Source organism: Clostridium lundense DSM 17049, from assembly GCF_000619945.1.
Lineage (GTDB): Bacteria > Bacillota > Clostridia > Clostridiales > Clostridiaceae > Clostridium_AO > Clostridium_AO lundense.
Map to the genome: position 1 here is coordinate 57,672 of NZ_JHVC01000015.1, position 40,667 is coordinate 98,338.

Sequence of the window (40,667 nt, forward strand, 5' to 3'; positions counted from 1 at the left end):
TGATGAGGATAGAACTATAATAAATTTTATTTCAATATTAAATAGCAGAGGTTTTATTGTCCAGGAAGGAAGATTAAGCTATATAGATATACTAAAGCTGTGCAGTGAAGGCAAAGTTGACAATTGTTTAGGAAACAACGTAGGTGCTCCATATGCAGTTTGCTTGCTTCCACCAGCTCCCAACCAAGATCCCTCAGAAGGGCAGGCGCCTCCCATAGGATATAATCCTGATAACCCCAGTAACTATCCAGCCAATATAGACTATCTAACACCAGGATTTGCCTCTAAGCTGCGACCTGACGAGGCTATTGTATTAATTGGAATGACACCTCCTCCTGCATTATATTATAGTTTCCGAAGCTATCTAGGATTTGTTCCAAATAAACCAGAAAAAGACTACAGCGAGTATATTACAGCTGGTAATGATTATACTGGCTTTTATCATCTAATCTTTGCCAGTCTAGGTGATCAATTAAATAATTATAACCTGTGGACTGATAATACTCCCAAAGGAGCACCTGGAAATGCTTTTAACAGCTCTACAATTATCATTAGTACTGCTGACAGGAACATAAACAAACAAATCCGTAATTCTCTAAGTATAGCTGGATATAGCCAAGATATTATGAATGATGACAATATCCCTATTGAACTAGTTAACATGGGACTAGAAGCTAGAAAGGATACCTTCACATTTATGATGAGGATTGCATTATGGGCACAGCAAAATATAGGCAACCAATATCTTAATAATATCCATAAATTTATTAAGGTATTACGCATTACACCTAAAATTCCCCTTCCTAATCTAACTCCATGGCAGGTACCAACCCTTAAAATCAGGGAAACAGGTATTAGTGAATACCAGGTTGTTCCTAACTGCAGAAATGACTTTGACCACCTTCGAAATGAGATTATTAAAAAATATGGAGGTACAGAATACGATCATGTAGATCTGGATTTAACTATGGGGATTCCTGATAATTATAATGCTATATTGCGAGATATTAATGTTTATGGAGATAACAGAGATGCGGTGTATTTTAAAACAGAGAATTTTCAATTAACAAGTGATGATGATTTTGTGATAGTATATGGCATCAATCACGAACGAACGGGAAAATCAATATATTCCAATGCAAGTTTTTACGGGGCAGAGCTTTTTAATGGAGTTGCTGGAGCTTTCAGTACAGTTCAATTTCCAGATACCGCCTTAGAATTTTTCCCTGAAGGATATGAAAACGCTGGATACTATTATGCATATAAAATGGCAAGAAAAGCTGATGAAGACAATGTTGTTATCATACCTTACAGCACAGGAAATCCTCTAGGAAAGGCATACGGAGTAGATAATAATCAAGACGTTCTTATAACATTTAGAGTTTATCTGGATAAAACAGCTATGGTTGGACCATATATCTTTGATATTATCTGGGACCGCGTAATCCTTTTTACAAAAAAGAAAAAACCTTGAGTATAATAAAAACAATTAATTATGAATAATAACTACAAATAAATTAAAATCCCGAATTTTAAAATTCGGGATTCTAATCAAATTATCTAATTGTAAATATCATTAAATAATTCCATATTCTTTTAATAACTTTTCAATGTCTGTTCCTGCTACTTGTTTTAAAATTTTACGTTTAGCCATTGGTGGTAAATCAAGTTCTGGTTTTTCTCCATCTAATAAACATACACCTGCATTTAATAAATAACGGATATCATATCTTGAAGAAAATACCTCAGGAACTCCTTTTTCAACTCCAGTTAAAACATATACTGCTTCCATAGCTGTACGTCCTGAATATTCTATAGTAAATACAGTATCACGGCCTGGATCATCCAATGTTTCAGCAAATTGTCCAAGGAAAGCAAAGTTTACTGCATTCTTTGGTACAACATATGGACGATCTCCAGCTGCACGAGGCATAAATTGAGATGTTATAAATGGCATCATAACAGGAACTGCACTACATGATCCTGCTAATTCTTCAATTTTATCTGTAGGAACTCCTATATGATATAACCATTCTTCTGTGATTTCCTTACCAGTACAATCTCTCATAGGCTTTTTAATATAATCTCCAGGAACATCAGAGAATAAACCATATACCCAAACTAGAACATCTTTTTCTGGTTGTCCATAATATTGTTCTTGACGGTTTATTGTCCAACTCATCAACCATGAAGAGTCAAGTGCTGTAACTATTCCGCCTGTTACAGTACGTCCACCATATGGTGAACGTTTTGTAATTTTTTCAATGTACTCAGGAACACGTTCATCATGACAAGTCACTGTACAAGATTCCCAATTAGATTTTTCTGTATCTGTACAAAATTTATCTGGATTTCCAAATTCATCCGATTGGGCTGCTATGTTCCTCCATAACTTCCAGCACCCTTTTGGTTCTCTATTAAATGGTGCTGGAGTGTTGTCATCACCATATCCTGAACCTTCAGTCATAGAACCATTAGTGATAAATACTAAGTCGTTTTCTGTTAAATCAATAGAGATATCCTTTCCAGTTTTATCTGTTGCAGCTATTCTCTTTGCAACCTTTTTATCATCTGAAATTGAAAACTCAACGTTATCAACAGTAACTCCATATTCAAATTTAGCACCATGGTCTTCTAAATATTTAACCATAGGTTTTACAAATGAAGTGTATTGATCATGTCTTGAAAATTGTAAGGCAGAAAGATCTGGTAAACCTCCAACATGGTGGATGAAACGATTCATATATAATTTCATTTCTAAAGCACTATGCCAGTTCTCAAAAGCGAACATTGTTCTCCAATATGTCCAAAAATCAGTATTTAAAAGTTCTTCAGAAAGAACATCTTCGATAGATTTATTTTGAAGTTCTTCATCTGTTGTGCTTACGAAAGCAGCTAATTCTTTTGCCAAGTCTTGACCCAAATTAAATTTTCCATTGTCATAGCGCACACCTTGGTTTTTAGTAATACGACAATTGCTAAAGTTTGGATCATCGTAGTTTGTATAATAAAGATGATCTAACACAGTCATACTAGGATCTTCTGTAGATGGTAATGAACTAAACAAGCTCCATAAAACCTCAAAACACTGACCCATTTCACGTCCGCCACGTGCTACATAATTCATATTTTGACGAACCTCTCCGTCTAAAGATCCACCAGGAATGTCCAATTGTTCTAAGAAGGTAATCTTGCTGCCATCCATGTGAGCATCACGAATTAAAAAACAACCAGCAGCTAAAGCTGCAATTCCAGTACCTATTAAATAAGCTTTTTTATCCTCAATTCCTTTAGGTTTCCTTGCATTTACTAAAGCATGATAAGTTCCATGTGTAAGTGTAAGTCTATCATCATGTGTTTTTAATTTCATTGTTATTCCCCTCCCTTGATTTTGTGAATACTTATTATCTGTAAGATCTCTATAAATCTATAATATAGTTTTTTTGTGTCTTTTTCATTAGATAAACAAACTGCGGTGCTCGAAATTTGAACACCGCAGTTTATTTATCTAATTTTTAGGCATTTATATCAAAATGTCTGAAAAAAAGGAATCTCCTATTGCTTTTTACTAGACATGATTTAAATCAGCACTTCGCTTAAGGGACAATTCGATGTTTCCATTGAAGAGCTGTCCAATTCGTCTAACGATAGTATCAGGGTCCTCCTTCATTCCAGTAGCAATCCAGTGTAGTACCATTTCAGTGAGGGCACACTGATAAAAGGAAGCAATCAGTTTTCTATCTCCCAAAGAAGCTGAGATACCATCGCTCACTTTTTCAATATACCGAATCATCACATTTCCTGATACATTATATATATAATTCACTAGTTCTTCTCTCTGCATGGAATTATATATATGATAAATAGCTGTTTTGTTTTCTAAAGCAAATCTGGCAGCTACAATAAAACTCTCCTCCCAGGAAAGTGTATCATTATATTCATCAATTACTGTCTGAAGTTCTGTTTGAAATATCTCTGACAAAAGTGCATATATGTCTGTGTAGTAATAATAAAAAGTATTTCTATTTATCTCACATGCTGTAGCAATATCTTTAACTGTTATCTTGCTAAGTGGATGCTCATTCAGCATCTTTATAAATACCTGACGAATCATTTTTCTGGTATATTGCTGAGCCAACTTGCCACCCCCTTTAATGCTTTATCTATATTCAAAATTATAACACAGGGTAAGTTATTTTTAAATAATCCATCATCATATGATTTATTATAATTCTCAGCCCTTTATAAAACAGCTGTTATCTAATCTGTCGACATACCCAATAATCAACAATTTCTTAATATCAAATTTTTTAATTATTCAGTAGGAAGTTTCGAAAGCATTTCTGCCACATTAAAATACATTTGTTCAATTCCGTTTCGATCATATTTCATTCCACAAACCTCAATATGGTCTGTATTATCCAATTCACCAAGATAATTCCATGTACCCTTCACGGCAGTCTTGCCATAATCAACTATTGGGTCTGCTGAACCGACCTTAGGGCCTGTGGCTGATATCACACTTACAACTCCGTCATTTCTCCACCAGCTTTTATCTATAGGAACTTCACCACTCTTATTGTTTGTATACATACCCATAAATATCGAACTTTTTGCAAGAATCGGATTCATATTTTTATTTGGCACTTGAAAATGAGTCAATTTATCTTCATGAGTATTTACACATGCAATTGAAAAATAGTTGATATCACTTTGTGCCTTAACATAGGAATTAAATTCCCGAGCTCCTTCTGGTGACAAATCCCAGACACTTAAATCCTTGGTTTCTTTCCAGATTTCACTGTTAATTACTTTATTGCTGTAGTCTAAACAGGATTCGCCAGGGTTTCTTCTAAGTCCCCACTGATCTAATTGAAAATCGTAACTTAGATCACCCAAATCAACATTCCTTCCTTTTATTGCAGCAATAGCCGCAACAAATTGATGTGTGAGAGGCTCAATACCACATTTTATATGTGCTTCTTGACTTCCGTCATGTGGAGTAGCAATAGATGTAATACTGAACACCCATGATTTGCCGCCAATAAAAAGAGGATTAATGCTTCCGTCTGTGGTAAATGCTAATTCATCAGTATCTCCATTTTCTAAAAGCTGTGCAAATAGGCGAATTGTCTGTCCTCCCATACTGTGCCCAATTAGGTGAACCTTCTGAATATTACCAGATGAATCTTTTGTTCCAATTTGTTTGTAAACGCCTGGATAATCCCGTCCGTATCTTGCATGTCCATATTTTTTAGAATGTGATTCACCGTAATCAACTGTGCCTCCAGTAATATATGCATACAGCTCACATGCCCTATCCCAGTTACTTGAAACAGGTCCGATAGATGGAGAATATACAGTATAACCCTTCTCAGTAAGCTTTTGAGTCAAACTTTCTTGACCTCCCCAGTAATAGAGACCGGCTGCTTCATTGCTTCCCCAGCCAAAGCATCCATGTACCATAAATATAGGATAATCATTTCCAACTACCATAGCATCACTATTATCAGCAGCTTTTACAGTAGAAATTGAAGTGAAACCAAAAACTGTACAGATGATAAGTATAGATGTCATAATCCTTTTAAAATAAGATGTTTTCATACCCATGCTCCTTTTCATTATAAATTCCCTAGTCAACAGTCAGACTATAGAACCTATTTTATTTTGATTACGATAATAGTAACTTTCAATTGGAGTATCCTAACGCTAATTATTCTTAACAGGACATTAGAGAAAGTTAGTTCTTTTATTCTTTGCAGATCATTAATTCTATTATTGCGAAAGCTTGTCCCACTGACTTAAATTCAGATATTTTATCTTTAATGGTAGCTCACATTAAGGCATTTTCGTTGGATAAAAGCTGATTATATGATGCTTTAGTCAGTATTTTGCTTAGGATATTCCTTTTCTAATTCCTCCACTCTTTCTATAGAAAGGTAGTGATAGCATGAAGAAATCAGGTGACTTATCTATCTTACTTATATGAGTTGACGTTTCTGCCCGTGAAAATGTTGTCTGAGTTTTAAACTGTGATCAGGAAAAACTTCTTTAATTTGCTGTCCCCAATGCTCAACTTGACGGTGATGAAATTACTGATAAACTTTCCGTCTTTTTGTTTGATAGCACTAAAATTCACCTCCTTTTAACTAGCTTTCTTTCTGCTAGTGCTTTATTAGCTCCATATAATACTTATATTTATTACCTAAATCCCAAATGACTATTAACTACTAAAAATCATTTATCTGCATATTAAAAAATAGCCTATGATTTTGTTTGTACAGGCTGTAATTATATGCAAGTTATGATGTGGTTTACAGTATTTTATTAGTGGAGTTAATGTCTTCTTTATAGCATACTGTTATATCACAATCAATCTTATGAAGTTACTATGGCAAGTCTAAAATCCCAAATAACTAGCAAAATCTTCCTTTCTTTAATTATTGCATAATTTTCCTATTTCTCAAATTTTAATAAAGGTGAAAGTTCCTCATTTTTTCGTTGTATACTCATCACTATTCCCTTGATTTTTTACACAAAAATAGTTGTCATTTCTAAACATCCAGGCATAAAAAAGAGATACCATTTTCACAGTATCTCATAACTTTTAATTTTATTCTATTGTATCTTCACATTCCATATCAACAACCACAAAAATATTAATATTTTTTTCAACTGTTTATTGCCAATTTTATCCCCTTCATTTTTAAAAATAAAATGATTGAAGATTTCATTATTTTTATGTGGTATTGAAAATGTACTTTTCATTATTCTAAAAAATCAACTCTCCTACTTTATAGCCATCAGGCAATTCTTCTTCGCTTAAAAATTTGAAATTGTCATCACGTAGTATTGGTAAAAATACTTCATATGGAATCCTAGAAAACTCACAGGCATAATTACTAGCTCCAAACCACTTACCCTCTTTGCTACTCAAATTCAAATCTCTAGCAAATTTTGTATGATTTGAGCAATCATGAACTGCTAAATCCCACTTTTCTTCATCAGCTATTTTCATGAATTTCAGAGTTAATTCCCTGCTCCAAATTGGAGAAATATAACCATGTCTGGAAATATACATGTTTTCCCCATAATAATTGTCTATGTTATTCTCATTTAAATGTAATTCTGCACAATTAATAAAATCAAGTTTTGTATCTAAGATTGCTTGCTTTTTCTTAAAAAATGCTTCAAAGAACTCAGGAGTCATTGGAGTTTCAATACCTACATTTTTAATATATTTTTTTGCTATTCCAATATTTTCAATAACTTTATCTGAACAATTAGAGGCACCTAGATTGAAACGTATCTCATCAAGACCGGCTTCACCTAATGCTTTCAATGTCTCTGACCTAGCTAAAATACCATTTGTATATAAATGTTGATGAATTTTAGCAGCATTAAATTTCTTTATAACCGAATAGTACTTTTCAATTTCCATAAATGGCTCTAAATAAACGTATGAAATGCCAGTAGGTTTTTTATGGATGGAAAGAAGTAAATCAATATCCTTCTCATAAAATTTTGTGCCTCCAATTTCCCACATGCCTTCACCAATTGGGGGGATATCTTCTATTTCCCCATAATTATAACAGAACTTACACTCTATGTTACATTTATTCGTTTTCCTAATTGCACTCAAACCAGTTCCCAGCAAACAAGAACGACATCCTTTGGCGAATTTGCTTTCATTTCCTACAAAAAAAGTTCTATTCTCCAAAGTTTTCAATCCTTTAATCTCTGACATTAACATATCATTTCTATCATCGATTGCTTCCTCAATTTGTTCAAAGGTAGCATAAATGATTTCTTGTTGTTTTGTCATAACTTCCTGATCCTCTGGCAATATGGAAAAAAATTCAAACCACATCAATGCATCTTTTTTTGAAATTTTCATAATATATCCTCCTCTAAATTAATCTTCCCAAAGATTCAATCCATATGTTCTCACATACAAAAACCCTCGAATGTGTATACATACACCCAAGGGCTTCAAATCATTCATATTACTAACTTTTAGCTATATGTGTTTCTTTTTAAGCCTCACCACTGTCTTCATATATGTGTAGGCAAGCTGCAAACCGCCATTTATCAATAATCTTATTTAAATTATTATATACTTCTATCTAATTTTTGTCTATATATGCTTATCAGTCAATCACGATAAACGCATATAAAATTTTAGGTCGTAGCCCTTTTATTTTAATCTATTATCAATTATAATTTTCAATGTAAATCAAAAGCAAAGGGGAAGATCTTTATAAAGAAACTTAGCTGTGCCTTAGATAAAAAATATTTAGAGAAAGTTATTTTTAATCCTGTACAAAATATTATCTTTATTTACTTATATATCTTTTCCTATCAATAATATTAAGTAATGTATATGCAATACAACAAACGCCATCATTAAAACTATAAATTCTTTCATCCTTTTCACTCATTATTTCATCATTAACAAATTTATTGTATTTTTCATCTAATTTTTTTATAATCTCATTAGACTTTGTAATATTCTTCCTTAACCACTTTCTCGCAACTTTTTTATCATTAATATCTGTATCTTTAAGAAATTTTTGAAATTTATCAATTAAATCTTTATGTCCTTCATTATGAACAAGCATCCATTTACTATTTAGGCAATTTTCTTGTTTTAACTCTTCACTTTCTTCTCTATATATAACATCAAGTCGTCTACATTGTTCAATTATAAATTTGTTATTCATCCAGTTATCATCCCTTCTATTAATTTACTATTTTGATTTTAAAATAAAAGCTCCTGAGTATAAATAAATACCTCAAGAGCTATAATAACTATAATAATTTCTTTTTTACCTGTTTTCTAATCCAAGTTATATCAATATTCTAATCTATGCTAACTCGTAATCAGCAAATTGCACAACATTTCCTTTAGAATCAATGTAGGATAATGATAGCCAATCAAATCCATTTACTTTTACATCTGCCCATGACATTTTTCTTCCATCCAACAAAACAACATTTTCTTCATGGTCAAAATCATAATCTTCTTTTTCATCGTCAAAATCAATATTATATCCTAACTCTAAAATAAGTTTTGATGCACTAATTTCATATTGCTTCAATGGTCTATTTTCAATTTGCCCAACAGAATATTCATTGCAAAACATATTATCATCTTTCTAAACTCTTTTTCTTCATACTCTTTTGTAAATCCATTTAAGTGGGTTGGTATTTTCATGATTGGTCTCCTTATAATAAATTTGTTCACGGTAATTTCACAACTTAATATCAGTTTGTAAGCTAATAATCTCATTATCACAATATAGACATTTCAATAATATTTATGTGCTATGACTAAAGTATGGATTATCTCTCAACAGTTTTTTCAATTTGGGATTGGTCTCCTCAATATATTCTTCGTCGTGATTAAACATAGTACAATAGAATCCATCTGCTTTAGATAGTTTTGAAAAGACAGATAACTTTGTAACAGCATCTGCGGCCTTAGCAACAGTATCCAACACCTTTTCTTCTTCTTTATCATCCAATGGTATATCTACCAAGCTGCTACTGGCAAAATCCTCATACTCCCAATAAGCAGGAGAAGCCCCGTTCACACAATCACCAGTATCAGCTGATAGTGAAAGGTATCCATGACCAGGATAGCATATGAAACCCATTACCGTAATTTTCTTATCTTCGTTTTGTTCCGTAAAATCTAAAACGGCTTCTTCCATTTCATTCAAAAGCCTTTGTTCCAACTTTTTATAGTTAATTTTATCAGTGGTGTAAACCACTTCTGTACCACCACTGTCCCAGCTTCGAATAATTTTTTGCAGAATACCATTCGGTTTATAAAAAAAACTAAAATTAATTCCAATCTCTGTTGTGTCCTGTTTTATTTGGGATACAATTTTCATAAGGCAGGCGTTTTCATAATAATATTCTCTGTATGCCTCACTCTCATCACTACAGAAATAAACTTCCGTAGGACCTTGCTCCCCTAACAAATAAACTGTAACATTGTAGAGCGTATCGGCAGCCCAATACATTGTTTCTATTCTATCCTCATGGTAGAAATACATGGTTACATAGTGAAAATGCCCCAAAAACTCACTCATTTCCTCCACGAGAATAATATGCCCTTGCTCGTCAAAGGAATATCGGTAGCAATTATTCTTACATATTGGCTCGTCAATCTTTTTTCCTTTTACCTTATATCCATACAGTTCATTTTCATATGGAAGTACATTATACAACACACCTTTGCTGATAACAGTATGCACACATTTTGACTGGACATCTGCCATTATTTTTGAGAAATTTTTTTTCGCGACTTTATATTTCAGTTTGACATCATTTACTATTTTGCCATCCATTGAATTGCTCCCTCCTTGTACATTATGTAGATTCGCCTGTGGTTATTTTTAGAGCAGTCCTCAAACTATAAACTACACATACTCTTTGAATATTGTATAAACTCCTTGTAGCTAATCCTTTGTAAACCATTTATAGTCAAATGCTCATAATCTATAAAAACTACAAACTACCACAAGGGATTTTAGATATCAGATATAACTGTATCAGCTTATCTAGCCAAGGTGTTGTGATACCAAGTTGTAAGCTATCAAAAATCAGCCCAAAATCATCAGATATGTATGCGGCTAAATCACTATTATGAGATAAATCATACACTTGCAGAAATACTTTTCTCCTATATTCCTCACAGGAATATCTTGTTGTTTCTGAGTATTCTTTTTTTAATTTCATCTGCTCAATATAGTTATAAAGATTTATCCATTTAGAGTCAAAGAGTTCACAATCACGCAAATCCAATATGGAATCACAATTAATGCTATCAAACATTTCTTTTGTCAATTTTTCATACAATTCACACAGCATCAGTTCACCTCCATACATCTATACAAATTTACCATTAAAAACAAAATTCCCTACATCATTCTTGTAAGAATCTAAATTCTCCCAAGCTTTAAGATAAAAATGTACCATTCCTTCTCCAACATATAGAATTTCACCATTTCTAATAATCCGAGACATTCCATGTTCGGAGTCCCAATCACAATTGAAGTCGATGGTATATGCTATATCATTACTTTTAGGATTCTCAATATACATACAAAATGGCTCTATGTAATACAAAATCTCCTCAAGATCTTTTAGTTTGGGTGGTTTTTCACCAAAATACTCACAATAACTATAAAAATGTTTCAATAAATATTCATTGCATTTAGTAATTTACTTACTGCCACAACATCTGAATCAACTAAATCTCCATGCTTTTGATTAATCATTTTTTGCAGCTTATCTCTTAATATTTCTATATCCTTTAATAAACCTTGCAATTCATTCATAAAACACCTCCTAACATAAGTTTCACCTACCAAGGTGTTTTAATTCTAAATAAATTAATTAGCAATAATATACCATACAGGATACCTTCAAAAATTATTGTTAAAAAAACACTTAAAGCAAAGGACATAATTATATTTCTTGTCATACTTAATTGAAAAACCAATAACAAAAGCATATTGATTTTAAATATATTGCTTTTCAAAACCCATATTATTGAAACCATTAATAATTCCTTAAATCCTACAGAATATTGAACTAAATCTGACTTATACTTTATAAAATAATATCTACTGCTAAAATAATTTAAAACGTATAAAACAAATAAAAATATAGTAAGTATAAGCCACCCTTTTAAAGTTATTTTATCCTCTGCTTTATTAATAAAAGTAAAAATTATCAATAATATTAAAATAGGAGTATATACATAGCTTAAGTATGTAGTATTTTTAATTTCTCTTTCCTTTTTTAATTTAAATAATTTATATAATGATTCTATTCTTATATTCATTCTACATCCCCTCCATAAATTGAGGCAGGTCATTTAATTTTTTATTGAATAAGATAACAGAATAAATATATAAAGCCATGATTGGTATGATCCAAAGCAAATTTATATAAGAAGTGATTAAACTTAATATTCCAGTAAACAAAAAAATCAATATATTAACTAATATTCCCCTATTATTGAAGCTATCACTAAAATGAATTGAGACTTTCCAAATATCAAATTGCATCCCTTTAGAATTTTTATAGATAAAAAAATTTCCTATGGAAATCGCTGCAAAAGAGACAATTATAATGTTTATTACATATTCCTTAGATATACCATAACTAAAAACATATGGAAATGACATTAATATTATTTTTATAAAATTATTTACTAAACAAAATATATTTGATACTAACAATAACTTAATCTTTTTTATGGGTGTTATAATTAAATATCTTATATCTTTTTTTCTTTCATCCCATAGCATAAACGAACCGCTGTAACATATATCAGAATGGATTAAGGGAAGAACTATTATAATCATAAAAATTCTATTTCTTAATTGTATATTAACACCCTTTAAGGTATTAAATATAAGCAGTCCTAAAATCAAATTTACTATAAATATTATATATTTTTTATCTCTTATTACAAATAACATATAATATTTTACTAAACTACTCATTAACTTTCCTCCATGACAACATATAATCTTCCTCTTTTTTAGTTTGTACTATCTTTAAAAATAACTCTTCAAGAGAACAATCTTTATATTTTTCATAAAGCTTAACTTTTTCACCACAATATTTTATTTTTCCTTTATGAATTATAGTAATATGTGTACATATATCCTCTAATAACAAAATATCATGAGAACTTATAAATATGGTTACACCCGTTTGAACTAAATATTTTAGTACCTTTTTTAAATCTATTCTTCCTACTGCATCTACTCCTTCTAAAGGTTCATCCAATATTATTAGTAGAGGATCATGTATTAATGCTGCACCAATATATGCTTTTTTTTTCATTCCTTTTGAAAATTCTCTTAATAACTTTTTTCTATGCTCTCTAAGATCTAATAAATTTAGAAGTTCCTCACTTCTCTCTTTAATTATATTTTTAGGTGTTTTGTACAAGCTTCCTATTATGTCCCAAAATTCTTCTACCTTTAAATGAGAAAATATCTCCCCTTCATCTCCAACATAAGCAATCTTTAATTTATCCTCATTATTCAACTTTTCCATTGGTTTTCCAAATATTTCAACTTCTCCACAAGAACTTTTACTAAGTGATGAAAGTATATTTATTAATGTAGTTTTTCCAGCACCATTTTCTCCTATAAATCCATTTAGACTTCCCGACTCTACAGTTATATTTACATTTTTCAAAGCTTCAAAACCGTTTTTATAAATCTTATTTAGATTTCTCGTTTTTATAACTATATCGCTCATACTTATCACCTTTAAAGTTCTTCTATTAATCTACACAAAATCTTATCTATTGAAAGAAGCTCATCTCCTTTGCAAAGATCTGATGTAGACATAATTGATATAGTTCCTTTGTTATAAGAAAAAGTAGCTATGCTTCCTTCACATATGCTTCTTAAACTAGTATCATCAAAAACTTTTTCAAATATATCCTGCGATGAAGCTTTAATTTTATAAACATCATTAATTTTATGATTTAAATTCACCTCTTTTCCTCCTATCATTATGGCTTTAAATATACTAAAAATGGAGTTTAAAACATTCCCTTTTTTAACAATTAAAAATTTAAATTGTTTAGTTGGTATTAGTTTTACTTTTACAAAAGAAGTCCTCTGCAATGCTTCAACATATATTTTATAATTTATTTGTGCACCTTTAAAATTCTTTTCTATTGTAGCTGCTGTTGTTCCTTTTATAACTCCAATACCCTGTTTGTAATTTCCTTCTATCTCCTGCGCATATTTTTTCCAATTTTCTCTTATAACATCTAAATCTAGCATTTACATCCCTCCATTAATTAAATTGTAATACTTTTATAAAAATAGTACCCATATTTAACTATTCTTTCAATAGAAAGTACCTATACTGTAAGATTCGGTACATAAAAAGAAGATAGCTTTATTGCTACCTTCTTTTTATGTATTCTAAAATATAATTTTAAATATTATCATGCTATCTTCAAAATCCAACTCAATTTTGCCATTGTTCTTTTCTACAATATCTTTAACATTATTTAAACCATATCCTCTACCGCTGCCTTTGCTTGAGTACCCTTCATCAAATATCCTGGAAATGTTTTTCAGTTCACTTTTATTAATATTATTTTTCACAATAATATTACCTTTTCCATTTTCATTATAAATTTTAAGCACAACATTTCTTTTTTCTGCATTCATTACCGCTTCAAAAGCATTATTAAGAAGATTATTTAAAACCACAGACATTTCTTGGTCATTTAATATATTTTCTATAACATTATTTTTAATGTCAAAATTAAAGCTTATATCTTTCCTTTTACTTTCCTCAATGTTTGTATATACTATACCTTTTATAATTAATGAATTTATATAGGCAAGTTCTTCTATCTTCTTCACAGATTTATTTACTTCATTTACATAAATATTAAATTTAACTTTTAACTCTTCATCATCGCTTACATCAATCATCCCTTTTATTGTATTAAGATGATTTTTAAATTCATGCTGCTTTTTTCTTATTTCTTGTGTTAAGGACGTTACCATAGAATCGTATTTTTTTTGTTCTTCTAAGCCTTTGCTTTCTTCAATAATTTTACACATGTAGCTATAACCATAAAGCTGAAGCAAAAATATAATATAAAACACAACCACAATAATATCCAAGTTATCAACTATAACGCTGTACTTTTTCTGCAAAAATACTTTGAAAAGCACAAAAAGTATGAAAAGACTGCTTCCTATAAAAAAATTTAATTTTTCATCCAAAATTTTAAATTTGAGCTTGTCTTTAAAAAATATTAATAAAACAGTTGAAATAAGCATTGTTATAATGCTTACAATAATCAAAATTTCTTCTTCATTTCTAAAACTAAAAAATACACCATTAAATCTATGAGTCAAAAGAATTTCAAATACATTCATAGGTATATATACAATTGAAAATTGCATTAATGATTTTTCTAAATCATTTTTATATATTAACTTAATCATTAAAATTACAAAAATATATGATAAAATAAATATATATTTCATTTTCATACATATTACTGTTATTATAGAAGATAACACCACAAATAAAACACTATTTATATATGAAATCTTAATTTGTAAAAATAAATTTTCATAAATCAGTAAAAAAATACTCCAATTAACTAAAGCTGCAAACAGTACTAATAATACTTCAATCATATCAACACCCTTTTAACTTTTCTTCAAAACACTCTTTGTACTTATATCCAACTAAAGCTTTTTCATCATAATGCTTAAAATATATTTCACTTACTCTACTATCAATCCTGGCTGTTTTTAATATGTTATCAATATTAACTATAAAAGACTTATGCGCTTGTATAAAAGATGGATGATTTATCTCTTCTAATACCTTCTTAAGGGACATCTTTGTAACTATATATTTTCCATTTTTAGTATGAAAACAACTATTTCGTCCGCACATTTCAACAAAATATATATCTTCTATATCTAATTTAAGATATATACCATTTTTTAAACGCAACTGTATCTTTTTAGCTTCATTTTTTTCTTCTTTTACTCTTTCATGATTTATGATCTTTTCTGTTAAATTTAAAATATCTTCTTCACAATAAGGTTTAATTATAAAATCATAGCAATGAGTTTCTTTAAAAGCCATGGTTATGTATTGTTCTTGCGTAGTGATAAATATAACCCATGAAAATTCATACTGCTTATATAATCTTATTTCTTTAACAAAATCTATTCCCGATTCTTTATGAAGCATTATATCTATAAGAAATAAATCTATTTTTTCATTTTTACAAATTTCTAAAGCATCTTTTTTGAATTCCACATCAAAAACTTGAGCATCTCTTATTTTTGATGTAATACTTTTCAGCTTTTTCCTTTGAAATTCATCATCTTCCAAAATTAAAATTTTCATTTACTACCATCCTTACCTTATTAGAAGTTTTTAATTCTAAACAAACAAATTTTCAAAATCTTACTGTGTCATTTTTATCATAACATTATCTTCATTAATTACATTACTCAACTTTCGCAGGACAAAAGACTAACTTCTCTTTACTTCAATAGGGGTAACTTCTGCATCTAAATATCTTATAGGTGCTAGTAATTCATTATATTGTTTTTTCTAATTTATTATATATAAGATTTTTAAATTTCATATATTATTACTCATACAAAAATATATTAATATCATCACACATTATAGCATATTTTAGTAATATACGCATTTTTATGATAATAGAAAGCCCTCAAGTGCACCACCAACACTCAAGGGCTCTCTCCAACTATATTTTATTTTTCCCTGTTTCCCAATTCCATATCAAGAAATATATACTAATTTTACCATTTCCTAACCTAAATACTATAATTTCTTCATAATACAAAGTTATAATTTTCATTACTATACCTATCTGTAAATGTATATTTTTTATTATTAAACTTTTCTAAGCTATCACCTATTTTTAAATCATCTATATAAACTTTACTTAAATCAGTAGATTTTACAGTATACTTCCCAAAAGTTTTTATAAAGCCTGTATAATTAAATCCTAATATTATTACTAATAACAAAGTTGAAACTATAGGATATATTACTTTTAAACTACTATGCTTCTTAGATTCAACTAATTTTACACTTTCCATTACCATAATTATACATGATATAAACAAAACTACATATTTAAAATACATAGGTAAGTTAATTTCTAAAAAATCATATATACTAAATACTGCTGTTAACACTCCATATATTATTAAAAGTTTGAATAAATTTTTATCACTTTTTTTATCATGAATCTTATTATTATTATAATTATCTCCATTTATTTTCTTTAACTCTTTATTCATTTCTTTTATCTTATATCTATAAAATAAATATTGTACATTCCAAATGGTCAAATATACCTTGCGTGGCTCAGTACAGCCTCCTGATGAAGCGCCCCAGCCTTCAAGGATAGCCTGTAAAACCTGACATCATAAACTTAATGAAACTTGATTTAACATTTTTGTTTATCAGGTTTTCTTATTTATATATACGTATTAGAATAAAATTAGAGATGCTTGTATGTCTAATAGCTATGTTAGTAGATTTAAGAAAATGTTTAACCCTATTAATTCGGATACTATGAAAACAAATGCTCATCTAGATAAGCATTTGTTTAGATTAACTTCACGACGTTGCCGACGCTTGGTTCGTTGCGCAAGGCGTGTTTGTAGTACGCATTAAACTCACAACAGGTCTGCCATTCAAGGCGTTCAGAGTTCATGTTCTTCCCCCCTTTCGGTGACCCTCCACGACAGGATTAGAAATATGCCAAAGAGAAACAGAAACTTTAGGTTTATAAATGCTGATATGTCTTTTTCCCTATATAACCTACCACAAATATCAAAAAAGCAGTTGCAAACATTATCATCGAAAGATCATTTATAAATTCTTCATACAAATATCCATAGAGGAAAATGCCTATTGGTAAAGTTGCATTGACTACCACTGAATAAAAGGACATGACACGCCCTAACATACCATTCGGCACATTCTGCTGAATTGCAGACATAATGAATATTCCCGCTATGCTTGCACAGATAAAAATCACAATTCCAATAATCACAAAGATAATATATGTCATGTTTGTAGAAAGGTTTAATATGACAGCGATACCAAATACCACGATTGCTACCCCCATAATCAAAAACAGTTGATAAATTTTACTTGCTTTGAATTTATCTGCAATCAGTTCAGCTATTACACCACCCATTAGTCCGGCAGCTCCCATAAAAGCCTGTGATAGTCCATTTAATACGGAGTTTAATTCAAGCACTATCCGTATGATAAATGGCGCACCTGTTGTAATCAAGGGCTGTATCATGAAAACAAAAGCAGCATTTAGCAGAATAGCCTTAAATACATAAGTTTGTTCAGTTGTAAGAAAACGGATACCCTCAAATAAATCTTTTTTTGCCATTTGTAGAGAATTGCCCGCCTGTTGTGTACTCACTTTTGGTATTTTAATAAAGGTTTCAAGTATTGCAGCAAGGAAAAAACATACCGCGCAACTAAATAAAATCATCTGAACTCCTGACAGATTATCTTTACCAGTAATACCATAGAATAGTCCTGCTAACAAAGGTCCCGCAAGATTGGCAATCATATTAACTTGACTTACAATAGCATTAGATTTGACAAAACTGTCCTTCTGCTGAATAAGCGGGACACTTGATTGCACAACAGGCGTTTCAAAAGACGATATGACAGATAAAACTACCATGATAATCGTTATATAAATAAGCTCATTGGGTAATGACAACGAAACTGCTAATAGGATTGCCATGACGCAATACATACCGTCCAAAACAACCATAAGATTTCGTTTATTCTTTCGGTCGGCTAAAATACCACCAACTGGTGACAAAAAGACAGGGGGTAAATAACTTATTGCCGTGATAGTGCCAAACAATGCAGCAGAACCTGTCAAGTCAAGGATCAATAATGAAACTGTAAATTTTAGCAGTACAGTCCCAAACATGGAAGAAGCCTGTCCGATTATTAGCAAGATAAAATTTCGATTAAATATTTTTGTTTTCATAGTCCACCCTCTCACTTTTGTATATATCCATTATACAAATTAAAGCCTGACACATACTGTCAAGCTTTACAAAAAAATTATAAAAATTAACTATTTAATTGTACTTACCATTACAGCAATATCTTCGGAAGCCATTTTAAACTTTGATTTTTCAATCAAGATATTACCGCCTGTCATAATATAAGATGGCATAACCCTAATGTTTCCATAATAAACTTCACTATTTCGTAGCTTATATGTTGAAACAGCAGGAACAGCATTTTTCTTTGTTGCTTTCTTCGTTATTATGTTGAACGCCTTTTTTGCCACGTCCCCCATGAGCATAATAACCTTGACGTTTGGAAATAACGCAAGTTCCTTTTCCAAATAAGGCAAACTGCTTTCAATGCTGCTCTTTTCAATCGTATATTCTGATTTAGGTGTTTTAACAGCATTAGTAATATAGATACCCATTTGCAGTATATCTTGTATTGTCGAAACTTGAAATCCTGCTTTTTGAAAGAGTAGAATAGTCGTCTTCAAATAATCTGCGTCGGGCTGTCCATAGAAGTCTTGAGAGGGGTCGGAGGGAACCACCTCATTTATCATAATGGCTTTAACGCTTAATGAGTCAATCTCTAAATCATTTAACTGTAAATTTTCCATAACTCCAACTGCTTTTTCTAATTCTTCTCTAATATTCATTTTGTCATACTCCTTTGTAATGTTCTAATGCAGCTCTATATTTTTCTATTATCTTTTTCCGAATAGACTGCGGACGAACGATTGTTACTTTATCACCAAAAGACATAAGAAAATCATATAGCCAATCGTTTTCGGGTAAAGTAAAATTTACGGTATAACCGTTTTTATGCTTAATGATTGCACTATCATCTAATGTATCATACAGTCTATACCCAACCTCTAAAGGAAAGTTTAATTCCAAATCAATTATAGTCCCTATATCTCGCGGTTGCGGAAAAATTATGTGTTCTTCTTTAGGTCCGTCCTCAAAATATATTTCTGTTAGGGTCAAGTCTTTTATACGGGTAAGCCGGAATAATCTATAATCGTCATGTAAAAGACAAAAGGCATAAAGATACCACGATTTATCCTTATAAGCTAACTTTTGTGGTAGAGCTTCGTGTTTTTGATTAGTGCCGGAAGAATTGAAATACTCAAAGCTGATTTTCCGTCTTTCAAGGATAGCGTGCTTTAATTGATTAAACAGCAAGTTTTCATTTTCAGCTATGCTTCCCCAACGTGAAAAGTCAACATCAATCCAATCCGTAAGTCCTATTTGAAAGATTGCACCAAGTTTTCTCAAAATGTCATCAATTTCGGGGTATTGTACAGCTGAAAGACTTTGTAGGCCTGATAGTATTTCCTGCTTTTCTTTGTCCGAGAAAAAGGATTTATCAAGAACATAACCATCAAGAAACTGTATGCCGCCATTTCTTCCTGTCGTAGTGTAAATTGGAATACCTGCGCTGCTAATCGCGTCAACATCTCGATAGATTGTTCTAACAGATACTTCAAATTTTTCTGCTAATTCGGGGGCGGTAGTACGCCCTTTATCCAATAGGTAATATAAAATTCTGAACAATCTGCTTTCTTGCAACCAATCACCGTTACCAAAACTCTATAAAACTCTCTAAGAAGATTATATAAGTTTATAGTTTTGTTTATTTCCTACTTCATAATGTTCGATTTTGCCAAAGCTACTTTCGTTTGTATAACACTCCATAGGCTTTGTTACCTAATAAGGTAATGGGTTATAACGATTACCCAATTTAGCAAATCTTTTAAGTGATTATACTAAACCATAGTTTGCAAGGTTATATGAAGCATTTTTATCTCTATCACAAATAAAACCACAACTACATTTATAAGTTCTATTTGAAAGTTTTAAATCTTTGTTGATAGTACCACAATGGCTGCAAGTTTTACTTGAAGGATAAAATGTAGGTACTTGAACAAATTTAATACCATACTTTTCACATTTATATTTTATTTGATTAAGAAATATATTAAATCCTTGCTCTGCTATTGCCTTTGATAAGTGTTTATTCTTCATCATATTAGATACTTTTAAATCCTCCATAACTATCCTATATGGTTTGGCTTTCACCATTTTGGAAGTAGTTTGGTGTATATGATTTAATCTAATATTTTTAAGTTTACTATGAAGTTTTTCAATCTTCTTTTCAAGTTTTGCAATGTTCTTAGTTTTTTGGTAACTCTCTCCTTTCTTATTCATAATATATTTTCTTGAACATTGTCTTTGAAGCCTTTTTAACTTTTTACTTAGTTTTTTAACTTTGTTACAGTAGTTAAATCAATGTCATAATCCACCTTACATTTAACTTTACCTATCTTTTCAAGATTAACAAAGTTATCCTTAAAATAAACTTTGTCATATCTGCTGTAAAATCTAGGTTCTGATTTTTTCTTGCTTTTAAATTTAGGAAAGCCACTGCCATTAAAGAAATTATTATATGCTTTATCTAAATCTCTAATGCTCTCTTTAAGCGTTGCATGAGATACTTCATATAACCACTCATAACCTGCGGTGTTCTTTAAAACAGTTAATTGTTTACCTAATTCTGTAATTGATAGTTTTTTATTATTAAGTTTATAACTATCTATTTGCTTGGCTAACGCCCAATTATAAATGAATCTCATACAGCCTATATGCCTATACATTAAAATTATTTGCTCTTGTGTTGGATATAGCCGTATATTTAATGCTTTTATCACCTCACTTTGCTATTTATTATATCATTATGTTCAGTAACTTTTTTGAGGTGATGGTATTAGATAATTTTTAAGTCTATTAAAAAATAGTAGAATTTTATAAATTTCTATAAACTTTTTTTAACTATTAACATAACTCCATAATTCAATTGTACTATAATAACCTTGACAACGGCGTGTCAAGGTTATTATATGATTTATTTCGGTTAAGCTATTAAAGCCACAAAAAAGCAAAGGGAATAGGGAAAGCCAACAACGACACACCGAGGGAATAATGTCCCCGGTTTCTCATACATACAGCCGTTTGGAACGCCACAGATTGCGGCGTTTTTTCTTTTTCTGCGGGTAGTTTGACAAACTCGCTTTTTAGCGTGGAAGTATCCGAAAAGAAGAATAGCAAGCATAGGAAAGGAGTACCCTTTCTGTATTTTAAGCCGTGTAGTCAATTATGAGTTAGGCATAAACTTTCTACAACTGTAGATACCTATCCCCATGTAACAAAAAAAGAAAGAAGATAGCCTCAATATTTTTGGGAGTATTTTAAACAAAAATGCCGACGCTTTATAATTGCGTCGGCAAACGGGTGGCAAATGCCTATTTTTTCTACAACTCTAAACTCTGAAGCCCTTGAGTTTCCTTGGTTAAACTCACTACAGTCTCCACATGAGGCGTTTATACCATAAATCAATTGTTTCTAAGCATGTCCAATTATATTAACTCAATAAAGCTCTTTATTTTCAAGGGTTGGTGGATGCTTAATTATTAAAGTTAAGTACATTAAATTATTATAGATTATATTATAGCTCTAGTCATTGGTAGCAAATTAGTAGTATACTACCAAAAGTAATTTTAATATAACCAATTTAATTTATTTTTCTTGATATAAATGCTTTTTTACTTTTTCAAATCGCTTGGTAGTTAATGTATTTCTTAATCTAATCATATCACTAACTGAAAGTGTTTTTTCACTAATTCTAAATATATTGCTTATAAGTGTTTCATAAACATTTAAAATATTTAACAAATTATTATTTAGCCCTAATAAATCTAATTGATTAGATTGAATAATGCTCTCCATATATTCTAATTGTGTCTTATTGTTACAATTTTTGTCATGAATTGAATTAGAAAATTTCCCATAATAACTTACAAGGTTATTAATTTTATCTTTATTAATAAAAAGTTCTGTTTCTAATTTATTTAAACGTTCTTTAATATCTCTAAACTTACATACTGTTATACTTTTCAAATCATCATCAGTATAAATGGAATAGAGAAATTTTAATAAATTTTCTATAGTAGCTCTCATACAAAAATTTATTCCATTAGGCTCACTTATTGGTATATATAACAACAAATTATTAAATTGGATTCTATACCTTTGTAAGAATTCTAAATGGCAAGCAATGTTCTGCTCTTGATTTTCACTAGTAATATATTTTTCATAAATTTCTGTAATTATATTATTTTCACAAATTCTAAAATATAACAATTCTGCATTTGGATTATTTATAACACCTGAGTAAGGAAAATATTTTTTTATAAAATTCTTATATTCACTTGTTTTTTTATACATCTAACCTCATCTATCCTTTATTTCTCGAATATTTGTTAAGAATACCATTCATATAGTTTTCTTTAGCTTGTTTTTTATCTTTTGGCATTACTTCAAATTCTTTAGTATTTAATAAATACAAATCCTTTAAAACTTTTTTATACATTTGGAGTGTATCTAAATCAGCTTTTTCAATTTTTCTCAATGTATTTGCCATAATAATTGTGCGATTTTTCATAACATATTCCTTGAAGCTTATATTAAAAGATTTTAAAAAAACACTAATTTCTTTATTATTTTTAAATTCTTCTTTAGATAATATTATTGTTGCTAAAATAGAATATAGCTCATATCTTAATAAATCCTCATTGTTGATATCCTGTATCTTTTTTATACGAACTTTTACAACACTGTTATCATCCATTTAGATTAGCCATCCTTTCTTCAAACTCTTGGCAAATTTCAGCTAGTTTTTCATATAATCCTGCATCATCTCTATCCATTATAAATGTTGATAGTTTTCCTGTAGATATTTTATCAGCCCTAGGAAAATCATTTCTGAAAAAATATACATTTTTATCTTTAAAAGCTTCCTTTATTTGTTCTATATTTCGCAAAACCCCCTTACTTGGAGTTTTAGGTATCATTGTAAATATTGTACCTAAATTATTAATAGGTCTATTGCTAAAATTTGCCCTATATAAGCTTCTTAATTCAGTAACTACCCTCTCTAATAAATCCAAACCTAAAAGGGAATAAGCATCTGATTTTAAAGGTACTAAATAATAATTTGAACTTAATAATGCAGAAACTGTATAAAAAGAATATGTTGGTGGACAATCTATAAAAATATAATCATATTTCTCTTGTAATTTAAACTGATCAATAAAATTAAATAATTTTTGCTCTGAAGCTCCAGTTCCGGTTTCTCTCTCCATAAAAACAGTATTCAAATCTCCAGGAACTATATGTAATTTATTACTCAATTCATAAATTACATCTTCCAATTTTATTTCTCTTAATCCTCCTTTAGATTTTGAAAAAACATTTTCAATTGATGGCAAATTAGTTTCACATGTTATAAGCTCTCCCTCGTCTATTTGTAAAACATTATATCTTTCAAAAAATGATTGTGTGCAATTTGATTGCGGATCAATATCTATAACCAGTATGTCCCTATCTTTAACTTCTGATAAAAATAGAGCCATTTCTTTACACAATGTTGTTTTGCACACCCCACCTTTCATGTTTAAAAACGAAATTACATTTGGACTATCTTTCATGTCTATACCCCCATTATATTCATGTATATAGAAATTCATTCTTATCATTATTATGCATTTTATTTCATCATATAGTTATATTTCTTATTTTTAAATCACCACTATATAATGTTAAATTTCTACACTTTTTGTAATTTTCCTTCTTAAAAAATAAAAAACACTCACATTATTGGATATTCTATATATTTCACTCCAATACCTATCTTTATGCTGAAATAGTATTCTTCCAATAAATTGTAAATTATTTTTATTATAGTTTTGTTTATGCATTCTAGCTATTATTATATAACATGCTTTAAAAATATCTATAATTTTAACTGTTACATTATATAAAATAAAAAGAACTAGCTCTCACTAGTCTCCTAATTCACATAATAATATTTCAGCAGCAAACACCATTTGCCCAGTTCTATATAAAATATTATTGACCTTACTCTTCTTACAAAAGCTCTGACTATACCCCATTACACTTCCTATCTTTGAGCATGACATATTTTCAAAATATCTATAACATATAATCTTCTGCTCCTGTTCACTTAGTACATCCATTGCATTTTTTAGTTTTTCTATTTTTATTTCCAGTAATCTTCTCCTTCTACTTAATATCTTAACCTCTTCTGTAGGTTCTTTTGTTTTTTCATTACACCTTATAATTTCTTCATCTAGCTTACTTATTTCCTTTTTTACTTTTGGAATATTTTTAATATAATTTTCAGTTTTAATAATTAATTCATCTCTAGTCATTATATTTCACTCCCTCATATGGATAAATATCTATCAGCAAAATTAATTTTATCAATAACTTTATCTATGCTATACTTTGCCTCTTCAATTTTTCTAGTATATATCTCTTTAGCCTTTATTGCTCCCCATGGACTTCTTCTTATCTTTCTTAGAGCTGTATTTTCAGTATATCTCACCTTTTCTAATGTAGTTCCAAACACTTGCCCAACTTCATATAATGTCATTGATTTATTGCCATTCCACCCATACCTAAGTTTTAATATTTCTCTTTCTTTTAAAGTGTTATGCTCCATTATTACTTCCTCGAGTTCTTTTCTAAGCTGTTGATTATATATTCGCTCTTCCACGTTCTCAAAGCTATAATCAGCACTTTTTAGAGTGTCCATAATCTCCGCATCTTCATCCTTTCCTATCGGAGTATTAAGGCTTGTTTCCTCATTAGTGTTCTTTTGAGTTATATATCTGTTTATTTTCGAATATATCCAATGTACTGCATAAGTAGTAAATTTAGCTTTCTTAGGATTATTAAAATCATATTTTTCAGCTGCTATCATTAAACCTATAAATCCTTCCTGCTCTAAGTCCTCTTTATCTATGCTATTAGTATCTTCTACATAGAACTTATTAGCTAACTTATATACAATACCTGTATTTTGCTCTATGAGCTTACTTAAGGCTTGTTTATCTCCATGTTGATATAATTGCACCAGTTCCTCATTAGTCATGCTATATCACCTTATTTCATTTGAAATCTTCTAAGTTTTAATATATAAATCTCAATTTTTTATTTAGGGAATTTTTTGTGAGGAAATCTACCCCCTCGGTCTTTCTCCTTAGCCCCAAATTCTCTAAGGGAGGGGGGATATATTAATTACTCCGCCCCTTATCTCTGCTCCTTTATATTTATGCATATAACCTTTACTACACCTATTGTTAGTAACTATTATTATTTATTACTTACACTAACTATCCTAAAAGCGGACTGCAGTTTTATTTGTATATCCCTAAATACAGTAAGTGTAAAATACCATAAACCATCTACAGGAAATTTCTTATAATTGTAAAGAATATCACCATCATAGTTTATATGAATAAAAGATAAATCTCCTACTACAGGGTTACTACATTCCTCTTCAATTATTATCTCTTGCTTAAATGGAATACTACTTATTCCCTTAGCTGCTAACACTTCAACAAGTTTAATGTAATCATTATTACTCATTACTATCTTTGCATTTCTTCTTATTGCTTTTGGTAAGTCCTGTATAGCATTCTTAAGTGCTTCGTATATATCGATTCCATTTATCTTTTTGACACCACTTTTATATAAGCTCATGTGCTCATATATTCCTGTTGCCTCCAAGTCGAATAACTTTCTTATTTCAATTTCTTCATTTACGGATCTTAAACCACTCTCTACAGCATTTACAAATGCTGTATCTGTACCATGATACACTGTATCTGATACAGTTGTGGAAATAAGGTCTCTATCTCTTCCAAAGTCTATACAGTTTCCTTTAGCCTCAACTTCCTTCTTAATATCTCCTTCATCTAATGTATATTCTCCATTAATCATAAAACTTAATATCGGTACTTCCAGTCCATGGATACTACTTATTGTTATATAGTTCTTCAATGAATTTTTGCTTAATGGTTCTATTAATATTTCTTTCTCCATGGTCTTTGGTATTAACCTTTTTAAGCTATCTGTATCAGAATTTAAAATTTCCGCAGTTCTCCATGAGAAATCATTATTCTTGTTTAATATATTTCTATAGAAATCAGCTTTTGCTCTTATTAATTGTTCATTTGGAAATTTTATTTCTTCATTAATAAAATCCATATATTTAATCCTCCTATTTTTTATTTAGTATTTTTTCAGCTTCATACTTATTGCTTAAATACTGAAATTTTATTTTGAAATCATTCTTTATTCTGTTTAAAGTATTTACCATACTCTCATCATTTTCTTTTTTACATTCCTCTATATCATCAATTACATTTAAAATTCCATAACATATATCTTTTAATTCTTTCTTTGTTTTTTCTATAGACATAGTTTTCCTCCTTAATCGTTATTTTCACATTTAATAATTCTATCAAGCGTAATAAAATTATTATAGAGTTTGCCATTCATGCAGATTAAAACTAATTTCAAACACCTTTATGGTTGTTAAATTTATGTGTTATTATATTTTTATATATACGTTTTAATATTTCGTCATTTTCAATATTGTCATTAATTATAGCTAATAGGTTAGGCGATATTTTACCAAAATATAATACTTCATAAATACTGGGGCTATCTGGCTTTGGATATTTATCAGGGTTATTGTAATATTCTTGAAAAGGAATAAGCCCCCTCCAAAATTTTTCAACATTTCTTTTTGTTTTGCGGATTGAGTTCCTATTTATACCCTGTGTTGCCATTTGAAAAACATTTTCAAAAATATTCATATAAATATTATTCCTTTTTGGATCATTAACAAATAGTCTGCTTTGATCTAACTCCTCAGAATTGACTATAAACCCGAATGCATCTGCATTAAAATATGGTATATCTAAATCAGTATTAAGAAATTTCTTACATTCTTCATATATAGTCATATAAATACATTTATTCACTTCCATCCAATATGGAAGGTCCAACGGCTTATACTTATCAATTAATATATCTGCATCTCCAGACTTTACATCATTTAAACATTTTATTTTTCTCCAATCCTCATTATGTTTGTTGAGTCTTTCATAATATGTTAAACCTTCCTTTAGAATTTTATCTCTATTCATGTAACTTGTTACATGAAATAATTTTGCCATTTTAAAACCTCCTAACTACTTAAGAACCATACTTAAAATTATCTATCCTGTAATTATCACTACTTCCTAAAATAAAAAAGCACGAGAACAACCACGCCAATAATATTGACTTAGTTAATTTCCCGTGCCTTATTTCTAAGACTTACACCTTATAGTGCGGTACTTAAATATTTATTTTTATATTTATTATATCACACATCCATGGTATAATACAGTATTTCCAATGGTTTATAAGCATTTACAATTTACTATTGCAAATAGAAATAAATATAATCATTGTGAAGTATTTAAGAATGCTATTCAGCCTTTATTGTCTCTTGTGGTGAATCTTTAAATGGCATTGTGAAAATTCCTATGTTTAATTTTGTTTTTGCCATTTCTTCTTTCAATTGCTCCATGGTATAAATTCCATAACGCTCATTAAGAATTTTCCAAACTCTTTTCATTTCTTCACTCATTTGTTCTCACTTCCTTTCTTTTATAAAATTTTCTATATTCTATATCGTTATACCTTAATTTATTATATATTCATACTCTGCAGCTTGTACTTATTTCTCTTATCTCTTATCGTTTCACAATACAACATTACATGTTTTGTTTCAAATACATTCCTATTTACTTTACTTAATACTAAATCATTTAGTTTATCAATATCTGCATTAGCTCCAATTGTAAATATATTTGCTTTACTCATACAACCTTTAATTATAGCTGTATTTGTTACTTCCCCTTTTAATCCTGTTGTATCTCCTGCTGAAAATGTAAAATTATTAATATAAACTTTATTTTCATCCTGTAATATAATTGTTTCTAAATATCTAAATTTTTTCTCATACTCACAAGTTAAATGTATTAAATAAATTTCTAATGATTCAAAGCTAACATATTCCTTTACTTTTTTATATATATCAGTATGTTTAAATCCTTTCATTGCAGCGTGTCCACTTGGTATATTTAAGAATACCAATATAGATAAAAATACAGGACTACCATCTCTATGAAATCCATATTCATCACCAAGCCACTCATATTTTTCATATACGTATGCGTGAATCAGTTCATGTGCTATAGTATTGTTTAACCTTCTTTTGCAATATCTTTTTTCAATCCCAAGACCATATAATCCATTCTTATATTCATCATATACCCAATTATTTATATTAATTTTATGATGAATTTTTAATTCATTGTCTTTATCTTTTATAGTTTCATAAGTGCCTAATATTGTGTCATCTAACTTCTTCAATCCAATGTTAACATCTCTCCATAATAGCTTTATATGCTTTCTTGGAAACATCTTTTTTTTAAGTTCTTTTTGAACTTTTAATAATAATTTATTTAAATCCTCTTGAATTTCAGCTTCTCCATAATTTTTTAAACTCATATAATCCCTTCCTATTAGGCTTTATATTCTTAGATTTACACTCCCTTATATATTCAAGCAATATATAAATACTCATAATATCACCTTTATACTTGATTTTTTGTCTTCCAGAAGGTAAACTAAACTTGCGAGGGTTTAGTTTGTTCCTTCCGGAATGGACTTTATTTTTTATCTTAGGTCTATATGGATTCTTCTATATTGACCTTCGTTTTTATATTCCTTACTAACTTTAAGCACCTCAAAGCTTGTCTTAAGTTCTTGCAATAATCTTTCTTTTTCATTTTCCGTTGAATATACAGCTTTTATCTTAATCATTTATACCCTCCTTTGTTAATTCTATTAAAACCCATTCCAATACCATTAATAATTCTGAACTTGATATTTTTTCTGTTTCTTTAAGTAATTTATCCTTTAGATTACTTTCCATCTATAAGCCTCCCTTTACATAAATGCTAATTCTAATCCAACTTTACTTAAATAATTGAGTTCAGTTGCTCCTAAAATTAACCCTTCTTTAAACATTGCCTTTCCTTCAAATCCTGCAATAATATTATCCGTGTTTTCAAGTTTATCTAACATCTCATGAAACTCCTCTGGTAAAACTTCATATAACTTTTTTAATATATCCTCTCTTATGTTTCCATATTCCTTATACTCTTTTGCTAATTTAGGATTTTTATTTAATACACTAATAAAATTATCTGATGAATTATAATACTCTCTTTCTATAGCATTATTTACTAAGTATTTTACCAACTCTTTATTATCCATTGTTTTACACCTCTCAACGTTATTTAACAACTTACCTAGTTTCTTTAAAAACTCTTCCTCAGACTCTAATATTTTTTTCATAGCTTGTCTCCCTATTGCTTAGTTTTATTTTTCCTTCTAGTATTTGGCCTATAGTAATTTTTAATGGCTTAGGAGCATTTTTATATTTATCTCCTACTCTTCTTATAACTACCTTTAAATCTTCTTTCATATAATCCCTCATTCTATAAACTAAATAGTGATTTTTCAGTAATTATTTGATATTTAGTATTGTAATATAGTTCTATTATGCCAGCTTCTCCATCACGATTTTTAGCTATTAATATTTCAAGTATTCCTGGTTTCCTACTCTCCCTATTTTCTCTTTCAGCATAATAATCATCCCTATATAAGAACACTATTTGGTCAGCGTCTTGTTCAATATTTCCACTATCCCTTAAATCAGATAACATAGGCCTTTTATTTTGCCTTTGCTCACAGGCTCTATTTAATTGAGATAATATTACAACACATACGTTTAATTCTTTGGCTATAGACTTTAATTCATTACATATCTGACCTATTTGGTCATTCCTTGAAGCTTTTAAATTATCCGGCTTTATTTTTCCTATATGGTCTATAAATATAATGTCAAGACCATATTTTATTTTTACTTTCTTGGCCTCAGCTCTTATTTCATTAATACTTAAATTAGGTTTTGCATTTATAAATATATTATCTTTATTTACTATTTCAGTAGCTTTCATAATTATGCGTTCAAAATCCTTGTCGCTGTTTAATTTACCTCTTGCTAAATCCTTTGAACTTAATAATACCTTTGGAGCTAATAGCCTAATACCTAACTTTTCCTTACTCATTTCTAACTCAAATAACATGGCTTTATATTCTTTTGGTAGCTTATTTAATATATTAAGTGTAAGAGCTGTTTTACCCATAGATGGTCTAGCAGCTATAACAAATAAATCTTGTCTAACAAATCCATTAGTGGCGTTATCTAGTGGAATATAACCGGTTGTTATGCCCGATATTACCCCACCGTTTTTATAGCCATCTTCTATGGCTGATAACGTTCCTTCCATAAGCTCTGAACTGTTTACTGTTCTTTCCCCTTCTCCTTTTTCATTTATAAACATGAATGAAGTTTCAAGCTTGTCAACAATGCTTCCTACATCTGAACCTTTTTCCATTGCTGCTTCTAGTGCTTGGTAACAACTTTTTATTATTTGTCTTTTATCACTCATGCTTTTAATTAAATTTATATATGTTTTATAGTTTGCAGTGCTTATAGAGTAAGACATAACCTGTGATAAGTAAGTTATTCCGCCAATACTTTTAAGTAGCTCTTCACCCATGCTATTTGATAAGGTTATAACATCTAGTGGTACATTTTTAGTGTAAAGCTCAAGCATTTTATTAAATATAACCTCGTTAGCTTTATCATAGAAGTCAATAGGCTTCAAGCTGCCTATTGCTTCTACCATTATGTCATTTTTATTGAAAATATTTGATAATAAAGCCATTTCAGCTTTTTTGTCATTTGGTAATGGTTGATTTATCATATATTCAACTCCTTCATTTAAATTTTTTATAACCATTCCATCCATCATTAATATTTTGATTATTATTACACTGCTTATTTTTTTTATTTAATCCTGCTTTACAATTTACATAGGTTGTCCCATTATTCAAGAATAGTAATAGCTGCTGTATTCCTGTATCTCTTTGCTTTCTCTTTAAAAAATCAACTAAACGCCATTGATAAGTAAACAATTGTAAATTATAAACCTCTGCATAATTACTAATAGATTGTTTAATATCTTCTATAGTCATTTTTGTATCATCTTCTTTTTTTGACTTTAAAGCGTTATCTATTCCTTTTTTAATATCAGCGGTTAATTTTACAGCTTTTGCTATACCTCTTTCCTCATGCTCTTTATTCCAGTGATTAAATATTTCTAAATATTTATTTTCTGTTTTGTCATTTTCAGAATGACTATATATATTATTAGTATTTGTATTAGTATTTGTATTAGTATTTGTTGTACCCCTTTTATGGGGTAGGTGTCCCCCTTTTTTTGGGGTTGGTGTTACCTCTTTTATGGGGTAACCCTGTTCATGGGGTAACCCTATTGTTGGGGTAGGTGTAATATCACATTTAAACAAATAATATTTACATCCTATTCCTTTTAAGGTTTCTTTTTTTACATATCCTTTATCAATTAGAGATTTTATAATTCTTATTAAAGTATCATCTTTTTTTATTTTGCTCCTTTGCATTAATTGCTTATAGCTTGGATAAGCATACCCCTTTTCTTTATTATAATAACTAATTAATGCTATTAATAATGATTGCTCTTGTATGTTCAATTCCTCATTATCTAAAATTTGATTATCTATGTTTGTATAGCTCATTTACACATCAACCACCTTCTTATTTACACCTCACAGCAGGGACTACATTTATTTTTATAAGGTGGTAACTTAATCCTTTAACAAATATACTTTGATAAATCTTCTCCTAAGTTATCTCTTAAGAACCTTTCTATTTCAAACATTGGAACCTTTAATCTTCCTAACTTTAGAGCTTGAAGTTTACCCTCTCTTATTAGCTTATAAGTAGTATTTGTATTGCTTTTTAATATCTTTGCAGTTTCTTCAACTGTGAATACTAAATCCGGCAATTCTCTTTTTTCTATCGCTGCTTTACTCATTTAATAAACCCTCCCATCCTAAGAATTTAATAGTCATATTCTTTAGCTTTTCTTATCCAATATGACGGATATTTATCGTCTTCCACTTCAATTACATAATCATCATTTGTAACTACTGTAGCTACGTTAATATTACCCATGTAAAGATTAATAAATAAATTATCACTACCATCTTTGGCAATATGTTTCAAAATTTCTATTTTGGAAATTACACCATCTGCAAACATAACGTTATTTAGTGTAACACTAGCTACTGGTGCAACATTATAATTTTCTAATACTTTTGCCTCCATATCATGATATTTCAATAAACGTGTATTTCTCATTAATACCCTACCTCTCATAATATTTTTTAGCCATTGCGGCTCTAGTAGATATAGTCTTTATATTTAGATGTGAATTGTATAATAAAGAAATGCTAATCCATTAAAATTGAAATGTTACTACTCATTAAAAAATAATTCTTGTACTGGTGTTTCAAGTAATTCTGATATTTTTTTCATTAAGCTTAATCTTATGTCATATTCTTCTTTTTCAATTTTTACTAAAGTTGCTCTAGAAACGCCCAATGCCTTTGCAAAATCCTGTTGTTTTATGCCTTTTTCTATCCTTTTAAGTTTTACGTTCATTATTTCACCTCTTTATTTTATACTTTTGTATCGGTTGATTAAATATTACTATACTTTTGTATCTGTGTCAACTTCTTTTTAAACTTTATGTATACTTTTGTATCGTTTTTGTGATAATATATTTTTAGGAGGTATGTTTTATGAATATTGGAGATAAAATCAAAAAATTAAGAAATGATAAAAAATTAACTCAAAAGCAACTAGCTATTGCTGCAGGAATATCTGAAATTTCAATAAGAAAATATGAAAATGGTGAAAGGTTTCCAAAATATGAAACTATACAAAGCATAGCAGACGCTTTAGAAACCTCTGCTGAACATCTAATGAGTATTAATAATTCATTTTCTATTGAACTATTAGCAGCTATACAAAAGGCCTATGGAAATAATTTTTGTGATGGTTTTATAGGAAACATAGACTTTATAGAAACTTTATCAAGTAAATTAAATATTGATGATGAACTGTTGTATGAAGTATATGATGATAAATCTAAAGATTTGCCTATACCTATTCAAAAAGAACTATTAAAATTTCTAAAAAAAATAGATTTAGATTTATATGATAAATTTATAAAAGATTTTAACTTTGATATGCCACATGAAATAAGGCTATTTGTTGAGTCAATTATGATTCACGATTATAAAAATTTAGAGGGCAGTAATTTCATGGCATTTAAAAATTATCTGTTTATTACTTTTGGAGATAAGATTAGTGAATTTATTACTGAAGATAATATAAAAGAACTTCAAGAAGAAACAGAAAAGTTCTTGGAATTTGCATTATTTAAAATAGAAAAAGAGTATTATGGTGAAAATGAAGAAGATTAATGCTCTGTAGCTACTACACTAATATTTAAAGTAGCTACATTTAAGTTTCATAATCGCAAACGCTTACGAATTTAAGCAATTAACCTAAGAAAATAAACTAATATATAAGGGTAGGTAAACATTATTCACTACCCTTATGTAAAAATAAATAAGAAAGGTGGTCTTAAAATGCCAGGAACATATAAACGTGGTGATAACTGGTACTATTATTTCAATACTGGCAAGGTAGACGGCTCATATAAAAAGATTTGTAGAAAAGGAGGTAAGACTAAGGTAGAAGCTGAAAAGGCTCTTAGAAAGGCTCTAGAAGAGTTTGAGAATACAGGCAATACAAAAGCTGCTAGTAGTATTAGTGTTAGTGATTACTTTGATTATTGGTATAAAAACTATGTGCTAGTAAACTGTAAATATAACACTCAAGAAGCCTATAAAACAGTTATAGAAAATCATATAAAGCCATCACTAGGTAATTATAAATTAAACGCTGTAACGCCTGCTATGCTCCAAGAATTTATAAATAAAAAATACCTTAATGGTTTTTCTAGGTCTAGTATAAGTAATTTTTATGGTGTTTTATCCGGATCATTAAAGGCAGCAGTATATCCCTATCAATTTATAAAAGAAAATCCTATGCAATATGTTAAATTACCTAAAGAAGATAAAATTAAAGAAGATAATGAAGATTTAAAAGTTATATCCATTGAGGACTTTAATAAAATAATTGATAGATTTCCTCAAGGTTCTTCTTTCTATATCCCATTACAAATTGCATTTTATACTGGTATGAGAGCAGCTGAGGTATGTGGTCTTACTTGGGAATGTGTCGATCTGGATAATAAAACTCTAAAGGTTGAAAAAATACTTATCGGCAAGGGTAAAGGTATATTTGAATTTGGTACTCCAAAAACTAAAAGCTCTAATAGAACTATAACTATTGGAAATACATTAATTGAAATTTTAAAAAAACATAAAATATATCAAGCTGAAAACAAATTAAAATATGGTCAATATTATAGAGCTACTACAGACAACTTTGTATGCACTAAAGAAAATGGTGAGAATGTAACTACTGATACGTTAAAATATTTAAGTAGAGTAGTAAATTATGAGTTAGGTATTAATTTTAATTTTCACTCATTAAGGCACACTCATGCCACCATGCTTTTAGAAGGTGGAGCTAATATTAAAGATATTCAAAAAAGACTTGGTCATAGTAAATTAGCAACTACTATGGATACTTACTCTCATGTAACTGAAAAGATGAAAAATGATACTGTAGATATATTTGAGAGTTTAGTAGCAAAAAAATAATTTGCTACCAATCCATTTCATTGGTAGCAAATTCGTAGTAAAACTGTAAATTTTATAATTCTAAGTTACTCCAACCCTTGATATTCTTAGACAGTTTACAAACAGTCTCCACATGGCTTGAGAGGACAGAATGAATGTCATTTGAGTATGTTCGTTCTCGGAAACATATCCACTGCGTTTTTAGCACTATCGGTAGACGGGAACATATCCATTCATGATAAAAAATAACGTGTCTAATTGCATAATCATGATTGAGTAGAGTTGTCAAAAGAATAAACATAACGTATTTCAGTAAGTTTTTTTCCTGTAATTTCAATAATGCATTCATCGTCTTCATTGCATCGCCACTTATTCTTCCGGCTGAATCAATACTACCCCCTGCTCTGAGATGACAATAATGATATCACCTGAAGCTGGTATCCCCTTGTTGGAAGTATATCTTTCAAAAAATTTGACAAAACTTATCATCTAGTACAATTTCCATGCCTAAAACCACAATATTAATATCCCTCGACTACTATAACTTCACCTTCTTCATCAGTTGGGGGTTGAAAATGATCATAATAAGTGGAAGCTGTTTGCTCCGTCAATATGATATCATTTTGATGATTTCCGTTTCTTTTTCGAATACGTTCCATAACAACTTCCTTAGGTGTCTTTATATAATAGATTTTGGGTTCTATGTCGTATTTCTTTAATAATGAAATATATTCATTTCTCATTTCTCTAGACCAAAATGAATAATCGAGAACAATATCAATGTTTTGCATGATAAGTGAAATTAGTTTTTCATCAAGATAGGTTTTAATATCTTCTAAAACCTCCTGAGGTAAAGGATGTTCATTCAAACCTCGTTTGAATGATTCTTCATCATAAGATAGTATTGTCATCCCGGTACTTTCAAATTTTTTTGCTAGTGTTGATTTACCTGCTCCCGCAGGGCCGCACATTAAAATAACTTTACTTTTCGACAAATTATCTACTGTATTTTTCATTGATATAACCTCCTATAACAAACCAAGAAAACATGACACTCTCCTTAAGCATTATTACTATTCGCTCTTTTCATGATTTCCTGTACTATTGATGTTTTAGCATTCGCATAGTGCTGGACATGCCTCCATTTATTCTTTGCCAAGCTTCGTTTGACTTGTGCATATTTGTCCCGATCAGTATCATTAGTCCGCAACCAATCACGGAAGCGTAACATTCTATCAATCTCTGATGTGCCCAAACTGAACACATGCAGATTAATATCGGTATCCGGTCCTTTAAACAAACGATGCTCAAACCAGTCAGGTTCTCGAATCTGTAGCACATATCCGGCCGCTTCCAACACTGGAACGTAGGATGACTCATCAGCAGAATCCTTAACAACCAACCGTATTCTTTTGCAACTCATCATCCGTTGTAGGCATGGAGGTATTATTAGATATCATCTTATCGCACTCCTTTGCTGCTTATTATCTAGGGTTAAACTTAACTACTATTTTTTCTTTGCGATATAAAATACATAACTGTAATAATCTACTACTAATCTAAAATAAAGCGATTATAAGCTATCCTTTTTCCTGTGTTTGTTTTAAAGTTTTCATCTATACACTTTTTTATCTTTTCCTGTTCTTTTTCTTTATCCATAACCGTTAAATTTTCAAGCAAATCAGCTTCCCATTGTATTTGAAAATCAAGTCCATCAATTTTAGATGGAGTATGATGGTTGCCTATTATAAAGCATATTCTATCAATATTTTTGTTATAGCCTACCTTTTTTAATATTTCTTTCGCTACTTCTGGTCCTTCCTTTTCTTGATAGACACCATCAATAGAACCGTATTTTTTTTGTGCTTCAACCGCACCAATATCATGTAGTATAGCAATAATACTGATGAATTCTTTTTCTTCCTCTCCGATATTTTCTCCTTTCATTATATCTTCTGCATTTTTCAAAACTTTGAGAGTATGCTCTATGCCAAAAGGAATTTCTTTGAATACTTCTTTCATCTCTATAATAATTTTTTCTTTAAACATAAATTACCTCCATTTATACCTTATAGGTGTTTTAGTTCTATCTATCCACTTTTTTGTTCGCCGATACAATCAGCATCATGGGACGGCGCATTTCATCCTGCATCCCCGGAATATCCATCATGTTTTCCGGCGGCTGCGGCTCCACAATATGATTTATTATAAAACCATTTGAAAGCAGTGTATTTAGATATGTGGTCAGTGTTCTATGATATTTTGTAACCTTTTCTCCCAAAAACACAGCTGTCCGTTTGCCCTCATAATAATAATTATCCACCGGAAAATGCAGTATTTCTCCTTTTTCGTTATAATGCCAGTCTTGTGTTCCATAGGCAGTAAAAACAGGATGTTCAACCGTAAAAACTAGCTTACCACCAGACTTCAGTATTCTATATATCTTTTTTACTAAAATCTCATAATCTGCTACATAGTGAAACGCAAGTGAACTTAATATTACATCAAAACTCTCCTCTGGGAATTCCACATCTTCTATAGCACAGCATTTATATTCAACCTGTGGAAAATGTGTTTTTTCTTTGGCTACCTCGAGCATTTTATGAGAAATATCAACACCTACAACAGAAGACGCTCCGTGTTCCATCGCATAAATACAGTGCCATCCATAGCCGCATCCTAAATCAAGCACACGCTTATCTTTAAAATTCGGCAGCAGCTTTCTCAATGTTTCCCATTCTCCTGCACCGGCTAGTCCCTGCTGTGAGCGACTCATTTGACTGTATTTTTGAAAAAATATATTATCATCATATTTGTTTTCTTTCATCTGAATTCCCCCTCGTTTAAAAAGTTATTTATCTCCGTTGCAATTTTTTTCACTTCTTTATAAAGCTTCTCGGTCATATCGTAGCATTCAAAAAGTGAAAGACCGAGTACTTCAAAAATATGATTTACCCTTTCGGCATATTTTTTAGGTTTATATTCAAAAGTTTCAAGCAGTTTTATAGCTTTCTTTTCGTTAATGCAATAAGCATTATTGCATGCAAATAGTACTTGATTTAAGCATGAAATAATACGAAAAACATGGCCTGCAATATAATATTTATCCTCTGCTCCCGCATTTGCTTTTACAAACATTAAAGAGAACTCTGCTTCAAATAAAAAAAAGTTTATCAAGCTCTTCTTTAGAGCACCAGGGTAAATTTCCGCCTGATTTTTTAATTCGCATAAGCTTTCATTTTTAGCATATTGTATCTTGCTGATAGCCAATTCTCCACGATACATAGCACTTATATAACCATGGGGATGCCCGGTCTGATAATTTGCAGTAACAATTCCTTGCTCCGTATCCTTGATTATTTGTTCCACCCGTTTTATATCACGTAAAATCAAATCAACATGATACCCGTTCATAACTAACCATCCGCCGCCATTGATCCAATCACCCCACGCTCCGGGAGGTACAACAAGGTTGTTTCTATTCTCATCATCCAACTCTGTAGCAATTTGGTTAATCGCTGTCAGGTCAAATGATTCTTGATTGTAATAAATTCCGATATCTATATCAGAATCCTCTGTATGGGTACCTCTTGCACGGGATCCCCCTAATACGATGCCTTCTATATAAGGCAAAGAGGATAATTTTTCTGTCACTGATTGAATAATATTATATATCATACGAACACACTCCTTTATTTTATTTTGCATCTAATTTTCTAATCTCAGTTATCATTGGGCAAACTATTGCAATGCAAATAATTAAAATACCTGATAGTAAAAACCAATGATTTACACCGATTCTATCAGCAAAGAATCCAGAAAGAATTAACCCAATTGGCATAGCAAGAGACATGATACTTCCAGTTAAAGAAAATACACGTCCTAAATATTCAGGCTTAATTTTCTCCTGAAAAAGAGCTGTTTGCACACCGCTGTAAAACGGAACCGAAAGCCCCATTATTGCACAGCAGACTACAAATATGAAAAATCCACTTTGGGGAAGTAATCCTGAAATGGTTAAGCTTATCCCCATCATAAAAATGGATGCCGTTATTAATAAGATTCGCTTTTGGTAATTCCCAAATAACCCTAATAATAGACCCCCTATCAACATACCAGAGGCATAAGCAATCTCCGTAATAGAAATATGCATCGGTGTACCATTAAAATATTCCATAGTGATTAAAGGATATAAAGCATTTATGGGCATATAAACAAACATATATAATGTTCCAACGAGTAATAAAGCAAATAATCCTTTATTTTGCCGTAGTACAGCCATTCCTTCTTTCATTTCTCGTATGAAATTTGGTTTCAAACTTTGCACTTGATCACCCAGCTTAGGAATACGTACAATTGCTACCGTAATAGATGCAATCACAGCACCCAATACATCGATGGCAATAATAGCATTTAGTTCCCAAACGGAGTATAAGAGTGCTGCAACCGCCGGACTAACAATATAGCTTATAGACTGCAAAGACTGACTATAGCCTGCACATTTCGTAAGCTGTTCTTCTGGTACTAAAAGTGGCGTAACCGCATTGAGAGCCGGGGTGTGAAAAGCCGTTCCAATGCTACGGATAAACAATACTACCATAACCATCCAGATAGGTAGCTCCATATACAATGCAACAATAGCAAGCACTGCCCCAGCTGCTGCGATAATTAAATCAGCACCAATCATTATCTTCTTCCTATCATGACGATCCACTAATACACCAATGGCTGGTCCAAAGACCGCATAGGGTAAAAAACCTACTAGTGAAGCCATAGACAAGACCATCGCAGATCCTGTTTTTTCTGTAAGGTAAAAAATAATCGCCATTTGCAGGATGGCACTAGTGATTAATGATACTGCCTGCCCTGCCCATATTGTATAAAACTTAAGTTTCCAATTGTTGTATTTTTCCATTGATATTATCTCCTGCATATTATTTTGCTTGAATTTCTATATTGAATAGCATTCTAGGCAATAAATAAATATCCACCAGCTTAGCTGGTGGTTTTTCTTAAGCCCTATAAGGGCACTTTACCAGCATTGTGCCTTAAGGCACGTATAAAAATCTCGCCAGCCGCAATTTAACTGTTACCTGCCACCCTTAAAAGGGTCAACATATTCTTTAATACTTATTTGGTCAGCGATCATGTCTTCATTTTGTTGATTTTTTATATATTCTTCTATTGCATTCTTATTTTTTCCTACTGTATCCACATAGAAGCCTCTACACCAAAAATGTCTATTTCCATACTTATACTTTAAATTTGCAAATTTCTCAAATATCATTAGGCTACTTTTTCCTT

Annotated in this window: 48 protein-coding genes and 1 pseudogene (1 of these 49 only partly in view); 3 read left to right on the plus strand and 46 right to left on the minus strand. The window is 30.3% G+C overall.

Annotated elements, in window-relative coordinates; translation table 11 throughout:
• On the plus strand, positions 1 to 1,474 hold the 3' portion of the coding sequence (locus T514_RS0116240) for a hypothetical protein (protein WP_242850616.1). 152 nt of this gene lie to the left of the window's left edge; the window shows 1,474 of its 1,626 coding nt (coding positions 153-1,626); its start codon lies off the left edge, out of view; its stop codon occupies positions 1,472 to 1,474.
• A gap of 102 nt (positions 1,475 to 1,576) precedes the next feature.
• On the opposite strand, the gene T514_RS0116245 is transcribed toward T514_RS0116240, so the two are convergent.
• The 39 genes and pseudogenes from T514_RS0116245 to T514_RS0116450 form a co-directional block, all read right to left on the minus strand.
• Entirely contained in the window at positions 1,577 to 3,370 is a 1,794-nt protein-coding gene (locus tag T514_RS0116245; RefSeq protein WP_027625729.1) for an oleate hydratase, read from the minus strand.
• A 198-nt stretch (positions 3,371 to 3,568) separates the two neighbouring features.
• Positions 3,569 to 4,138, minus strand: coding sequence for a TetR/AcrR family transcriptional regulator (locus tag T514_RS0116250; RefSeq protein ID WP_027625730.1), 570 nt, complete (start codon positions 4,136 to 4,138; stop codon positions 3,569 to 3,571).
• Between the two features lie 176 nt (positions 4,139 to 4,314).
• Positions 4,315 to 5,604 (minus strand): esterase/lipase family protein, encoded by a 1,290-nt coding sequence (locus T514_RS0116255; protein ID WP_027625731.1) that lies wholly within the window; start codon positions 5,602 to 5,604, stop codon positions 4,315 to 4,317.
• A 1,168-nt stretch (positions 5,605 to 6,772) separates the two neighbouring features.
• Positions 6,773 to 7,897, minus strand: coding sequence for a radical SAM protein (locus T514_RS0116265; protein WP_027625732.1), 1,125 nt, complete (start codon positions 7,895 to 7,897; stop codon positions 6,773 to 6,775).
• A 439-nt stretch (positions 7,898 to 8,336) separates the two neighbouring features.
• Entirely contained in the window at positions 8,337 to 8,723 is a 387-nt protein-coding gene (locus T514_RS0116270; RefSeq protein WP_027625733.1) for a hypothetical protein, read from the minus strand.
• 144 nt (positions 8,724 to 8,867) lie between these two features.
• Entirely contained in the window at positions 8,868 to 9,146 is a 279-nt protein-coding gene (locus tag T514_RS24790) for a hypothetical protein (RefSeq protein WP_051542088.1), read from the minus strand.
• A 174-nt stretch (positions 9,147 to 9,320) separates the two neighbouring features.
• Positions 9,321 to 10,358, minus strand: a complete 1,038-nt coding sequence (locus T514_RS0116280) for a hypothetical protein (protein ID WP_027625734.1) — start codon at positions 10,356 to 10,358, stop codon at positions 9,321 to 9,323.
• Positions 10,359 to 10,518: 160 nt separating this feature from the next.
• Positions 10,519 to 10,881 (minus strand): hypothetical protein, encoded by a 363-nt coding sequence (locus T514_RS24795; RefSeq protein ID WP_051542089.1) that lies wholly within the window; start codon positions 10,879 to 10,881, stop codon positions 10,519 to 10,521.
• An 18-nt stretch (positions 10,882 to 10,899) separates the two neighbouring features.
• Positions 10,900 to 11,211, minus strand: a complete 312-nt coding sequence (locus tag T514_RS24800) for a DUF6985 domain-containing protein (protein WP_034869427.1) — start codon at positions 11,209 to 11,211, stop codon at positions 10,900 to 10,902.
• A complete protein-coding gene (locus T514_RS26245) occupies positions 11,208 to 11,351 on the minus strand; it encodes a Spo0E family sporulation regulatory protein-aspartic acid phosphatase (protein WP_084284649.1) in 144 nt (47 codons plus the stop codon). Before T514_RS26245 ends, T514_RS24800 begins: the two co-directional genes overlap by 4 nt.
• A gap of 26 nt (positions 11,352 to 11,377) precedes the next feature.
• Positions 11,378 to 11,860, minus strand: a complete 483-nt coding sequence (locus T514_RS0116300) for a hypothetical protein (RefSeq protein WP_027625736.1) — start codon at positions 11,858 to 11,860, stop codon at positions 11,378 to 11,380.
• 1 nt (position 11,861) lies between these two features.
• A complete protein-coding gene (locus tag T514_RS0116305) occupies positions 11,862 to 12,527 on the minus strand; it encodes a hypothetical protein (protein ID WP_027625737.1) in 666 nt (221 codons plus the stop codon).
• Entirely contained in the window at positions 12,520 to 13,296 is a 777-nt protein-coding gene (locus T514_RS0116310; RefSeq protein WP_027625738.1) for an ABC transporter ATP-binding protein, read from the minus strand. Before T514_RS0116310 ends, T514_RS0116305 begins: the two co-directional genes overlap by 8 nt.
• Positions 13,297 to 13,307: 11 nt before the next feature.
• Positions 13,308 to 13,832 carry a hypothetical protein gene (locus T514_RS0116315; protein ID WP_027625739.1) on the minus strand — a complete coding sequence of 175 codons (525 nt, stop codon included), beginning with the start codon at positions 13,830 to 13,832 and terminating at the stop codon, positions 13,308 to 13,310.
• A gap of 144 nt (positions 13,833 to 13,976) precedes the next feature.
• Positions 13,977 to 15,218 carry a sensor histidine kinase gene (locus T514_RS0116320; RefSeq protein WP_027625740.1) on the minus strand — a complete coding sequence of 414 codons (1,242 nt, stop codon included), beginning with the start codon at positions 15,216 to 15,218 and terminating at the stop codon, positions 13,977 to 13,979.
• 1 nt (position 15,219) lies between these two features.
• Positions 15,220 to 15,945 carry a LytR/AlgR family response regulator transcription factor gene (locus T514_RS0116325; RefSeq protein WP_027625741.1) on the minus strand — a complete coding sequence of 242 codons (726 nt, stop codon included), beginning with the start codon at positions 15,943 to 15,945 and terminating at the stop codon, positions 15,220 to 15,222.
• Positions 15,946 to 16,403: 458 nt separating this feature from the next.
• Complete coding sequence (locus T514_RS0116335; RefSeq protein ID WP_207640947.1) at positions 16,404 to 16,877, minus strand: hypothetical protein; 474 nt, start codon at positions 16,875 to 16,877, stop codon at positions 16,404 to 16,406.
• A 491-nt stretch (positions 16,878 to 17,368) separates the two neighbouring features.
• Positions 17,369 to 18,613 (minus strand): MFS transporter, encoded by a 1,245-nt coding sequence (locus tag T514_RS24805; protein WP_051542090.1) that lies wholly within the window; start codon positions 18,611 to 18,613, stop codon positions 17,369 to 17,371.
• Between the two features lie 90 nt (positions 18,614 to 18,703).
• Positions 18,704 to 19,297, minus strand: a complete 594-nt coding sequence (locus tag T514_RS0116345) for a uracil-DNA glycosylase family protein (RefSeq protein ID WP_027625743.1) — start codon at positions 19,295 to 19,297, stop codon at positions 18,704 to 18,706.
• Positions 19,298 to 19,301: 4 nt separating this feature from the next.
• Positions 19,302 to 20,213: a helix-turn-helix transcriptional regulator gene (locus T514_RS0116350; RefSeq protein WP_027625744.1), complete on the minus strand. Its 912-nt coding sequence runs from the start codon at positions 20,211 to 20,213 to the stop codon at positions 19,302 to 19,304.
• Positions 20,214 to 20,405: 192 nt separating this feature from the next.
• Positions 20,406 to 21,352, minus strand: a pseudogene (locus T514_RS24810) (RNA-guided endonuclease InsQ/TnpB family protein).
• Between the two features lie 865 nt (positions 21,353 to 22,217).
• Positions 22,218 to 22,925 (minus strand): hypothetical protein, encoded by a 708-nt coding sequence (locus T514_RS0116360; RefSeq protein ID WP_027625745.1) that lies wholly within the window; start codon positions 22,923 to 22,925, stop codon positions 22,218 to 22,220.
• Positions 22,926 to 22,935: 10 nt separating this feature from the next.
• Complete coding sequence (locus T514_RS0116365) at positions 22,936 to 23,328, minus strand: hypothetical protein (RefSeq protein ID WP_027625746.1); 393 nt, start codon at positions 23,326 to 23,328, stop codon at positions 22,936 to 22,938.
• On the minus strand, positions 23,321 to 24,187 hold the full coding sequence (locus T514_RS0116370) for a ParA family protein (RefSeq protein ID WP_027625747.1): 867 nt from the start codon (positions 24,185 to 24,187) through the stop codon (positions 23,321 to 23,323). Before T514_RS0116370 ends, T514_RS0116365 begins: the two co-directional genes overlap by 8 nt.
• 354 nt (positions 24,188 to 24,541) lie before the next feature.
• Positions 24,542 to 24,931, minus strand: a complete 390-nt coding sequence (locus T514_RS0116375; RefSeq protein WP_027625748.1) for a sigma factor-like helix-turn-helix DNA-binding protein — start codon at positions 24,929 to 24,931, stop codon at positions 24,542 to 24,544.
• Positions 24,932 to 24,945: 14 nt separating this feature from the next.
• Positions 24,946 to 25,656 carry a sigma-70 family RNA polymerase sigma factor gene (locus T514_RS0116380; protein WP_027625749.1) on the minus strand — a complete coding sequence of 237 codons (711 nt, stop codon included), beginning with the start codon at positions 25,654 to 25,656 and terminating at the stop codon, positions 24,946 to 24,948.
• A gap of 221 nt (positions 25,657 to 25,877) precedes the next feature.
• A complete protein-coding gene (locus T514_RS0116385; RefSeq protein ID WP_027625750.1) occupies positions 25,878 to 26,774 on the minus strand; it encodes a hypothetical protein in 897 nt (298 codons plus the stop codon).
• Between the two features lie 13 nt (positions 26,775 to 26,787).
• A complete protein-coding gene (locus T514_RS0116390; protein WP_027625751.1) occupies positions 26,788 to 26,988 on the minus strand; it encodes a 14-3-3 family protein in 201 nt (66 codons plus the stop codon).
• 97 nt (positions 26,989 to 27,085) lie between these two features.
• Positions 27,086 to 27,751: a hypothetical protein gene (locus T514_RS0116395; RefSeq protein WP_027625752.1), complete on the minus strand. Its 666-nt coding sequence runs from the start codon at positions 27,749 to 27,751 to the stop codon at positions 27,086 to 27,088.
• 296 nt (positions 27,752 to 28,047) lie between these two features.
• Positions 28,048 to 28,209 carry a hypothetical protein gene (locus tag T514_RS26730; protein ID WP_156939971.1) on the minus strand — a complete coding sequence of 54 codons (162 nt, stop codon included), beginning with the start codon at positions 28,207 to 28,209 and terminating at the stop codon, positions 28,048 to 28,050.
• Between the two features lie 62 nt (positions 28,210 to 28,271).
• Positions 28,272 to 29,135, minus strand: coding sequence for a hypothetical protein (locus T514_RS0116405; protein ID WP_027625753.1), 864 nt, complete (start codon positions 29,133 to 29,135; stop codon positions 28,272 to 28,274).
• Between the two features lie 168 nt (positions 29,136 to 29,303).
• Positions 29,304 to 29,450, minus strand: coding sequence for a hypothetical protein (locus T514_RS27005; protein WP_034869431.1), 147 nt, complete (start codon positions 29,448 to 29,450; stop codon positions 29,304 to 29,306).
• Positions 29,451 to 29,576: 126 nt separating this feature from the next.
• Positions 29,577 to 29,987: a hypothetical protein gene (locus tag T514_RS0116420; RefSeq protein WP_027625754.1), complete on the minus strand. Its 411-nt coding sequence runs from the start codon at positions 29,985 to 29,987 to the stop codon at positions 29,577 to 29,579.
• Complete coding sequence (locus tag T514_RS26735; protein WP_156939973.1) at positions 29,965 to 30,117, minus strand: hypothetical protein; 153 nt, start codon at positions 30,115 to 30,117, stop codon at positions 29,965 to 29,967. Before T514_RS26735 ends, T514_RS0116420 begins: the two co-directional genes overlap by 23 nt.
• Positions 30,118 to 30,130: 13 nt before the next feature.
• Positions 30,131 to 31,513 (minus strand): replicative DNA helicase, encoded by a 1,383-nt coding sequence (locus T514_RS0116430; protein ID WP_084284653.1) that lies wholly within the window; start codon positions 31,511 to 31,513, stop codon positions 30,131 to 30,133.
• Complete coding sequence (locus tag T514_RS25845; RefSeq protein ID WP_051542092.1) at positions 31,479 to 32,318, minus strand: helix-turn-helix domain-containing protein; 840 nt, start codon at positions 32,316 to 32,318, stop codon at positions 31,479 to 31,481. Before T514_RS25845 ends, T514_RS0116430 begins: the two co-directional genes overlap by 35 nt.
• A 77-nt stretch (positions 32,319 to 32,395) precedes the next feature.
• Entirely contained in the window at positions 32,396 to 32,617 is a 222-nt protein-coding gene (locus tag T514_RS0116440; protein WP_034869433.1) for a helix-turn-helix domain-containing protein, read from the minus strand.
• A gap of 26 nt (positions 32,618 to 32,643) precedes the next feature.
• Positions 32,644 to 32,943 carry a hypothetical protein gene (locus T514_RS0116445; protein WP_027625757.1) on the minus strand — a complete coding sequence of 100 codons (300 nt, stop codon included), beginning with the start codon at positions 32,941 to 32,943 and terminating at the stop codon, positions 32,644 to 32,646.
• A gap of 117 nt (positions 32,944 to 33,060) precedes the next feature.
• Positions 33,061 to 33,246, minus strand: coding sequence for a helix-turn-helix transcriptional regulator (locus T514_RS0116450; protein ID WP_034869435.1), 186 nt, complete (start codon positions 33,244 to 33,246; stop codon positions 33,061 to 33,063).
• 140 nt (positions 33,247 to 33,386) lie between these two features.
• Here T514_RS0116450 and T514_RS24825 point away from each other — a divergent pair, with 140 nt between their 5' ends.
• Positions 33,387 to 34,073 (plus strand): helix-turn-helix domain-containing protein, encoded by a 687-nt coding sequence (locus T514_RS24825; RefSeq protein ID WP_034869437.1) that lies wholly within the window; start codon positions 33,387 to 33,389, stop codon positions 34,071 to 34,073.
• Positions 34,074 to 34,241: 168 nt separating this feature from the next.
• The gene (locus T514_RS0116460; RefSeq protein ID WP_027625759.1) at positions 34,242 to 35,384 is read left to right on the plus strand and encodes a tyrosine-type recombinase/integrase; all 1,143 of its coding nucleotides are present in this window, start codon (positions 34,242 to 34,244) and stop codon (positions 35,382 to 35,384) included.
• Positions 35,385 to 35,884: 500 nt separating this feature from the next.
• Here the strand turns inward: T514_RS0116460 and T514_RS0116465 are convergent, their stop codons facing one another.
• From T514_RS0116465 to T514_RS0116495, 7 genes are all read right to left on the minus strand, one after another.
• Positions 35,885 to 36,379: a P-loop nucleotide/nucleoside kinase family protein gene (locus T514_RS0116465; RefSeq protein ID WP_002337568.1), complete on the minus strand. Its 495-nt coding sequence runs from the start codon at positions 36,377 to 36,379 to the stop codon at positions 35,885 to 35,887.
• Between the two features lie 44 nt (positions 36,380 to 36,423).
• Positions 36,424 to 36,789, minus strand: coding sequence for a GrpB family protein (locus T514_RS24830; RefSeq protein ID WP_242855620.1), 366 nt, complete (start codon positions 36,787 to 36,789; stop codon positions 36,424 to 36,426).
• Positions 36,790 to 36,917: 128 nt separating this feature from the next.
• A complete protein-coding gene (locus T514_RS0116475; protein ID WP_008981870.1) occupies positions 36,918 to 37,412 on the minus strand; it encodes an HD domain-containing protein in 495 nt (164 codons plus the stop codon).
• A 37-nt stretch (positions 37,413 to 37,449) separates the two neighbouring features.
• Entirely contained in the window at positions 37,450 to 38,190 is a 741-nt protein-coding gene (locus T514_RS0116480) for a class I SAM-dependent methyltransferase (protein WP_027625760.1), read from the minus strand.
• The gene (locus T514_RS0116485; RefSeq protein WP_027625761.1) at positions 38,187 to 39,041 is read right to left on the minus strand and encodes a nucleotidyltransferase domain-containing protein; all 855 of its coding nucleotides are present in this window, start codon (positions 39,039 to 39,041) and stop codon (positions 38,187 to 38,189) included. The genes T514_RS0116480 and T514_RS0116485 overlap by 4 nt, the downstream gene beginning before the upstream one ends.
• 19 nt (positions 39,042 to 39,060) lie before the next feature.
• On the minus strand, positions 39,061 to 40,278 hold the full coding sequence (gene mef(A), locus T514_RS0116490) for a macrolide efflux MFS transporter Mef(A) (protein WP_027625762.1): 1,218 nt from the start codon (positions 40,276 to 40,278) through the stop codon (positions 39,061 to 39,063).
• Positions 40,279 to 40,452: 174 nt separating this feature from the next.
• The coding region (locus T514_RS0116495) for an IS200/IS605 family transposase (RefSeq protein ID WP_027625763.1) at positions 40,453 to 40,667 on the minus strand (215 nt) is incomplete at its 5' end.

Coding starts and splice junctions, on each gene's coding strand:
- T514_RS0116280 (WP_027625734.1), bottom strand. CDS start 10,358: ATGGATGGCAAAATAGTAAATGATGTCAAACTGAAATATAAAGTCGCG.
- T514_RS0116375 (WP_027625748.1), bottom strand. CDS start 24,931: ATGACTAGAGATGAATTAATTATTAAAACTGAAAATTATATTAAAAAT.
- T514_RS24825 (WP_034869437.1), top strand. CDS start 33,387: ATGAATATTGGAGATAAAATCAAAAAATTAAGAAATGATAAAAAATTA.
- T514_RS0116440 (WP_034869433.1), bottom strand. CDS start 32,617: ATGAGTAAAGCAGCGATAGAAAAAAGAGAATTGCCGGATTTAGTATTC.
- T514_RS0116430 (WP_084284653.1), bottom strand. CDS start 31,513: ATGATGGATGGAATGGTTATAAAAAATTTAAATGAAGGAGTTGAATAT.
- T514_RS0116480 (WP_027625760.1), bottom strand. CDS start 38,190: ATGAAAGAAAACAAATATGATGATAATATATTTTTTCAAAAATACAGT.
- T514_RS0116380 (WP_027625749.1), bottom strand. CDS start 25,656: ATGACTAATGAGGAACTGGTGCAATTATATCAACATGGAGATAAACAA.
- T514_RS0116270 (WP_027625733.1), bottom strand. CDS start 8,723: ATGAATAACAAATTTATAATTGAACAATGTAGACGACTTGATGTTATA.
- T514_RS0116445 (WP_027625757.1), bottom strand. CDS start 32,943: ATGAGAAATACACGTTTATTGAAATATCATGATATGGAGGCAAAAGTA.
- T514_RS26730 (WP_156939971.1), bottom strand. CDS start 28,209: ATGAGTGAAGAAATGAAAAGAGTTTGGAAAATTCTTAATGAGCGTTAT.
- T514_RS25845 (WP_051542092.1), bottom strand. CDS start 32,318: ATGAGCTATACAAACATAGATAATCAAATTTTAGATAATGAGGAATTG.
- T514_RS0116485 (WP_027625761.1), bottom strand. CDS start 39,041: ATGATATATAATATTATTCAATCAGTGACAGAAAAATTATCCTCTTTG.
- T514_RS24805 (WP_051542090.1), bottom strand. CDS start 18,613: ATGAAAACAAAAATATTTAATCGAAATTTTATCTTGCTAATAATCGGA.
- T514_RS24830 (WP_242855620.1), bottom strand. CDS start 36,789: ATGATGAGTTGCAAAAGAATACGGTTGGTTGTTAAGGATTCTGCTGAT.
- T514_RS0116450 (WP_034869435.1), bottom strand. CDS start 33,246: ATGAACGTAAAACTTAAAAGGATAGAAAAAGGCATAAAACAACAGGAT.
- T514_RS0116310 (WP_027625738.1), bottom strand. CDS start 13,296: ATGAGCGATATAGTTATAAAAACGAGAAATCTAAATAAGATTTATAAA.
- T514_RS0116305 (WP_027625737.1), bottom strand. CDS start 12,527: ATGAGTAGTTTAGTAAAATATTATATGTTATTTGTAATAAGAGATAAA.
- T514_RS26245 (WP_084284649.1), bottom strand. CDS start 11,351: ATGAATGAATTGCAAGGTTTATTAAAGGATATAGAAATATTAAGAGAT.
- T514_RS0116320 (WP_027625740.1), bottom strand. CDS start 15,218: ATGATTGAAGTATTATTAGTACTGTTTGCAGCTTTAGTTAATTGGAGT.
- T514_RS0116390 (WP_027625751.1), bottom strand. CDS start 26,988: ATGTCTATAGAAAAAACAAAGAAAGAATTAAAAGATATATGTTATGGA.
- T514_RS0116365 (WP_027625746.1), bottom strand. CDS start 23,328: ATGGATGATAACAGTGTTGTAAAAGTTCGTATAAAAAAGATACAGGAT.
- T514_RS0116360 (WP_027625745.1), bottom strand. CDS start 22,925: ATGTATAAAAAAACAAGTGAATATAAGAATTTTATAAAAAAATATTTT.
- T514_RS26735 (WP_156939973.1), bottom strand. CDS start 30,117: ATGAAAGAAGATTTAAAGGTAGTTATAAGAAGAGTAGGAGATAAATAT.
- T514_RS0116345 (WP_027625743.1), bottom strand. CDS start 19,297: ATGAATATTAGAGAAGAATTAGAAAAAGCAGTTGGAGTTATGGAAAAT.
- T514_RS0116325 (WP_027625741.1), bottom strand. CDS start 15,945: ATGAAAATTTTAATTTTGGAAGATGATGAATTTCAAAGGAAAAAGCTG.
- T514_RS24790 (WP_051542088.1), bottom strand. CDS start 9,146: ATGTTTTGCAATGAATATTCTGTTGGGCAAATTGAAAATAGACCATTG.
- T514_RS0116370 (WP_027625747.1), bottom strand. CDS start 24,187: ATGAAAGATAGTCCAAATGTAATTTCGTTTTTAAACATGAAAGGTGGG.
- T514_RS0116315 (WP_027625739.1), bottom strand. CDS start 13,832: ATGCTAGATTTAGATGTTATAAGAGAAAATTGGAAAAAATATGCGCAG.
- T514_RS0116475 (WP_008981870.1), bottom strand. CDS start 37,412: ATGTTTAAAGAAAAAATTATTATAGAGATGAAAGAAGTATTCAAAGAA.
- T514_RS0116255 (WP_027625731.1), bottom strand. CDS start 5,604: ATGAAAACATCTTATTTTAAAAGGATTATGACATCTATACTTATCATC.
- T514_RS0116395 (WP_027625752.1), bottom strand. CDS start 27,751: ATGGCAAAATTATTTCATGTAACAAGTTACATGAATAGAGATAAAATT.
- T514_RS0116335 (WP_207640947.1), bottom strand. CDS start 16,877: ATGAATAAAGAGTTAAAGAAAATAAATGGAGATAATTATAATAATAAT.
- T514_RS0116300 (WP_027625736.1), bottom strand. CDS start 11,860: ATGAATATAAGAATAGAATCATTATATAAATTATTTAAATTAAAAAAG.
- T514_RS0116245 (WP_027625729.1), bottom strand. CDS start 3,370: ATGAAATTAAAAACACATGATGATAGACTTACACTTACACATGGAACT.
- T514_RS0116405 (WP_027625753.1), bottom strand. CDS start 29,135: ATGAGTTTAAAAAATTATGGAGAAGCTGAAATTCAAGAGGATTTAAAT.
- T514_RS0116420 (WP_027625754.1), bottom strand. CDS start 29,987: ATGAAAAAAATATTAGAGTCTGAGGAAGAGTTTTTAAAGAAACTAGGT.
- T514_RS0116465 (WP_002337568.1), bottom strand. CDS start 36,379: ATGAAAAATACAGTAGATAATTTGTCGAAAAGTAAAGTTATTTTAATG.
- T514_RS0116460 (WP_027625759.1), top strand. CDS start 34,242: ATGCCAGGAACATATAAACGTGGTGATAACTGGTACTATTATTTCAAT.
- T514_RS27005 (WP_034869431.1), bottom strand. CDS start 29,450: ATGATTAAGATAAAAGCTGTATATTCAACGGAAAATGAAAAAGAAAGA.
- T514_RS24795 (WP_051542089.1), bottom strand. CDS start 10,881: ATGCTGTGTGAATTGTATGAAAAATTGACAAAAGAAATGTTTGATAGC.
- T514_RS0116265 (WP_027625732.1), bottom strand. CDS start 7,897: ATGAAAATTTCAAAAAAAGATGCATTGATGTGGTTTGAATTTTTTTCC.
- T514_RS0116385 (WP_027625750.1), bottom strand. CDS start 26,774: ATGGATTTTATTAATGAAGAAATAAAATTTCCAAATGAACAATTAATA.